Origin of the sequence: Acinetobacter sp. CIP 102129 (assembly GCF_000368305.1) — a bacterium.
Taxonomy (GTDB): Bacteria; Pseudomonadota; Gammaproteobacteria; order Pseudomonadales; family Moraxellaceae; genus Acinetobacter; species Acinetobacter parvus.
In genome coordinates this window covers 169,274-226,944 of the sequence record NZ_KB849341.1, presented here as the reverse complement: position 1 = coordinate 226,944, position 57,671 = coordinate 169,274, and the positions used below count along the sequence as shown (strand labels likewise).

49 protein-coding genes and 3 pseudogenes (2 of these 52 running past the window's edge) are annotated in these 57,671 nt (G+C 40.7%); 30 read left to right on the top strand and 22 right to left on the bottom strand.

Translation table 11 applies throughout. The features are described from left to right. The 7 genes from F973_RS09120 to F973_RS09090 form a co-directional block, all read left to right on the top strand. On the top strand, positions 1–2,415 hold the 3' portion of the coding sequence (locus tag F973_RS09120; protein ID WP_004761359.1) for a BamA/TamA family outer membrane protein. Its footprint begins 1,521 nt before the window's first position; 2,415 of the gene's 3,936 nt are visible here — the last part of the coding sequence; its start codon lies off the left edge, out of view; the stop codon is at positions 2,413–2,415. Then, positions 2,415–3,659: a hypothetical protein gene (locus F973_RS09115; RefSeq protein ID WP_004761357.1), complete on the top strand. Its 1,245-nt coding sequence runs from the start codon at positions 2,415–2,417 to the stop codon at positions 3,657–3,659. The genes F973_RS09120 and F973_RS09115 overlap by 1 nt, the downstream gene beginning before the upstream one ends. A gap of 31 nt (positions 3,660–3,690) precedes the next feature. Further along, positions 3,691–4,275 (top strand): hypothetical protein, encoded by a 585-nt coding sequence (locus F973_RS09110; protein WP_004761356.1) that lies wholly within the window; start codon positions 3,691–3,693, stop codon positions 4,273–4,275. 4 nt (positions 4,276–4,279) lie between these two features. Beyond that, entirely contained in the window at positions 4,280–6,904 is a 2,625-nt protein-coding gene (locus tag F973_RS09105; RefSeq protein WP_004761355.1) for a hypothetical protein, read from the top strand. Next, a complete protein-coding gene (locus F973_RS09100) occupies positions 6,897–8,237 on the top strand; it encodes a hypothetical protein (RefSeq protein ID WP_004761354.1) in 1,341 nt (446 codons plus the stop codon). The genes F973_RS09105 and F973_RS09100 overlap by 8 nt, the downstream gene beginning before the upstream one ends. A 2-nt stretch (positions 8,238–8,239) precedes the next feature. Further along, positions 8,240–10,846 carry a TolC family protein gene (locus F973_RS09095; RefSeq protein WP_004761353.1) on the top strand — a complete coding sequence of 869 codons (2,607 nt, stop codon included), beginning with the start codon at positions 8,240–8,242 and terminating at the stop codon, positions 10,844–10,846. Between the two features lie 220 nt (positions 10,847–11,066). Continuing rightward, entirely contained in the window at positions 11,067–13,028 is a 1,962-nt protein-coding gene (locus tag F973_RS09090; RefSeq protein ID WP_004761351.1) for a hypothetical protein, read from the top strand. Positions 13,029–13,077: 49 nt separating this feature from the next. Here F973_RS09090 and F973_RS09085 read toward each other — a convergent pair whose 3' ends face one another. The 5 genes from F973_RS09085 to F973_RS14740 form a co-directional block, all read right to left on the bottom strand. After that, complete coding sequence (locus F973_RS09085) at positions 13,078–13,284, bottom strand: hypothetical protein (RefSeq protein ID WP_004761349.1); 207 nt, start codon at positions 13,282–13,284, stop codon at positions 13,078–13,080. Beyond that, complete coding sequence (locus tag F973_RS09080; protein ID WP_004761347.1) at positions 13,281–14,030, bottom strand: phage antirepressor KilAC domain-containing protein; 750 nt, start codon at positions 14,028–14,030, stop codon at positions 13,281–13,283. Before F973_RS09080 ends, F973_RS09085 begins: the two co-directional genes overlap by 4 nt. Next, on the bottom strand, positions 14,027–14,317 hold the full coding sequence (locus F973_RS09075; protein WP_004761346.1) for a hypothetical protein: 291 nt from the start codon (positions 14,315–14,317) through the stop codon (positions 14,027–14,029). The genes F973_RS09080 and F973_RS09075 overlap by 4 nt, the downstream gene beginning before the upstream one ends. A gap of 72 nt (positions 14,318–14,389) precedes the next feature. Continuing rightward, positions 14,390–14,944: a phage antirepressor Ant gene (locus tag F973_RS09070; RefSeq protein ID WP_004761345.1), complete on the bottom strand. Its 555-nt coding sequence runs from the start codon at positions 14,942–14,944 to the stop codon at positions 14,390–14,392. Between the two features lie 2 nt (positions 14,945–14,946). Then, positions 14,947–15,114 carry a CopG family ribbon-helix-helix protein gene (locus F973_RS14740; protein WP_004761344.1) on the bottom strand — a complete coding sequence of 56 codons (168 nt, stop codon included), beginning with the start codon at positions 15,112–15,114 and terminating at the stop codon, positions 14,947–14,949. Between the two features lie 114 nt (positions 15,115–15,228). Here F973_RS14740 and F973_RS09065 point away from each other — a divergent pair, with 114 nt between their 5' ends. After that, a complete protein-coding gene (locus F973_RS09065; RefSeq protein ID WP_004761343.1) occupies positions 15,229–15,543 on the top strand; it encodes an Arc family DNA-binding protein in 315 nt (104 codons plus the stop codon). Between the two features lie 20 nt (positions 15,544–15,563). Here F973_RS09065 and F973_RS09060 read toward each other — a convergent pair whose 3' ends face one another. Then, complete coding sequence (locus F973_RS09060) at positions 15,564–15,947, bottom strand: hypothetical protein (protein ID WP_034432579.1); 384 nt, start codon at positions 15,945–15,947, stop codon at positions 15,564–15,566. 213 nt (positions 15,948–16,160) lie between these two features. Here F973_RS09060 and F973_RS09055 point away from each other — a divergent pair, with 213 nt between their 5' ends. Together F973_RS09055 and F973_RS15475 are read left to right on the top strand one after the other, a co-directional pair. After that, positions 16,161–16,697 carry an antA/AntB antirepressor family protein gene (locus F973_RS09055; protein WP_004761341.1) on the top strand — a complete coding sequence of 179 codons (537 nt, stop codon included), beginning with the start codon at positions 16,161–16,163 and terminating at the stop codon, positions 16,695–16,697. A gap of 158 nt (positions 16,698–16,855) precedes the next feature. Then, on the top strand, positions 16,856–27,622 hold the full coding sequence (locus F973_RS15475) for a PLxRFG domain-containing protein (protein ID WP_004761340.1): 10,767 nt from the start codon (positions 16,856–16,858) through the stop codon (positions 27,620–27,622). Between the two features lie 44 nt (positions 27,623–27,666). Here F973_RS15475 and F973_RS09040 read toward each other — a convergent pair whose 3' ends face one another. The 3 genes from F973_RS09040 to F973_RS15095 all read right to left on the bottom strand — a co-directional run bounded on the left by F973_RS09040 (position 27,667) and on the right by F973_RS15095 (position 28,904). Further along, positions 27,667–28,374 carry a phage antirepressor KilAC domain-containing protein gene (locus F973_RS09040; RefSeq protein ID WP_004761339.1) on the bottom strand — a complete coding sequence of 236 codons (708 nt, stop codon included), beginning with the start codon at positions 28,372–28,374 and terminating at the stop codon, positions 27,667–27,669. Continuing rightward, positions 28,371–28,661 carry a hypothetical protein gene (locus F973_RS09035; protein ID WP_004761338.1) on the bottom strand — a complete coding sequence of 97 codons (291 nt, stop codon included), beginning with the start codon at positions 28,659–28,661 and terminating at the stop codon, positions 28,371–28,373. The genes F973_RS09040 and F973_RS09035 overlap by 4 nt, the downstream gene beginning before the upstream one ends. A 78-nt stretch (positions 28,662–28,739) precedes the next feature. After that, on the bottom strand, positions 28,740–28,904 hold the full coding sequence (locus F973_RS15095) for a ribbon-helix-helix domain-containing protein (RefSeq protein ID WP_004761337.1): 165 nt from the start codon (positions 28,902–28,904) through the stop codon (positions 28,740–28,742). A 113-nt stretch (positions 28,905–29,017) separates the two neighbouring features. On the opposite strand from F973_RS15095, the gene F973_RS09030 reads away from it, so the two are divergent. Then, complete coding sequence (locus tag F973_RS09030) at positions 29,018–29,332, top strand: Arc family DNA-binding protein (RefSeq protein ID WP_004761336.1); 315 nt, start codon at positions 29,018–29,020, stop codon at positions 29,330–29,332. Between the two features lie 53 nt (positions 29,333–29,385). Here F973_RS09030 and F973_RS14735 read toward each other — a convergent pair whose 3' ends face one another. After that, positions 29,386–30,483 (bottom strand): zinc ribbon domain-containing protein, encoded by a 1,098-nt coding sequence (locus F973_RS14735; RefSeq protein WP_004761335.1) that lies wholly within the window; start codon positions 30,481–30,483, stop codon positions 29,386–29,388. Positions 30,484–30,624: 141 nt separating this feature from the next. On the opposite strand from F973_RS14735, the gene F973_RS09020 reads away from it, so the two are divergent. The 4 genes from F973_RS09020 to F973_RS09005 all read left to right on the top strand — a co-directional run bounded on the left by F973_RS09020 (position 30,625) and on the right by F973_RS09005 (position 33,693). Then, on the top strand, positions 30,625–31,005 hold the full coding sequence (locus F973_RS09020) for an SLAC1 family transporter (RefSeq protein ID WP_004761334.1): 381 nt from the start codon (positions 30,625–30,627) through the stop codon (positions 31,003–31,005). After that, positions 31,002–31,628 carry a lysozyme gene (locus tag F973_RS09015; protein ID WP_004761333.1) on the top strand — a complete coding sequence of 209 codons (627 nt, stop codon included), beginning with the start codon at positions 31,002–31,004 and terminating at the stop codon, positions 31,626–31,628. The genes F973_RS09020 and F973_RS09015 overlap by 4 nt, the downstream gene beginning before the upstream one ends. Further along, the gene (locus F973_RS09010) at positions 31,629–32,138 is read left to right on the top strand and encodes a hypothetical protein (RefSeq protein WP_004761332.1); all 510 of its coding nucleotides are present in this window, start codon (positions 31,629–31,631) and stop codon (positions 32,136–32,138) included. Between the two features lie 373 nt (positions 32,139–32,511). Next, positions 32,512–33,693, top strand: coding sequence for an MFS transporter (locus F973_RS09005; RefSeq protein ID WP_171062330.1), 1,182 nt, complete (start codon positions 32,512–32,514; stop codon positions 33,691–33,693). Here the strand turns inward: F973_RS09005 and F973_RS09000 are convergent. Then, the gene (locus tag F973_RS09000; RefSeq protein WP_004679745.1) at positions 33,684–35,174 is read right to left on the bottom strand and encodes an amidase; all 1,491 of its coding nucleotides are present in this window, start codon (positions 35,172–35,174) and stop codon (positions 33,684–33,686) included. The genes F973_RS09005 and F973_RS09000 overlap by 10 nt on opposite strands. 207 nt (positions 35,175–35,381) lie before the next feature. Between F973_RS09000 and F973_RS08995 the strand changes: the two genes are divergently transcribed. Continuing rightward, positions 35,382–35,858, top strand: a complete 477-nt coding sequence (locus tag F973_RS08995; RefSeq protein ID WP_004761329.1) for a hypothetical protein — start codon at positions 35,382–35,384, stop codon at positions 35,856–35,858. Positions 35,859–35,909: 51 nt separating this feature from the next. Here F973_RS08995 and accC read toward each other — a convergent pair whose 3' ends face one another. The 5 genes from accC to F973_RS08970 all read right to left on the bottom strand — a co-directional run bounded on the left by accC (position 35,910) and on the right by F973_RS08970 (position 40,509). Then, positions 35,910–37,274 (bottom strand): acetyl-CoA carboxylase biotin carboxylase subunit, encoded by a 1,365-nt coding sequence (gene accC, locus F973_RS08990; protein ID WP_010589275.1) that lies wholly within the window; start codon positions 37,272–37,274, stop codon positions 35,910–35,912. A gap of 17 nt (positions 37,275–37,291) precedes the next feature. After that, positions 37,292–37,711, bottom strand: coding sequence for an acetyl-CoA carboxylase biotin carboxyl carrier protein (accB, locus tag F973_RS08985; protein WP_004679741.1), 420 nt, complete (start codon positions 37,709–37,711; stop codon positions 37,292–37,294). Between the two features lie 25 nt (positions 37,712–37,736). Next, positions 37,737–38,186 carry a type II 3-dehydroquinate dehydratase gene (gene aroQ, locus F973_RS08980; RefSeq protein WP_004682383.1) on the bottom strand — a complete coding sequence of 150 codons (450 nt, stop codon included), beginning with the start codon at positions 38,184–38,186 and terminating at the stop codon, positions 37,737–37,739. A gap of 679 nt (positions 38,187–38,865) precedes the next feature. After that, positions 38,866–39,906: an ABC transporter substrate-binding protein gene (locus F973_RS08975; RefSeq protein WP_004761328.1), complete on the bottom strand. Its 1,041-nt coding sequence runs from the start codon at positions 39,904–39,906 to the stop codon at positions 38,866–38,868. Beyond that, a complete protein-coding gene (locus tag F973_RS08970) occupies positions 39,907–40,509 on the bottom strand; it encodes an ANTAR domain-containing response regulator (protein ID WP_004761327.1) in 603 nt (200 codons plus the stop codon). 576 nt (positions 40,510–41,085) lie between these two features. On the opposite strand from F973_RS08970, the gene F973_RS14730 reads away from it, so the two are divergent. From F973_RS14730 to F973_RS08945, 5 genes and pseudogenes are all read left to right on the top strand, one after another. Then, a complete protein-coding gene (locus tag F973_RS14730) occupies positions 41,086–41,283 on the top strand; it encodes a hypothetical protein (RefSeq protein ID WP_004761326.1) in 198 nt (65 codons plus the stop codon). A 104-nt stretch (positions 41,284–41,387) separates the two neighbouring features. Beyond that, complete coding sequence (gene nirB, locus F973_RS08960) at positions 41,388–43,934, top strand: nitrite reductase large subunit NirB (RefSeq protein WP_004761325.1); 2,547 nt, start codon at positions 41,388–41,390, stop codon at positions 43,932–43,934. An 11-nt stretch (positions 43,935–43,945) separates the two neighbouring features. Beyond that, positions 43,946–45,565, top strand: a complete 1,620-nt coding sequence (gene nirD, locus F973_RS08955; RefSeq protein WP_004761324.1) for a nitrite reductase small subunit NirD — start codon at positions 43,946–43,948, stop codon at positions 45,563–45,565. Between the two features lie 86 nt (positions 45,566–45,651). Further along, positions 45,652–45,855: pseudogene (locus tag F973_RS08950) on the top strand (hypothetical protein); the annotation flags it as partial. A gap of 114 nt (positions 45,856–45,969) precedes the next feature. Next, positions 45,970–46,452 (top strand): winged helix-turn-helix transcriptional regulator, encoded by a 483-nt coding sequence (locus tag F973_RS08945; RefSeq protein ID WP_004761322.1) that lies wholly within the window; start codon positions 45,970–45,972, stop codon positions 46,450–46,452. A gap of 18 nt (positions 46,453–46,470) precedes the next feature. Here the strand turns inward: F973_RS08945 and F973_RS08940 are convergent, their stop codons facing one another. The 4 genes from F973_RS08940 to tusD all read right to left on the bottom strand — a co-directional run bounded on the left by F973_RS08940 (position 46,471) and on the right by tusD (position 47,912). After that, on the bottom strand, positions 46,471–46,782 hold the full coding sequence (locus F973_RS08940; RefSeq protein ID WP_004679726.1) for a TusE/DsrC/DsvC family sulfur relay protein: 312 nt from the start codon (positions 46,780–46,782) through the stop codon (positions 46,471–46,473). A gap of 70 nt (positions 46,783–46,852) precedes the next feature. Next, positions 46,853–47,137 (bottom strand): hypothetical protein, encoded by a 285-nt coding sequence (locus F973_RS08935; protein ID WP_004761321.1) that lies wholly within the window; start codon positions 47,135–47,137, stop codon positions 46,853–46,855. Positions 47,138–47,148: 11 nt separating this feature from the next. Then, positions 47,149–47,499 (bottom strand): hypothetical protein, encoded by a 351-nt coding sequence (locus F973_RS08930; RefSeq protein ID WP_004682370.1) that lies wholly within the window; start codon positions 47,497–47,499, stop codon positions 47,149–47,151. 44 nt (positions 47,500–47,543) lie between these two features. After that, complete coding sequence (gene tusD, locus F973_RS08925) at positions 47,544–47,912, bottom strand: sulfurtransferase complex subunit TusD (protein WP_034431242.1); 369 nt, start codon at positions 47,910–47,912, stop codon at positions 47,544–47,546. Between the two features lie 65 nt (positions 47,913–47,977). On the opposite strand from tusD, the gene galE reads away from it, so the two are divergent. The 4 genes and pseudogenes from galE to F973_RS08905 form a co-directional block, all read left to right on the top strand. Then, positions 47,978–48,985: a UDP-glucose 4-epimerase GalE gene (gene galE, locus F973_RS08920; protein WP_004761318.1), complete on the top strand. Its 1,008-nt coding sequence runs from the start codon at positions 47,978–47,980 to the stop codon at positions 48,983–48,985. Between the two features lie 206 nt (positions 48,986–49,191). Next, positions 49,192–50,586 carry a class II fumarate hydratase gene (gene fumC / locus F973_RS08915; RefSeq protein WP_004761317.1) on the top strand — a complete coding sequence of 465 codons (1,395 nt, stop codon included), beginning with the start codon at positions 49,192–49,194 and terminating at the stop codon, positions 50,584–50,586. Positions 50,587–50,720: 134 nt separating this feature from the next. Beyond that, positions 50,721–51,212, top strand: a complete 492-nt coding sequence (locus tag F973_RS08910; RefSeq protein WP_004761315.1) for a hypothetical protein — start codon at positions 50,721–50,723, stop codon at positions 51,210–51,212. A gap of 90 nt (positions 51,213–51,302) precedes the next feature. Continuing rightward, a pseudogene (locus F973_RS08905) lies at positions 51,303–51,497 on the top strand (transposase); the annotation flags it as partial. Positions 51,498–51,727: 230 nt separating this feature from the next. On the opposite strand, the pseudogene F973_RS14725 reads toward F973_RS08905, so the two are convergent. Next, positions 51,728–51,847: pseudogene (locus tag F973_RS14725) on the bottom strand (transposase domain-containing protein); the annotation flags it as partial. Positions 51,848–51,988: 141 nt separating this feature from the next. Continuing rightward, positions 51,989–52,768, bottom strand: a complete 780-nt coding sequence (locus F973_RS08900) for a ferredoxin--NADP reductase (RefSeq protein WP_004679719.1) — start codon at positions 52,766–52,768, stop codon at positions 51,989–51,991. 100 nt (positions 52,769–52,868) lie between these two features. Between F973_RS08900 and tsaA the strand changes: the two genes are divergently transcribed. From tsaA to F973_RS08875, 5 genes are all read left to right on the top strand, one after another. After that, a complete protein-coding gene (tsaA, locus tag F973_RS08895) occupies positions 52,869–53,594 on the top strand; it encodes a tRNA (N6-threonylcarbamoyladenosine(37)-N6)-methyltransferase TrmO (protein ID WP_004761314.1) in 726 nt (241 codons plus the stop codon). A gap of 44 nt (positions 53,595–53,638) precedes the next feature. Beyond that, positions 53,639–55,417 carry a type IV pilus assembly ATPase TfpB gene (locus F973_RS08890; RefSeq protein ID WP_004761312.1) on the top strand — a complete coding sequence of 593 codons (1,779 nt, stop codon included), beginning with the start codon at positions 53,639–53,641 and terminating at the stop codon, positions 55,415–55,417. An 85-nt stretch (positions 55,418–55,502) separates the two neighbouring features. Next, positions 55,503–55,868, top strand: a complete 366-nt coding sequence (locus tag F973_RS08885; protein WP_004761311.1) for a NirD/YgiW/YdeI family stress tolerance protein — start codon at positions 55,503–55,505, stop codon at positions 55,866–55,868. 107 nt (positions 55,869–55,975) lie between these two features. Continuing rightward, a complete protein-coding gene (locus F973_RS08880) occupies positions 55,976–56,635 on the top strand; it encodes a response regulator transcription factor (protein WP_004761309.1) in 660 nt (219 codons plus the stop codon). 4 nt (positions 56,636–56,639) lie between these two features. Then, on the top strand, positions 56,640–57,671 hold the 5' portion of the coding sequence (locus F973_RS08875; RefSeq protein WP_004761308.1) for a sensor histidine kinase. Its footprint extends 303 nt past the window's final position; only the first 1,032 of its 1,335 coding nucleotides appear in the window; it begins with the start codon at positions 56,640–56,642; its stop codon lies beyond the right edge, outside the window.

Sequence of the window (57,671 nt, the reverse complement as noted above, 5' to 3'; positions counted from 1 at the left end):
ATTGGTGAGATTACTGTTTGGCACTTTGCAAGGTATTTAAAGCTAACAGGTATCTTTAACGATGGATACGGAACGCCACGTGTAGAACATGGGCGTAGAACAATACTCGCTAAGGGTTCAATTCATTCTGTTTATGGTGGCAGTGCGTGGGTATCTTATGCGGTACGGTCATTATCGCCAAGTTCTATAACTTATCCGAACATACCTATTCATCGTGTAGGTGGTACACAGCATATCCAACCTTTTGGATATGTTGCAACATTGTTTGGCAGTCGTATTATTCCTGAAAGCCAGTCGATTTATCCGCAAGGTTTCATCAATCCGTTTGGTTTAACAATTATAGATTTATGGAAAAAATATATAAAACCAAATGGCTTTTTAACCACAGGTCAAGAGGGTGGTCATCGTTTTGGTACGCATAAATTTTGGAATTTACGCCAATACATTGAAATGTACTACGATGTTGATAGCGGTTTAACACCTCCTAAATGGACGGGTTGGACAAACATTGAGAATAGAAACAAAACCATTGGTGCTATTGGTAGTAATAGTGCACGCATAAGCGAGCCAAACATTGAAAACAAAGCGCGTGTATTGTCTCCAAGTGGATTGAGCGCATTGACCTTTGGTCGAACAATGATTGCTGACCGTGTGCGTTCTTTAAAACTACAAGGCATGGAAGCGCCATATATAAGTGGTTGGTCTGCAATTTATAATGCAGCGTCTGTTATCGCTCAGAAAGGTTTTAAAGCCGATACCTTTGGTGTAGGTACTGTTCTAAATACTCGAAGATATTTCAATCGTATTGGTAATTTTGAAAGTCTTGAAATGGGCACGCCGATGATTGCTGATCGAATCAGGACTTTATCATTTGAACATAGATATGCCATTGCTCCACCTTATATCCCTATACATTCAGTCCATCTATACACACGTTATATTGAAGAAGTTGGACGTTTTGATGACTATCAAGCCTTTGGCAATCCATCATTAAGCATTCATTGGAATATCATTACTCCACGTTGGACTATGCGAGATGCTTACGGGTATCCAACCCTTAAAAACGTTACGCCAGAGTTAGGAACACGTGGACGCAACAGCGAAGAATTTGGACAGTCTAGTATTCGTACACAATGGCGTGAACTGTTACAGCAAGGCAGCGAAACGGTTTTATGGGGTAGAAGTGAAATAGCATTTAGAGATCGACAGCTCTTAGTGAATGGATTTACTCAGTGGAATGTGCCAAGACCTAAAGTCACCAAAACAGGCGTACCGCCATATTATCCACAATATATATGGTTGGATGCAGTTGAAATAGATGGTGAGGAAAAAGATGGTCATGGTATTGAACCGCCACCAAGGTTGAACGCTCAAGTCTCAATACCTACCGTGAAAACGAATGTAATTTTTACAGAAGGTTTTATTGCAACGCGATATGGTGAACAGCACCTTCAATCCAATGGTATTTTGATGGAGTATGGAATCAGTATGCCTGATTTCAAACAAATGCCACGTGTTGCCTTAAAAAATAGAACCATATCTGTTGGAAAGGGAATTGATTCTACAATAACCGTTGGTGCGCCAAGATTATCACCACATACCATTTATGCAGTAAAAAACGCACCATTACAGGCCATTATCAACCATCCTATTGATCGTGGAATTGACTACATCAACGAACACCCAAACACAAGCTATCCTCCTGGAGAGATTTTTGGTCGCTCAAGCGTAACTTTGCAACACAGAAAAATAGCTACTAGCTTAGGTAATCAAAGTCGTTTAGATAGTGCGCATAAAATACAGTTAAGAAAGCGTTATATTGATGTAAAAGGACTTCAATCATATCGAATGGGCTGGCCTTCTATTGGTGATGGTACTCAAAAAATCATTCAATTTAGTTCTTCTATAATGACTTTATTTGGAAGACCTACATTACAACGGAATGAGCAGCTACATAGAACGATTCGACCAAGTGGTTTTAACTCATTAAGTATTTCATCAGTCAATTGGGTTTCACATTATCATAGAACCTTGAAGGCGAGTGGCTTGTTCTCTCAGCAAATGGGAACGCAAAAAAGTGGTGATACCCCGTTCATGTGGCAAGGTTTGCGTGTGGGTGAGCTTGTTAAGGGTAATTATGGTGGATTTGAAAATCAGGAGTTTGGGAAAGCCTGGATTTCAAATCGCATTCGAGAGGTCGCATTGGCGGGTTTTGAATCATTCACCTGTGAGTATGACTACACGGCTTTTGATAAGAGAATGCGCGTCATTCGGAATGATTTACCTATACCAGAACTGTTGATCAAGCCTATAGGGTTTGTGTTATCAAGCTATGGCGTGCCTAATGTAAACCCTGCGGCACATTATATTCGTCCAGATGGTAATGCAGATCAGTACAGAAAAGGGGCTTTTTAATGGCAGGCATAAAACTATTTCCGATCTCAGGGATGAACAATGTTTCTGGCGATGACAGTTTGCAGCGTGGTGGTGATGCGCCTAAATTATTCGTCCGTGATGCGCTGAATGTCGATATTTCAGATACGGGGCGTATTGCCTTGCGTAAGGGTGCTTCTCAGGTGTCTGAGCTGAACTTTAAAAATATTTGGCAAAGCCCATTGCATAGGGATGTATTTGCAACACTGGATCATAATGTCGTATTGGTAAGCCCTTTAGATTGGAGCCACAGGATACTAGGTGAAAATATTGTGGCTCAGTCTGTGAGTTATCAAGTTATCAACAATCTAGTGTATATCTGTACTGATATTGATTTATTTGTCTTTGATGGTGTTGCATTAACAGCTTTAAATGTCCCTGTACCTTATTTTAGTAATGCACCTGTTTTAAGTGATGGCGGACAGTTGCCACACGGCAACTATGTGATTGCCATGTCATGTCTAAAAAATGGTAAAGAGTCAGGGTTGTCAGAATCACGATTGATTAAAATTGATAATGACCTCAAACAAAGCAATCCTGATTTTGCAATCAATAGTTTAAAAAAAATACAGATCAATATTCTTGAATTGAATCCACTAGATGTTGATGCGGTAAGGGTTTATATCACAACAACAAATGGTAGCGTGCTTAGACATTATGATGATTTCAACATCAGTGACCTGGGTTCCGCCATTGATATTCTTTCTGTGGACAAGCTTGGTTTTGAAGCACAGTTTGAGAATTATTCACCAATGCCGATTGGTAAATATTTCGATTACTGGAATGGTCGTTTGATTACTGCGGATAAAAATATCATCTATTTTTCTGAACCTATGGCTTACCATCTGCATGATGAAAAGTATGGCTTTGTGATGTTACCTCAACGCATTACGTTTCTTGTGCCTGTAGAGGGTGGAATATGGGTTGGACAAGTTGATCATGTGGTTTTTTTGAGTGGTAGACAGCCTGATGAAATGACATTTATTAGAAAAACAGCGCATCCACCTGTCCCATTCAGTGCCATAAGTGTTGATGGTGACCTTGTAGGGAGTGATATTTCACAAGGTGGTGCAAAGTCTGCATTATGGCTGGCTGAAAACGGCTATGTAATAGGTACGGCAACAGGACAAATCATTGAGCTACATGCAGGGACGCTACATGGAATCACCGCAAAGTCTGGTAGGTCTGTAAGGCTAGGAAGAAGAATAATTACTGCGTTAGGCTAAACCATGATTTATTCAATGAAAGGCTTATGTCATGGACCACAAGTTACAACAAGCTATTGCCTCCGATTTAGGTCGAGAGAATTATGACTACACTGCAAACGGAATTTATCTTCCACGTCAGGGTATTCTGGTTTCGGGCGAATACTTTGACCGCATTAATGGTGGGGAATGGCAACATACCTGCAATCTTGTGGTCAATGAGGGTTTAGCTCATCTGCTGAATGTAGCAATGGGCAGTAAAGCCAAGTCATCAGGCTACTATCTTGCGTTGTTTAGTGGGGCAACAGCACCTGCTGCAAACTGGACTGCTGCAAATTTTGCTGCGGTGTCATCTGAAATCGTCAGCATGACTGAGGGGTACACCAATGCCACACGTCCACAATGGACACCAACTGATACCACAAGCAACCAGATTGACAATTTTACTGCCACTGCATCGGTGACGATTGCAACATCATCACAATTGAATGTAACAGGTGCAGCATTACTCACCAATAGTACCAAAGGTGGTACATCAGGGACGTTAATTTCTGCAACCAAATATAGTGCAGCTCGTACATTCCAAGATGGTGATGTTTATGACATCGGCTACCGTTTAAGTTTCACTGCCGCATAAACCGATGCACAGCCCACGTCCTTATGGGCTTTTGGTGCTGGATGGTAAGTTAAGTGATCGTGACCAGTTGTTTATTGATCAGGAACTTAAAAAGCTAACAAACCAAAAGACCCTATCCAACTTAGACAGCATCAGGCAGGTCAAGAACTTGCCTGATGGCGGTTATGTCATTTTGCAAGATATGGGCGGTATTCTTAAAGCCATAGCCCATAAAGAACTATCGTTTGATGAGTTTGAACTGGATGGTTTCGCAAAAACATATGTTCCAATGCTCTACAGTGGTGTGATTACCAAGGCGATTGTTAGAACTGAAGATAAAAAAGTTGGTATTAAGCTGACAGAACAGGCAAGAAGAAGATTAGCTGGTTATGCTGATGCACAGTCAGAGTTTCCAGCCAAAGATGTAGCATTAGAACGTTTTTTTATTGAATATCATCCAAAATTTTATTACTTCAAACCTGATTATACAGGTATTTATACGCATACACAGTATGTAAAACAACGCCCTACATGGTATAGCGGTGCGATGGCAGAGGTGATGCAGATTGTTGGTGGCTACGGAAAACAAGCCGTAAATAATTTGCCAGATACACCTATTGAAAGAGCAAGTTTTAAAATCACGGATAAATACATTGAGAGAATTTCAAGCGAATTGGATGGAGTTCGATTGCCTGGTTATTCAGGTTTACCCAACATTGATGGCCAATTTCAATACGATTATAAGTTCGGCAAGACTCATCTTGTTTCTTTTGATAGTGAAAATAAACCTTGGTTAATACAAATTGATCCAAGTGGTGTTTGGGCAATGCCTTTACCACTTATACCTGCAACGACTACCGAAGCATTTCGTGAATATATCGAAGAAGTGAGTGATGATGAAATTTTGAAGATATTGGATCGTTTTGGTGGAATGCCAAGTGGGGAGAGCTTTCCTACTGGGCAAGATTTCCAGTCATGGCGCAGAGCTGGGGTTGTGATTAAAGTATGTGATACGGCTGATTTTTATAATTATTCAGCCATGTATATGGCGTGTGGATGGTCGTTTAATTCAAAGGGACATGAGGGATTTAACACCTGTTGGGGATATGCTGATAATGGCTTAATGTACGCTTATGGATACAAGATTAAGTTAAATTTGGTGCCAGCGCAGAAAGAAGGCTGGCTTGGTAAAATAGATGTGGATAGCAACTATGTTGAAGTAATTTCTCAATACTTAAATAAGTTGGCTGCATTGCTACCCAAAGGCGAGCAAAAGACATTAGCAATTATGTATAAGTTGCGTCGGGTGCCACAGGAAGATATTTATCAGCAGGCATTAACCACCCTATACAATCCCTTGGGCGTTACGTCCGTTGATGTGGATTATTGGGATAATTACGAAGTAAAGCCCATTGCATCACACTCAGGAAGTGTGACACGAGTATCAAGCGGTGCAGTATGTTGGTTGTTAGGTAAACAATATCCTACCTCTATGGGCCGATTAAAGTTTCCTGAATTAACAGGGCAAGGATGTGAATCATTTATATTTGCCTCTCCTGATTACAAAGGAGAGTTTGTACGTTGTGATACGGTTATGTTTGGTTGTTATGTTGATGATCAGCTTAAAGTCGTTAAATTCTTCATTGATGACCGTACATTCCATAAAAAAGTGCAATCCACTTTTGAGGATGTAATGATCGTTGGTCAATGGGAAAAAACGGAAACAACTGGTTCCACAGGTTTAATGGGGTATTTTTATACATCCGATTTTGACGATCGTAGATTGGCAAGTCCGAGCAAAACACACACCTCAATTGTCGGTACAGACTTAGGTTACGGTAACCCTTTGTATAAGACACCTGGTGTGTTGATGATGAACGGTTTACTGAGCCGTGCAAGATACTATAAGCACGTAACTGTCACAGATAGTATTTCAGGTGACGGTATGGATTGCGCAATCTGTGTGCCGAACTTTAACAGGGACTGCATCTTGTACGCCTTCCAAGAAAGCACTCAATCGAAATCTAAAAAAGAGAAACACACGTTACACTCTATGGCTGACCCGACATCGTATATGATGTGGACATACGACTTTATATTCCATTGGATAGGTGTCGCGGGTAAAGGGGAACCTCAACCGACAACAGGTGACTATGTGTACATTTCGGGTCCACCCAATTATAACCCAAGCGAATACAGCGACTTTGCTGACTCAGGTGACTGGTTCGGTGTAGGTAACGGGTATGTGGATGTAAGCGCAATATGTTCACCTTATACAGACAGGGTTTCGGGGGTTCATCATGCAGGAGGTGTGGCTATTGGCGGTGAAGGCCCTACGATTGAACCTTTCGATAAAAGTGAGCATGAATCGAATATCCAAAAAGGTCGTGTAAGTATTGCTTACGGGAATGCTGGTACACCTGTGATTCATCGAAATTTACCTGAACCATGGTACTTTTCTTTCTCACCTGCCGATGTAGGTGGTACACCTTTCTATTTTTATCGGGATGCCTGTAAGGTTGTATTTGGGGATAGTGAATATGCCAACATATCTGAAACAGACCAGTATAACCGTCGCTGTAAATGGGGATATACCAGTTTAGTTGAACATAAAGCTGCTTACCATTTTATTGGAGTAATCAATGAGTAATTACTATCGGGATGATATTCACGAAATCATTGCTTATTCCAATAGCACATGGGGACAGCAGGCGGTTGTTGCTGATGAAGTGATACGTGTCACCGAAAATGTTAAATCAATCATCGTAGTTCATAATGCTGATGAGGTTATGGCTGCGGATGAGATTGTTGACCGCAGGATTCAGGCATTAAATGACCAGATTGCCTTGGTCGATACTTTTACTGGGCGCAAGCGTCACATTGACCATATTTTTGAAAAAATCATTGTAGATGATCGCGTCAAGGCACGTTTACACACCAAGACTTTGATTGCCGATGTGATTGATACCGCCAATAGTCATCGTGAACATTATATGGGTGCCACCAAGGACATACTGGTTGTGTCTGAGAATATTGTGGGCCGCAAGCATAGTGTTTCAAGGATTACCGACAGGATTAAGGTTGGCGACCATTTCAATCGCCCACGCTATCGGGATAATGTGACTGATGTCTTGGTTGTTACTGACGTTTTTGCTCGGCATAAGATTCGTTCATTCATGCATGAAAGGATTACCAACCTTGATACATGGCATAGTACCCGACACACCCAGTCCAGGGTTTATGAACGTATTGGCATTAAAGATAAGGGAGTAGGGCGGTTCTACCAACAGGTTATTGATCATGTCGGCTTTACAGAGCGTTATCTACAGCGTTTATTTGCTGTGCAGTATGTTGTGGACGTGCTTAACCCTATAGAAGAATTTAAGCAAGTACGTCGAGCTAAACAATGGATTTATGAGAATCTGGCGATTGTGGAGCAGCCAACAGGAAAATGCTACGCCAAACAGTTTATCAATGAACTGCTGTTTCTTGATGATGAGGTACTAGGTGAGCGTTATCGCGGTTTTGCGTGGACCGCCAATGTGGACACGTGGGCAATGTCACGTTACGACAGCTATCAGTTCCATGACATGCTTGTCATTGATGGGGTGTTATATGGCATTAATGACAGTGGAGTCTTTAGAGTTAATGCAGATAGCGAAGTTGATGCCAAAGTGGTGACTGGTCAGCTCGATATAGGGCAAGGTCAGCTCGTTCATCCCGTTGCCGCATATCTTGAATACCAATTATCAGGTATTTCTAAAAAGCTGGAAGTGGGCGTGACCACCACACAAAGTGGCACAAAGCAGACTTATTATTATCCGTTACCAAACGAGCAGGCCGACTATTTAACCAATGGTCGAGTATTGTTTGGGCGTGGCTTGCGTGGTCGGCATTTTTCCTTTGAATTTAAGATTAGCGGTCATTCAGGCTATATTAATGATTTAAGCATTGATTTGACTCCAACCAAACGGAGAGTGTAATTGTGAGTATTCCTGTATTAATTCCAACGTTAAGTGTAGTGGACAAGGCAACAGAGCAAGTTGAAGATAAAATGCGTTTGTTTGAGAGTCGTGTATCTGCTTATACGAGTCAACTCAATGCTTCTCTTGATGCTATAACAGATATTCTGACAGGTGATGATCTACCCGAAGCGCCACAACTGGACTACAACAATAATTTACCACCAAATTATCAGTTAATTACACCTCCTGATTTTATCTTGCCCTCAGTCACGCCACCTACACTGGATTTTGGCGAGATGCAAGCAATAGCAGCACCTCAACCAATAGAGATTCCTGAAATTACATTTAGTGTTGATTTGCCTGTATTACCTGGATTGCTTAAGTCGCCAGAAATGGATGAGATTGAGATAGATGACCCTGTATTTGATATGGCGACTCTAACTGTGCCAGAACTCCCTAGTCAGGATGTTTTTCAAATTGGCGATATGCCTGCGCCAGTTGATTTAAATAAAATCTTAACTGATTTGGATTTGTCTGATTTTCAGTTGCCACAAGCTCCATTTATTACAACACCAACCGAAATTGCTGCTCCAGCTTTGAATGTTTTGGCAAAACCTGAAAAGCCTGTTTTTGATGAAATAGAATTTCCAGAATTTCCTACGCTTGCAAAATTTCCTGAGTTTCCTAAGTTCGATAAAGAAATAGAGTTGCCTAAACTTGATTTTAAAGAAATTAATAAGGGGTTTGATGAACTCATCAAGAATGTGGATGAAACAAACGATGATATTAAAGAGGAAACAACAGAATTTATTGATAGTTGTCTTGAGTCAGTCGATGAAACACATAGCATTTTAGAGGAAGCACGGTCTGAGGCATACAAAGTTTTTATACGTGACTATAATGAACTTGAGCGAAGGAAATTAGTTGCTTCCGAATGGTTTTTTTTAACAATGCTTGATAGGTGGAGAACTGGTGAAGCGACACCTTGGTCAGGTGTACAGCAACAGATAGAACAGCAAAGCATTGATGCTGTATTGGACAGGGAAAATCGTGTTACCCAAAGCGAGATTAAGGTAGTTTATCAAGACTGGGCTGCACGTGGATTTTCTATGCCACAGGGAGCTATGGCAAAGCGTGTTGACTATGTTCGCACGCAGGGTAATTTGCGTGCATCAGAAGCGTCACGCGCTTTAGCCGTTGAAGCATTTAAAGAGAAAATTCAGGAAGTGCGTTTGGTCTTTGATCGCTGTCTCGATATTGAGCAACGCTTGTATGATCGTTTCATGCAGAAGAAAAAACATGAACTGGATATTATTCAATTAAAGTCTGATTTTGCAAAGATGCATCTAGCTGAATTAAAAGAAGCATTTCAACTTCGTATAGATGCGACCAAGTATTTTATGGAAATCTATAAATACTTTATTGAGATGACCATGAAGAAAATGGAGGTTATTCGTCTTCAAATTGAATATACGGGTTTTGAAGTAAAAATTCGTCAGTTTGCCATTGATTTATATAAGCAGAAATTTGAAGCAGTCATGGCGAATGTGGAAATCTACAAAGCGATGATTGATGCAGTCAAACTAAAAGTGGATACCGCTAAAACCCAGTTTGACTTATATAAGGCAGAAGTGGATGGGTTTTCAACTGAATCTAATATTGAAAAATTAAAAGTTGATTTATATGGCGCACAGGTACAGTCAGAGAGTCAGCGACTCGGCCTATTTGAAACAATGGCAAAAAATTATGTTGCTAGTGTTCAAGGATTGAGCGCAAAGGCAGATGTAAAAAATAAGCAGCAAGGCTTAAAACTTGAGGCTGCTAAGGTTGATCTACAGCGCTACCAGTCTGATCTGGATTACCGTCGCACATTATTACAGGAACAGTCGAAAGCCAGTCAGGATTTAACCAATAATTATGTTCGCCAGATCGAAGCATTTAAAACGGCAGTTGGTATGCAGTTGGGGGTGTTAGATGCGAAGGGGAAAAATGCCCAGATTCGAGCCAATCTTAAAATCGCCAATGCGGATATGTATTCAAAGTATGCCGATACGAATGCTCGTATTAACATATCTAATGTTGATCTACAGGCCAAGTTTTTGGATATACAAAACCGTTCACAGCTTGCCAATCTTGACGCACAAGTGAAGCACGCCGATATGCTGACACGTGTTGGTATGTCAAATGCCGAAATGCAGACTCGCGTTGCTGAGTCAAATGCCCGTATGTATGCTGCCAAAGCGGATGTGCAAGCTAAATATGCTGATATGCAGACTCGTACCAATCTTGCTGTTGCAGATATGCAAAGCAAAAATGCTGATATTCATGCGCGTGTTGGTATGTCAAATGCCGAAATGCAGACTCGTTTTGCTGAGTTAAATTCTAAAATCGGCATTTCTAATAATGAGATGCGCCTTAAACAGTATGATTCACAGATCAGCAAGATTTTCCAAAAAACCCAGTTGGCAGTTGAAGCGGAAAAAGCGATGGCACAGTATTCAGCACAATTGGCGGCTGGTGCTTTGTCGGCTATGCACGTTTCAGCAAGCATTGGTGGTAGTGGTTCAAGTTCGTTAGGTTATAGTGCTGGTGTGTCGGAATCGACGAGCCATAATTACTCGTACTAACCAAAAATTAAGCTGCCTATATGGCAGTGAAATGATATTCATATTTGAATAGGTGTCATGTACTTTCTAAGCTACCTATACGGCAGTAATTGAGATTTTAATCAACTAGGTTTTGGTTTTCAATTACTGTCTATATTTTATTATCTTTAAATCCCCCTCTAAGGTTAGACGGAATCCACTTTAAATCACAACATACATGGCATATATATGGGAGTTTGTCATGTACGGCTTAAAAAAACGTTCAAAGCAAGATGAAAGTGGGCTAATTCAAGGTGCTGGTACAGGCACTTCTGATAGTATTAAAAAAAGTGTACCAGCAGGCAGTTATATTATGCCTGCCGATAGTACCAAGCAGATTGGCGCTAATAATTTAAAAAACATGGGCAGTCCCACGGCAGTTAATCTTAGTAACGGTGAGTTCCAACTCCCCCCTGAACAGGTTCATCAGGTGGGTGTGCAAACACTTGATGCCATGAAAGATCAGACACATATGTCTGTTAATCAACCTCAATTGGGTTTTAAGCCTGGTCAAAATAAGCCTGAGTTATTTTTTGCAAATGGCGGAGTGGTCCCAGATGAAGATGGCGTTGAATGGAGTGCTACTGATAAAGCCAAAGCCGCAGTATTAGGTGGGGCTGGTGCAGCGTATGGAGCCGCTAAGGTGATTAATAGTGTCCCATCCATAATAGGTAGCGCACCAAACACACCAACAACCGCAGGGCAGGTAGCAAAAGGCGTAGGGCGCATAGCATCAAATGGGTTAAAAAGTTCTATTGGGACAACGCCAAAAAGTTTAGCAGGTAAGGCGGGTGTAATCGGGGCTTTGGGTGTGACAGCATTAGATACAGCCACCACACCAACCGAACAATATCGTGAACGTTTTGGATTGGGTGCTTATGATCCTGATGATTCTAATGGTATGCTATTTGCGAAAGACCTTGGTGTACGTGCTTTAGGTGCTGCGTCAGATTTAGGTAATAATATGACGCTTGGATTGGCTGGCAAATTTTATCAGGATAAGCAAAATCTAGCCACCCAACCTAATACCACACCGCCAACCACTAAACCTGACGCAAAAGTAGCGGATACAGCAGCTAAAGCAGCAGAAAAAGCCAAAGCGGATACAGCAGCTCAGGCAGCAAACAATACGCAACAACCAAGTGATTTCCCTACTACGCAACAACCAATAGGGCAGCAGCAAAATTCTGATCCTTATGCTATTCAGCAAAAAGGAAACAGTTTTAGCTATGCTAATCCAGGTGCAGCAGCAGAAGCGAGGGCGGCAGGTGTTCCAGAGCTACAAAGCTCAGGTATTCAAACGGGACGTGGTATTCGTGGTGTCAATGAGTTTATGGCCAATACGCGCAAAATGGGACCATCTGAACAACAGATTCAAAACGCAATTGCTCAACGTGAAATGAATATCGGTATGCAAGGTTTTGCAGGTACCCCTAAACAGCCTGAACGCCCAGTAATGTCGGATGAGGAGAAAGGAAATAGAGCGGCTCTAGCACGTCAGATTAATTCAGCTATTGACCCTGGACGTGGTCCTACCGCAAAGCAGGCTGAGATGTTGTTGCGGCTATCAAGTAATGACCCTGACGCGTTGGATATATACAAAACAGATGCTAATAATGCCGCTGCCTTACAACGTGAAGCTATGGGGCAAGCTGGACAGAACTATCGTACAGAACTAAATGAGCAAGGTACTAATAACCGATTTAATGCAAATCTAGGCTTCGATGCACAAAAATTCCAAGCGACCAATGATTTAGCGAATCGAGAATTTAATCTGAATGCTACCGAAAAAGGTTTTGGTATTCGCAACTCAGCACGATTAGAGAAATTATACGAGCAACTTGATGCAGCCAAGACAGATGAAGATCGCAAGTCTATTCAGGAAAAAATCAATCGTTATGATGGCGGTAAAGGCAATACTGGTAAAGATCGCTTTATGACTGTTGGTGGTGGTCAGCAGTGGGATGACAAGGCGCAAGGTACACTTACTCAGCCACAACGACTATTTGATACGCAGACTCAGCAGTTTGTTGATACATCGAATCAAAATCAACAAAGCATACCTCAAGCTGCTATCGAATATCTTCGTAAAAATCCAGACCAAGCTAATTATTTTAATGAGATGTTTGGAGCAGGTGCTTCAGATAAATATTTAAAAGGTTAAAATAAAAAGCCACCGTAAGGTGGCTTTTCTTTTTCCTCAAGTTTTTATTTCAATACCACTCACCACGCACAATTTCAAATCTTGTGCAGTCATGGTGATTTTCTGAAATAAACTTAACTTGATTTAATGCTTCATCGAGTGTGTCACATTGAAAAATAGTAGCAGCTTTGCTTTTCCACTCAAAAGTCCACATTTCTTCGTTGTAACGAGTTTGGCTGTAACCTATTACACGATATTTTTTTGCTTGCTCACTCATACTAATATTCCTTTTTCTTGGGATACAATTTCCGCAATTAGAGCCAAACCTTTTGGAGTGACAAGTACTTGAGGTGCGTAGTCAGTTCCATCAGGTTTTTCACCTGCAACATAATCATGGAATAACCAACCTTTTTGGATAGCACGTTCATAAGCAGCCCATTTTCCTTTTTTTAAGGGGCTGGAGGTTGCACGACGATAGATAAACTTTTTATTTGCTAATAGATTTGTTAAATCTTTAACTTTCACATGAAGATGTTTTGCAGCATCGGTAAGGCACAAATAACCATTTCTATTTTGAGATAGCACCTCTAACGCTTGTGCTTTGGGTTGCAACACATCAACCTGAGCAACTGCTTGGTCTCGTTCTTGCTGTGCGATTTGCTTTGCTTCCATTTCATCTGCCCAAGCTCGTGCTGCTTCAGCAGGATTGGAAAAGTTTGGTAAAGAAATAGCATTTTGTTTCACTGCTTCTTCCAATTCACGCAAGCGATTTAAAACAGCATGGCGCAATTTAATACTGTAGCCTGTGATCAGAGTTTCAACCAAATCACGTGGTAGTAAATATTCAGATTGCTTGCGGTTCATAGTGTCTAGATAGATGTGAGCAAATTTGCTCACATCTAAATTAAGCTCTTTAAACATTACATCACAATCACGTTTCACATCTGGATGACGTTTAACTGTTAAATCAGCAATTTCACGGCTAGACATAGTGTGAATTTGTACAGGAACAATTGCATTCATGCTGCCAACTCCTCTGCAAAAAACTTTACCAAGTCAGGTGAGCATTCTTTAAAGTTATCAAATTCTTCAACACAAATATCTCGAAAGTTATTTGCTATTGATGAAGCTAAATGTGCCAAAGTTTTAATTGTTGGAGATAGTTCTGACTTTTCGGCAATTACAGTTGTTAATGCTGAAATTTCATCAAAACGATTATTTGCGATACGTACAAATTCAAGCAAACTCCGTAATTGCTGTTCACTGACCTGAACTTGCTTGTCTTGGGTGAATTGGGTTATATTGTTCATCGTTAATATTCCTTTGTTAACAACTCTAAAGCTCCGTACCGTCCAAAGTCAGGGGCTTTTTTGTTGTCAAAATTAATCATCTTTAGGTTCTTCCAAATTGGGAAACATGGGTTGGATTTGTTTTTTCAAATCATCCACTCGCTGTTTAGCTTGTGGTTTATATTGCTTACCAACCAAATTAAGTGTGCGACCTGCATGTGATGCAATATCACAAAACTTATCAAATTCTAATGATGCTTTATTAAACTGATTTATTAAGCCAAAAACCGTTTTACGCAGAACCTTTTCACAGTTAATGAAGTAACGACGAGCCATGCGACCTTGTTCGTTGTTTTCCACCATTGAAAGTTCTTTTGCCATATCAAGAGTAAGTAAATAATCAACACTACGACGATTACCACCACGCCCTTTTTTGATTTCGGTAATTACCGAAACCATAGCAAAATCTTGATTTTCAATAAATTTATAGGTAGAAATACGCTTCTTAATCCAAGTGGCAAAACGATCACCATTTTTCAACCATCCATGCAGAGTACGAGCATCTACACAAGGTTGAGTTTCACCACCAATTTCGCCATCAATGACGGGAATTAATCCATCATTATCTATGGTTACAAGTGCAATCATTTTTAAAGCTCCTGTTGTTGTTTAAGCTGTTTAACTGCTTTCACAATTAAATAATTCATAGAACGATCATGCTTTTCTGCCATTTCTTTTAGCCATGCGTGTAATTCATCTGGTAAACGCACTTTGTATTGCGTTCCACGCTGTTTTGGACGTGGTTCATCATCAAACATATACTGCTCCAATAATATGTACCTCTTGGTGATATTTATAATGTACCTCTTGGTGACCATTGTCAAGAACCAAAGAGGTGCTTTATCATGTATTTTTAATTATGGTTTATGGTTATGAGTGCAAATCAGCGTGATCCACAATATAAACTTCGTTGGTCAGAGGAATTAAGGGATAGGATTACTCAGTCAGCCAAAGACCATAACAGATCAATGAATGCGGACATAATTGCTCGCTTAGAGGCAAGCTTTAAATTAGATCAAGCAAAAGATCAGATGAATGATTATTTTTCTGTAAATGATAAAATTGTTGAAGGCTTTAAAAGACAAGAAGAGATATTAAAAACTATCGTTACAACATTAGTTATGGAAAAGAATATTGATGAAGAGTTAAAAAATGCTTTAATGAGTTATATAACTAAGAAAGATTAAAAAAGCCGACTTTAAGTCGGCTAGTTTTTTGTCCAAAGCCTATCATTATTAAAATCTTGTTTGAGTTGAATACAGGCTTGCACTATTTCATCAGTTTTTTTAAACACATTTTTTGTTTCTCTGTTGAAAACTAAAGGGCTTTCTGAAATAAAAACATAAACCATGTGAGTATTCATAAGGGGAGAATTGGGATTATTATTTGTTTTTTTTGAGATTTCATTAAACCCAAGACCCACTGCATCATACCTCGATGAGCTATTTCTAAATCTATCACATTGAGAAACAAGTATTTCGGCATCCCCAAAAGGAATTTTTTCGCCATTAACAAGTAAACAACCCTCATCGCATTTTGATGAGCAACCTGTAAGTGAAAGAAAAAATATTAACCCAAATAAAATACGCATCAAAGCCACCAAAAATAATAATTATTTGAAATTACGATAATTTAAAGAGGAGTGAAAGTCCATACCCCTGTAAGGCTAACGCCATTTTATCACTGCTTTTTAAGATAGATGTGCAGGCTAGACCGTACATCGAAAAGAATGAGAAAGCATACACACTCGTGCAAATCATTTTGCCTGCACTTAATTTATTTAGGAGTGTGGGAGTGTTGAAAAATGAATTTTGAAAACAACCTTGTCCAATTCTCAAATGTGACTCTTGGTGACGAACAACAACTTGGTGTGAATGCTCGTGATGTGCATTTATACCTTGAGAGTAAGCAGATTTTCCAAAACTGGATTAAAAGACGTATTAGCCAATATGGATTTGTTGAGGGTGTTGATTACTTGACTTATCAATCGGTAAATCAAGTTCCTCATCAGGGTGGATTTCGTGAGGTCACGACTTTAGAGTATGTTGTATCTATTGGGATGGCGAAAGAGTTATCTATGGTCGAGAAGACAGCAAAAGGGCGTGAAGTTCGCTTGTACTTTATTGAACAGGAAAAGATTGCTCGAAGTGTCAGTCAAAGCATTCAAGTTGAGATTGGCAAGGTGATGCGGCATATTGAGCAGATTACAGCATCATTATCGGATGCAGGTCGCTTTCTTAGTGTTGTGGGCAAACAGACCAAACCAAAATTACTGAAAGAGCTGGATGATTTGGTTCATCAGGCTCAACCTCGTTTGAACTTATATGATGACGAAAAATAATTCGACGATCTATTGATTTTACAAAACTCAATTTTGAGCTTTGCTTTGAAATCAGCAAGTTGATGCCGCCACCTTCGGGTGGTTTTTTATTACCCCCTCTAAGGTTCGACCATTTTATATATAAAAATCATGATAGACGCAGATTATAGGAGTGCGTCATGTCTGAGAATCCTTTTGCTCAATTTGTTAAGCCACAAGAAAAGAAAGAAGAAAACCCATTTTCTCAATTTGTTCAAAAAGAACCCCAAAAACCACAAGAAAAAGGCTTCCTCGGCCTTGCCCAAGATGCTGGTACATCGTTACTCAAGGGAGTTGTCTCTGTTCCTGAGACTGCTGTTGGTCTATTAGATATTCCTACTGGTGGACGTGTTGGTAAGTTTATTGAAGAAAGCACTCCGATTCAATTTAAGCAAGCCAAAGAAGCGATAGGCGAATGGCACACAGACCAATACAAAGAACAACAACAAAAGTTTAATGAAGCAGGCCAAAATGAAGAATCACTTGCAGGTAAGGTGATTGAAAAAGGCAAGGTCGCCCTACAAAACCCGTCAATGATTGCAAATACAGTTGTTGAATCTGTTCCGTCAATGCTGGCTGGTGGTGCAATTGGTCGTGGCTTAGGAATGGCGAGCAAAGCCATTTCTCCGATTGTTGGTGGTGCAGTCGGTGAGGGTGCTGTAATGGCAGGCGCTCAAGCTGAAAATATTCGCTATCAAACTGATGATAAATCACTTACGCCTGAACAGTCTGGCGCAGCATTGGCCACAGGTGCTTTAGGCTCATTATTTGGATTTGCAGGTGGTAATCTAGCTAAGAGAATGGGCTTTGATGACATTAACACGGCAATGGCATCAGGACGAATAAATTCACAACAGGTTGTTGGTGAGATTCAGAAAATACCATTAAGAAGTATCCCGAAATCCATTATCGGCGGTGCGCTGTCAGAGGGCTTGCTTGAAGAATTACCACAGTCTGTTTCTGAGCAATTACTACAGAACTATGCTTTAGGAAAACCTTTGGATGAGGGGGTGGATTCAGCAATTGTCATGGGTACACTTGCTGGCATGGCAATGGGTGGAGGGATGAATACCTTTTCTGCTCCTATGGATTATGTACGGAATAATCGGGCTTATAATGAGCAGCAGCTACAGCGACAACAGCAGCAGCAACAACAGGAACAGCAGCTACAGCAACAACAAGAACAGCAGCAACAACAGGAACAGCAGCAACAACAGGAACAGCAGCAAAGGCTATTTGGTTTTGGCACAACCCCTAATGCATCCCTGAATTTAGATGATGTGTATGCGAAAACAGGTATCCCACCGAACCCTGTAATTGATGAAAGTAGATTGCAGCCCAATCCACTCAGCTATAAAAACGGTATTGATTATCAGCCACCACGGATAAATAGTGAACCGTCATCTGGCGATGAGGTGCAACCAAATACGGATGGCATCCCTTACGAACCACAGCAAATGCACGATACATGGTCTTTGACTGAGGATACACAGCAAGATTATGGCAATTCAATTGAGTTTAGCTCGCCTGAATCCAAATCCCGTAATTTAGAATCTCAAATCCAGTTTAATGACACGTATGGTCAGGATATACCTGATCCAGTTGTTGATTACAATGCATTAAGCCCTTTTAGTGACGTACAGCAGCCAATTGTTGATCAAACAAAACTATCTGAGCGTTTAGGCATTGACCCTAATACTGGTCCAATGTCATCGGCGGCAGCTTTGGCTGTCGATAGCGGTGCATCTCCAGTTGCACAGCTTGGTTATACGCCAATGCAGCAGACCCAAGAGCAAAGTAATACACCTATCAGCGATGCGCTACCGAGTGATTATCGCCAATTGTTAGAAAGCCAGAATGGGAAACAGCCATTTAGCACAGGCCTTGAAAATGCAGGTGAATCAACTTCTCAGCAGTATGACGCTAATGCAATAGCTAGACAAACTGAAACAAACGATGCAGCAACCGATCAGACTGAAACTATTCAGCCAATCTTGGGTGCAGATGGTCAAAACAAATGGTTTGGCAGTCAAGATAAAGCTCAGGCATTCATTGATAAGAAAAATCTAGGTAATGATTATCAGGTAGTTCAGGATGGTAAACGTTTTGAGATTCAGCCAAAGCCAAAAGCTCAGGATGATGCTTATTTCCAAAGCAAATTAGATGATCTGGATAAGCAACGCGCAGCTTTTGAAGCGGCTGGTGATGATGTTAATGCAACCAACATCTATGACGAGATGCAAAAAGTATCACGTGAATGGCAAATTGCATCTGCAAAAAATCAACCTGGTACGAACCAGACACCAAAAAAAGAATACCAAGAAACAGAAAGCGACAAGGCTTGGGCGGAACACTACCGCACGAATCGGAATATGATTGGTGATGATCTTTTCGAGGGGGGTCACAACGATAGGAATGAGCTAGAAAACTCACCAAAGGATGTGCAATCACGTTCTGCTCATGGAATGGCTAAGTCCACACCTGCCTCTGCCGTTGCAGACCTAAAAAAATTACTCAACGATGGAATCGACCCTAACCGTGGTGGAGGTCGTTTATTTACAGCGCCTTTAAATAATGTTGTAGCGAATGAAGAAGAACGTCGTGCGGCTTCAATGTCGGGTACGTCTAGCGGTTCATCTTATGGGGATGGTCCATTTACCCTTGTAGCAAAGCAAGGCATTGGAGATATACGCAATATTTCCGAAGTTGAAGCGGTTATGGTCAATTCTGCCGTACCGAAAGCGGTAGTTGATGGATTACGCCAAGACTTTCCAGACATGAAGTTTGGTTATGCCAATGAAATGCCAGCATTGTTATCTGGTGGCAAGCAATCAAATGATGCTAAATCAGAAATCGCAGCACTAGAACAACAGTTTGCGAATGAAAAAAGCGTACCGAAAAAGGCACAGATCCATAAACAGATTACAGAGTTGCAAAACGGTTTAGCAGATCAGTCACAAGGTGATGTGCCACCTAATAATGAGTTGCAGAATGCTGACATTAAAAATTTAGCAGATTCTACACAAGAGACAGCACCACCTAATGCCGCACCAAATATTGAAGATTTGGTAAGTGTCACTACAAACGATGGTGAGACCCATATGGTGCTTGCCAGTGAACTGAATGATTCAAACGTAAAGAACTTAACCAAGTTCAGCGCTCAAGGTAAACGTGTTGCTGTCAAGTTACCACGTGGGCGGATTGCAAGCACCAGTGAGCAGAGCAAGCAGCCAAAGCAAGCCGAAGCCACTAAGACCGAAGCCACTAAGACCGAAGCCACTAAGACCGAAGCCACTAAGACCGAAGCTACTAAGACCGAAGCTACTAAGACCAGTGCCGATACCGTCCGTGCTGAACTCAAAAAACTAGATAATTCTCAACAGTCAGATGGTGAGGTGAGTCAAACTGAAAGCCATTTACAAGAAAATGAAGTTACTCATATTGAGGGTAAAAAGTCTGAGAAAGCAACCAATAGTGTTGTAGAAGAATCCCTTGATAAAGCAGAGGGTAATTTAACTAAAGCGCAATATGACAAGATGCGTAATGAGTTGATCGCTGATATTGAACAGGCAATTGCAATTGCACCTAATGATTCAACAGAGCAAATTACGTTTGATGTTAAAGGTGATGGTAAATTTAAAGTTCACAACAACAAAGCAGCTTTAAGTAAATTCTTAAAGCAAGTTAAAGCCAACTCTGGGTTTAAGGCACCAAGCAAGGCTAAAAAATCTAATGTAATTTCAGTCGGCAGTTTTAATGCGATTAACTCCATTAAGGCTATGCTTACAGATAATGTGGATGAATACAGCATTTTTAATGCATATCAAATAGCTCAAAATGCAGATGTTCAAACGATCTTTGTTCAGGATCAGGGCAAAGTTGAGCCTTATTTCGTCGTGGAACAGGTTGCCGAAGTTGAAAGTAATCCACTTTATCTTGTATTGCGCAAGGAAAAACAGGGGACGAGTTTTGTAGTTGTCAGTCAACATGGTGGTCGATTAGGAGATTCTGCTTCTTTTGCTAATAAAGCGAAAGAAAATGGTTTAAGTAAAATCAATATAAAAGGTCAAGAATTAATATTAAAAGCTTTACGTGGTGAGCGTGAACGTTTGAAAGGCTTCACTCAGGAAAATCTGAAAGCTCAGTTTGAACAGAAAATGGCTGAGGTATTTGCTGTTGATATGGAAAGTTCATCAAGTGCTATTCAGAATGAAGATGGGATTGAACGTATTCAGGATAAGCGTTCTGATAGTAAAGAATCCATTCAGGACTTGGGTGAAAAAATTGGAGGTGCTCGAAAAGATACTGCATTATCAACAGGGAAATCTAAAAAAACCAAGTCAAATGATGACCGACCTACATGGGCAAAGCGATATACGATCAGTGAAATTGTGTCATCGACCAATTCAAATGAAACTGGTAAATGGGTCATTGAGGACAGTAAAAAAACCGATTGGAAAGGAAGTCCTAAAAAACTTGGGATGTTTGATAGCGAACAGGAAGCAAAAGATATGTTGCCTGTGGTTGCAGTTGGCTTGAAGCATCGAGTATATGCACGACGTGATGGGGAGAGTGGATTTGAAATTTGGAGACAAATTAATGATGTAAAACGTGTCAAAGTAGTAAACAAGGTTTTTGATACGAAACAGGATGCTCAAACCTATTTAATTGAAAATGCGAATAATATTCTTGAAACCAGTACCACTTTTGGTGAGCTGGATTTACCACGTCCTGAAAATACAGTGCGAAAGGGTATTGAGCGTCGTAAAGGTGATGCTAAAGATACCGATTTTATGAAAGTGTTTGGCTTTCGTGGTGTTGAATTTGGAAATTGGAATAACCAGGAAGAACGCCAACAGCTATTAAATGATGCCTACGATGGCTTACTTGATCTTGCTGAAGTATTGAAAATTCCTGCAAAAGCAATCAGTTTAAATGGTGATTTAGCATTGGCATTTGGTGCACGAGGACAAGGTTTAAGTAGCGCACGTGCACATTATGAGCCTGCAAAGGTAGTGATCAACTTAACCAAAATGAATGGTGCTGGTTCGTTGGCGCATGAGTGGTGGCATGCTTTTGATCATTATCTTGCACGCCAAGATGGTATTGCATCGGCAGAGTGGGTTGTGGATGCTGATGGCACACGTAGTTTAAAAATATCGAACAATAGTAAAGACCGTATGGTGAGTCATGGATTTTCTTATAGAAATTCAGGTGTACGAGAAGATGTACGAAATGCCTATACTGATTTAATGAAAACTATGTCCACAAAAGCTGAGCAATATGTTGAAGATGTGCAGGCAGTGGATAAGTTTGTAGGTCAAAGTCGGGGTAGAGTGAAAGAGCAGTTGGATTCATTGAGAGAGGATTTATCTCGGCAACGTGATCCAAAATATTATAAACGCCATAACAAGCCAGCCAGTGCTGAGCAATTGGTTGTATTTGATACAATTTCACAGAAGTTGATCAATGGTGAGTTACTCGAAACAGAATGGCGAACTGATGTAAAAAACAAATCTGCAAGCGGTATATTTTCAGGTGCTCGTTGGACTAATGATGCTTTAGAACAGTTAGGGGAAATTTATAAATCAGTACGTGGGCGTTCTGGTTTTAGTAAAGATCAAGATGCAGTACTGGATCGTTTGCGTTCAGCTATGAACAGTTATGCAAATCGTCTGAAAATGTTGGCTGATGCTCAAAAAGAAGTTAGCAAGACTAGGAAAATACCTACTAAGTTTGTGATGGATGCCAAAAATCTTGATGAAGGACGTGGTTCTGATTATTGGACAACTCCGCATGAATTGAGTGCACGTGCGTTTCAGGGATTTGTTGAGGATAAGATAACTGAAAATAATGGACGTAGCCCATTTTTAAACCATGCCCCTGAAAATGCTGCGATAGAAACGCCATGGGGGTGGATGCGCCCATATCCACATGGTGATGAACGCAAAGCAATCAATGCAAAGTTTTCTGATTTGGTTGATACCCTAAAAACAGAAGAAACAGAAACAGGGATTAAACTTTATAGCCGTGACAAATTAAAACCCGATAATGAACGTAAAGGCGCTTCACCTTTCGATACGATTTTCGGAACTCTCTCCAGTACCAGTGCTACCCGTCATGTCCTTTCGGTTTTTCAACATCTCAAACTGTCCACTACACAAGATACGTCGTCTGGACACAGTATCCAGATTACTGATAGTAGCGGTTTGGGTGCTTTCTCTGTGCAGGTTGTTTCTGGTTTTGATGGACTTCCAGCGGAAATACAGGAAGCCGCCACCTATCAGGATGAAGATGGTAATACCCAAAACTATATAGTTAGTGGTGTATGGCATGGCGATACTCTGTATTTAGTTGCCGATGGTATAGAGGGTAACAGTGCTAAGCAGGTTACTACTTTTGAAGCCTATCAGGAAACTATATTACACGAAATAATTGGGCATTTTGGTGTCCAACGGATATTCGGTAAAGAATATAAAGTCAAGTTCCAGCAATTTTACAATGCGCTTGGTGGATTGAATGGTATCCGTAAAATTGCCAGTGATAATGGTGTTGATATGCGACAGTTTGAAAATGCATACATCAAGCCATACACCCAAGGCGCAGCAGACGGTATTTATGATGCTGCTGATGTGCAACAGGCACTTGTGGGTGAGTTATTTGCGTTTGTTGCCCAGAACACAGAAAAGAAACCTTTTATACGCCAGAAATTAAAAGAGGTACTAGGCTATATTCGCCAGTGGTTACGTGATCATGGCTTTATGAAATTGGCCCAGTACAACGATTCCGATATTTTAATGTTCTTGGCAGAGGCGCGAAAAGCGGTTGTAGACCGTAGTCATTTTGGCAAATTTAAAGATCAGACTATATCAAAAAATAATAGCGACAAGTTGTTTAGTCGTGGTCAGTCTGCAACGCGTACCAACACTACAGTAAAACAAGTACGGGATAAGCTTGTTTCGCGGTTTGGTGAATCAACTATTTCCAAACTGGAAAAAGATGGCAAGTTAAATATTCTTGATACCTATGATCAGGCAGGTATTGAGGGTTTTTATCAAAATGGCAAGGCAACCTTAATTGCAGACGCATTAACGGATGACACCATCGTACCAACATTCCTACATGAACTGGGTGGACATGCTGGCTTTCAAAACATGATGACTGACGCTCAATACAACGAGTTGATGAAACAGTTTGATAAGCTAGTTGAACAAGGCAATCCAGTTGCTATAGCGGCTAAAGAGCTTGCAGAGCGTGAACAAGGTTTAGAGCGACAACAACTTGAATATTTACCGTACCTGCTAACACTAGCATCAACCATGCAGCAAAAAAATGTATTACAGCGTAATGCACTGCAAAAGTTGATTCGCAATCTTATTTCGCATGTAAAAGCATGGTTATTTGATAAGTTTAGCATTAACTTAAATCTTAATCCTGATGACATGGTTGCTTTGGCTGAACGGATGATTGATAAGGCTGCCAATAACAGCATAAACCAAGCCAATACAGGTATTAGTTTTAGCCAAAAGATTCAATCTGTATTTACTGATGCTTTTACCATTGCCAAAGATGAACAGCAGCGGATTGCTAAAGATATTGACCGATTAATTGAGTCATTACAAAGCTATCCGCAACCAGTACAGATGAAGATGCCACCTGTTCTATTGGCATTGGATGGTGTGCGTGATGGGTTGAATGTGCAGGATTTACCATTAGAACTTGATCGCTTTACTTTGCGTAAAATGACAGGTCAAGTTGATGGTAAGAAGGATGTAAGCCATCAACTCACTTTAGAACAGATTAAGCAATTGCCAAATGAGTTAGCTAATCCGTTGGTAATATTACAGTCTGATGATGGGCGTAATTTGACAATTGTTACAGCAATGCAAGATCCAGCAGGCAATCCAGTAATATCAGCTATTCATCTTAATAAACAAAAGGGTAAATATGTTATTAATGAACTAGCCACAACCTTTGGTCGTGAGCGTTTTATGACATGGCTAGAAAAACGTAAGGATAAAGTTATTTATTCTAATTCTGAAAAAAGTAAAGGCTCTAAATATCCTACGCTTCCCCACTTCTTAGGGCAGTTGGAAACTGCCCATGTGGGAGTAGTAGGTACTAGAACCTCTACACAAACTATACTCACCCCTGATGATGTTGTCAATTTCTTTGAGCAGCAGCATCAACCTCTATACAGTCGCAAGTCTTTTGATGATGTAATCAATAATTTAAGTGAGAGCATTAAGAATTTGTCGGCAAAATCCGTCAAGGATAAAGCAGGTTATAAGTGGACCGACTGGTTAGGTGTAGGGCTACAAGCATTAGGCCGTCGCCAATTAACTGAAATCTACAGTAAGTTGCTACCACAACTAAACAAGTACAACGATCTTGCTGCTCAAATGGATGCAGATAAAAACGATGCAGGTGCGAAATCTGATAGTATCGCGCGTGAATGGTCAAATTTAAGAGACGAAGATCAGCTTGCAGAGGTAATGCACGATTCAACCTTAGCCAAAATTGACCCATCAAAACCATATGTAAGTGGAGACAACATCACTAAATATAATCAGTTGCGTGATGCGTATAAATCACTGTCGCCAGAAGCGCAGGCTATGTATGTGAAAGCGCGTGATGCTTACAAAAAGCACTATGCAGAAGTGCATAAGGCAATTAAAGAGCGCATCTCACGTTCAGAACTTTCAAACCAAAAGAAAGCTGATTTGCTGAAACAGATGGATGATAACTTCTTTGGCTCTATTCGTGGGGTGTATTTCCCATTAGCTCGCTTTGGTAAGTATGTAGTGGTAATGCGTAACCAGAACGGTGACGTAGAAAGTGTTAGTCGTTCCGAAACAATGGGAGAAGCACAATCGTTACGTTCTGAACTTATGCAGAAATACCCTAATTTCAAGGTGGATAGAGTAATTCTTGATAAAGAGTTTAATGCAGCTCGTGATGGTGTTGGGCGTGGGTTTATGTCTAGTCTATTTGCAGAGGTGGATAATTTAGGTCTATCAACTTCGGAACAGGCGGAATTTGAAGATACTTTAAGTCAGCTTTATTTATCTTCTATGCCTGATTTAAGTTGGGCAAAACATGGTATTCATCGAAAAGGTACGGCAGGTTTTAGCCAAGATGCCCGTCGTGCATTTGCTCAAAATATGTTTAGCGGTGCGAACTATCTAGCTAAGTTGCGTTATGGCGACCAATTGGCGCAGCAACTTGATGATATGCAGAAGTACGCATCTGAAAAGAGCAAACAGGATGACTCTTACGATCAGCCAACCGCGCAACGTGTCATTGATGAAATGAATAAACGCCATGACAACTTAATGAACCCTAAAGGCCATCCTTTATCAAGTGCATTAACCAGTATGGGCTTTATTTATTACCTGGGGCTATCACCAGCAGCAGCTATGGTCAATCTATCGCAGACAGCGTTGGTTGCATATCCGATTATGGGTGCCAAATGGGGTTTCGACAATGCCGCCAATGAGTTGCTAAAAGCAGCCAATGATTTTAGGAAAGGCGTAGAATTTCATAAGGTGAAATGGCAAGGCACTAAGACTGACCTTTATAAGTCGGTTAGTTCTGATATTTCTAAATTCCTAAGCAAAGATGAAAAACAGGCCTATGATGATGCTGTGGCAAGTGGTGTAATTGACGTAACTCAAGCACATGACTTAGCAGGCATTGCTCAAGGTGAAGATAGCGGCATTATGTGGAAAACACGCCCGATTATGCGTGCTGCAAGTATTATGTTCCATAGTGCTGAACGATTTAACCGTGAAGTTACCTTTATCGCAGCGTATCGCCTAGCACGTCAATCAGGTGAAAATCACGATTCAGCATTTGATCAAGCTGTAGATGCGACCTACAAAGGACACTTTGATTATAGTTCTGGCAACCGCCCACGTATCATGCAAGGTAATGTGGCTAAAGTTCTTCTGCTGTTTAAGCAGTTTGGTCAGAACATGATTTACACATTGGTTAGACAAACCTATCAATCAATCAAAGGTGAAACGGAAGCTGAACGTAGAGAAGCACGTAGGGCACTTGGCGCAATCTTGGCAATGCACGCTACTTTTGCTGGTGCGCTTGGATTGCCTATGGTTGGAATGTTGTTGTCAGTCGCATCTTGGATGGGTGGGGACGATGACGAGCCTTGGGATGCAGAAGTCGCATTGCGAAACTATCTTGCCGAAGCATTTAATCCAACCATTTCAAATATGCTGATGAAAGGTGCGCCACGCGGTATTGGTGTGGATATTTCTAGTCGTGTTGGTATTAATAATCTTTTATTACCAGACGTACAAGAAGGTTTAGAAGGTAAAAAATGGTGGGATTCTGCATCATCAGCAGCTTTGGGGCCTATTGGCGGGATTGGGGCAAATATCGCAAAAGGTGCACAGGAAATTTCAGAAGGGCATAATCTACGTGGAGTGGAAAGTATGCTGCCAGTGTTTCTTAAAAACTTTGCTAAAACCTATCGTTATGCTGATGAGGGTGTCCAAGACAAAACTGGTGTATCTATCATGGATGAAGTTAGTTCAATGGATTTACTTGTCCAAGGTATGGGGTTCTCACCATCTGATGTTCGTACAGCCAGTGAAGGCAAAACAGCAATTTATCAGCTTAACCGAAAGCTTAATGAGCGTCGTAGTCGTTTAATGGCTTTATGGTCACGGGCAAAAATGATGGATGACCGACAAGAGATGGATGAGATTTGGGAAGAAATTAAAGGCTTCAACGAAAAGAATCCATCACGTCGTATAACCAAAATCAACCTTAATCAAAGTTATCGTAATCGCCAACGTCGCATAGATCGTGCGGAAGATGGCATATATTTGTCACGGAATCGTCAAGATGCACGTGAAGCTGGTTACTTTGCTTTTGGTGAGTAATTAGTGATAGAAAAGCCACCTTATGGTGGCTTCTTTATTGGATTTTATTTGAGTTTTTCCTTATTTACTAAACCTGTAATCCTAGTCAAGCCAAATGCTGTCACTCGCATGTGTAAAAATACACGCTCTTGACCATCATTTTGATTTTTGATTACTGGTGATGCTTTATTGGTAAAAACACCATTCAACACATACTGTGCATGTGGTTGTAATTTCTTTTCAGCATCTCGATAACACCATTTTTTTTGAAGTAAAAGATTAATGAGATCCTTTTCTTTTATTCCAATTGTTTTGGCACATTCACGGATACAGTAGGTATGTACTGTTTCAGCAATGGTATCGAGTGCTTGAGCTTTAGGTTCAAGTTTTTCAACTTTTTGGGTGAGTTCGATATTTTGTTTTGCCTGAGTTTCAATTGCTTGCAGTAGGTGATAAGGATTTGAAATATCAAATACTGGTTGAGCAACTTGAGCTTCAAGTTCTTGCCAACGATCTACCAAGCGTGCTGTAAATTCTGGGCATAATTGAGCAACTACAATAATAGAATCACGCTTACCTTGTTCACCTGTGAATACATAAAATGTACTTGGACGACCTGCTGTAGGCTTTTCCTCAATTTGAGGAGAAGTAATAATAGCCTGCTTTACAAGCGTTTCGATAGTACGCTTAACATTGTCATGGCGTTTTTCAACAAGTTCAGCAATTTCCAAACTTGTCATCATTTGAATTTGTACAGGAACAATTGCATTCATGCTGCCAACTCCTCTGCAAAAAACTTTACCAAGTCAGGTGAGTATTCTTTGAAGTTATCAAATTCTTCAACACAAATATCTCGAAAGTTATTTGCTATTGATGAAGCTAAATGTGCCAAAGTTTTGATTGTTGGTGATAGTTCTGACTTTTCAGCAATTACAGTTGTTAACGCTGAAATTTCATCAAAACGATTATTTGCGATACGCACAAATTCAAGCAAACTCCGTAATTGCTGTTCACTGACCTGAACTTGCTTGTCTTGGGTGAATTGGGTTATATTGTTCATAGGTATTCATCCTTTGTGATGGCAACTGAACCTTGTGCGATGTGGTAGTTGAACAAGGTTTTTTTGTGCCTGTTGATTTCATGCTTTCGCACTCTCATGCTGTTTTAAATAAAATTCAATAGCCTTGTTAACCAAGTAATTCATTGAACGTTCTTCTTTTTCAGAATAAGCCTTTAGTAACTCATGTAGATCAACTGATACTCGCACACGAACATCAATAGGCTTTTGGCGATTTTGTTTCATAATTACCCTCTTTAATGCCACAATGTGTGGCGTTTAATAACTATAGCCACATATTGTGGTATTGTAAATACGTAAATGAAAATATTTGCCACTTTTTGTGGCATGAGGTAAAAATGAGTAATCAAGCCGATCACACCATTGTTAGATTGCGAGTTCCACCAGAGTTAAAAAAACAAATTGAAGAATCAGCAGAGCAGAATAATCGTTCTCAAAGTGCTGAAATGGTTGCTCGTTTAGAAAAGAGCTTCGAAAACAATATTCCTTCAGCATTAGTTTCTGAATATATGCAGGCTGTTGAAGAAAAAAATGATATGATTAAAAAACAATTAGAAATCTCTAATCTTCTTGTACTCAAACTAGCTGAAAAGCTACCTGATGACGATCCATCGAAAAGCAAAATGTTAGAATTAATTAATCAATTGAATTAAAAAAGCCGACATTAAGTCGGCTTTTTCGTTGTAATTTATATATAAGTATTTGTTTAAAAAAAAGTTGCAGGATCTTTAAATTGCATCCACGATTGGATACAAAAACGGTCAGTACTTGAGCAGGATTGTTCATCAAACTCCTCAAGCGTGATTACTGTACAGTACTTTCCTGATGGTATTTTTAGATTTTTTTCATCTTTAGAAACAATATTCTCTACATTATAATTAACTTTAAGTTGATTCGTAGAAGCTGAGCCATCGCCATTGAAGTTAGGAAAATACTCTCCTATAACGTAGCCATTCAAACTAGATCCTGAATAAGATTCAGACACAGCATACAAACGAATACGCAATGAACCTGAATATGAGTCATTTTGCAAATTTGAATCTGCGTATTTAACTCCCCATGTTACTTGGGTTTTTACTGGATTGTTGTCAGATAGTTTGTAGCTTATAGGTCCATAAAACTCCAGCCCTTTGGGTGATGAGCCTGAGTTTTCTCCACAAGTTAATGAAGAAGATGGAGGGGTAATTATTCCATTATCCCAATCAACATCATTTTTTTGTTCTGATATTTGTTGATTTGGTAGTGATTGAATAATTGAAGAACTAACAACCATTAAAACGGTAAATGATATAAATAAAATAACCGTTGCACTAGATAAAGGGGTAAGCCAAGATTTCTTTTGATATTTATCATTTAAATTTTCTTTTACATATTTTGGTTGTTTTCTTGCATAGGCAAAATACCAAATAATGATATACCAAAAGCCTAAACCTCTTGAAATGGTCGTTACTTTTTCAATATCATCCCAAATAAAAGGTGTAGCGAAATTTATAAACAAAATAAAAATAATGGTAAAAATTATCCAGTTTTTAGCAGTATTTGCATCTTCTAGCTTTCCAAGAGCTTGCCAGTTCTTCATCTGCAAATATGAACCGAAAATTGGCGTAAACAATAAGCTCCAATTAGCAGCAGCATTAGGATTCCAGAGTTCAACGCGTTTTTTTATTGGTCGTGGAGAGTCAGTTTTTTCTAGTTGCGGTGGTGCATGTGAAGCTTGAATATTTTGAATCTCTAATTTATTGCCACAATTACTACAAAATTTCGCGTCATTACTATTTGCTTGCCCGCATTGACTGCAAAACATATCCCCACCAAAAATTAATAATTATATGAAATCACGATAGTTTAATTTTAAAGCAGTATCAACCCCCTGTAAGGTTCGCTAAATAACCGCCTTTAAATAAAACTCTACGAAATAAAGTAGAGTTTTATTTCGGGGCAAGTTATGCAAGAAAACACAATTCCATGGATCATCAAAGTTGTGCCTGCCGTAGTGGGGGCTATTCTTGCCCTGGTATTAAGTGGTGACATTGATAAAAACGGAAAAATTCAAGTTTCTTTGGGTGTTATAGGCAAGTTTTTATTCAGCGTTTCAGTCAGCCTTTATGGCGGTTCAGCATTTATTGAATATTACGAATTATCAAAATATTCTCACATGGCTCAAGGCTTTGTGATGCTTATGTTTGCAGTTTTTGGATTATTAGGGATAGGCATTCTTTATCAGTCCATTGCACTGATGCAGGGTAAGCCTTTATCTGAGGTTATTAGTGAGGTCAAAGCTGCCTTTATTTCAATACTTAGTAATGGTAAAGGTGATAAACAATGAGTGTAAATCAATCACAACAAGTAGCTCAGGCATATTCATGGCTTCGTGCTATGTCTGGCGGAAAATTAAGTCAATCTCAGGTTATGGCTGGTGATCAGATTATTGAGAAAAATGGCTTAAATGTTTTTGCAAAACTTATTGGCTTTGAAATACCTACACCTTTAGTAAATGGACAGCGAGATATTTCTGAGAATGGTTATGCAATTATTAGAGATGCTGAGGGTTTTCGTTCAACAGCTTATTTAGATACAGGAGGTGTTTGGACTATTGGCTTTGGTACCATTAAATACCCAAATGGCACATCAGTTAAAAAAGGCGATACTTGCACGAGAAATGAAGCTGAACAATGGCTTAAAAACGATTGTGTATGGGTTGATGCTTGTCTTGATAAAAATGTCAAAGTCAATCTTAATCAAAACCAATTTGATGCATTGGCTTCTTTTGTCTACAACATAGGCGAAACAGCATTTGTAAAAAGCACAATGCTTACTCTTATTAATCAAAACAGTTTGACCTCAGCTGCAAGTCAATTTGATCGTTGGGTGTTTGATAATGGAAAGCGTATCCAAGGCTTAGTCAATCGTCGAGCACGAGAAAAATCATTATTTCTAAAGGTGGCTTAAATGATTGATGCCGTGTTAGGTAAATTTTACAAATACATCATTTTAGGCTTGATGATATTTATCTTTGGATATGTTTTTTATGCCAATTCTCTTGCTGGAAAATTGGCAAATGCTGAAAAAGTTAAAACTAAAGCAGTAGCTGATGCTATTAAGCCTTATCAAGATGCAATTGATCAGGCGCAAGAGGAAAAAGCCGCCATTATGCAAACATGGTCAGCTAAAATTATAGAGGTAGAACAAAATGCGATTAAAAAAATACAAGATGCGAATGCTGCCGCTCGTAGTGCTGACTTGGCTGCTAGTAGGTTGTCAAAGCAACTCAGTGAAGCCAACAAACGTTTGTCCAGTGCTCCCAAGCAAACCATTATTAACTACACCATTGCCAACTCAGAATTACTCGAAAGTTGCACAACAGAATATCGAAGCTTGGCAGAAAAAGCTGATGGACACGTCATTGATGTCAGGCGATTAAATGAAAGTTGGCCAGAACAAGATAAAACCCTCAATTGAGGGTTTTTAATATTTGTTGCAATGCTTCGTCATTTGTTTTCAGATTATTGCTCTGTTTAAAGTTTTCAATGACTTTAATATCTGCATCTGAAAGCCAAAACGACTTGCGCTTGAATGGTAAACCACTGTAAGGTTCGTTGATATCCTCTCCGACCTAAAGGACGGGGAGGATGTCAAATAAAATCAGGATGACACTTAAAGTAATAAATGTATGATGCTATCTACCAAGTCTACAAAAATTTGTGAAAAAAATATTTATTCTGTTTGTAGACTGATTTGTAGACTCGTAAACTGCAATACAAAACATCCGTAGGCAACTATATGCAACTTAATTTTAAATCAACACATTGATAATGCAAGATAAAGCAACCGCATGCAACCATTAACAATCACAGCAAAACTGTCAGGTTTCTACCTGTTCTACTATTCCATAGTGGGAACGTTTATGCCTTATTGGAACCTTTATCTGCAAGATCAGGGTTTTAATTATAAGCAAATTGGAATTTTATCTTCGATTGCAATTATTACCCGTTTTTTCGCGCCGTTGATCTGGGGCTGGATTGCAGATAAATCAGGCAAGCGGATGCTACTGGTACGAATCGCAACATGGATGGAAGCCTGTATCTGGTTTGCAATTTTTATTATTCCGAATAGCTTTCAATCGATTGCCTTATTGATGCTGGTTTTCAGCTTTTTTCAGAATGCGATTCTGGCACAGTTTGAGGGGGTGACTTTATTCTGGCTGGGTGAAAAGCGGGCTGAGTTATATGGCAAGGTTCGGAAATGGGGTTCAGTCGGCTTTATTGTTGGGGTATTTGCCGTAGGCGCGTTATTGGAAATCATTCCAATTTCAATGTTACCTATTCTATTGTTATCAGTCTCATTTTTGGCCTTTTTATGGTCATTTAGTATTAAAGAGCCTGAACATGCGCCAAGCTCGCAAAAGAGGCTGGAACCTTTATTACCAATTTTAAAAAAACCAATGGTGGCTGCCTTTTTTGGTATTGAGTTTATTTTACTGTTTTCACAGGCACCTTTTTATAGCTTCTATAGCAATTTCCTGAAAGAAATCGGTTTTAGTACCATGCAGATTGGAACTTTATGGGCGACAGGGGTGATTGCTGAGATTGTGATGTTTGCAGTGGCGCAGAAAGTCTTTTTTATCCGCTTTTCCTGGAGAACATTGGTTGCTGCCTGTTTGATCCTGACCAGTTTACGCTGGTTGTTAGTGGGTATGTTAAATACGCATTTTATTGGGCAGCTTTTAGCACAATGCCTGCATGCATTTAGTTTTGGGCTTTTTCACCTGATTGCAATGAAAGTCATATTCCAGAATTTCTCTGCTGAACAGCAAGGTCGTGGGCAGGCACTTTACAGTACCATGTGGGGGCTTGGTGTGGCATCGGGAAGTTTATTGGCAGGGCATTACTGGCAAATTCTATCAGGTGCCACCATTTTCTTATGTGCCAGTGTGGTCGTTCTTCTAGGCTTGATTTTGGTGGTCTGGCTGCCGAATCAAATTGAAACGACAGCGTCTAAGTTAAATCAAAGCTGAATATTTTTATATTGTGGCATCCACGGTTGTGCCTGCTCAAGCTGTGCAGCGAGTTGAAGTAAACGATCTTCACGCCCAAATGGTGCAATAAACTGACTGCCTAAAGGCAAGCCATTTTTATTCCAGTATAAAGGCACAGACATGGCTGGTAAGCCTGTGACATTCGCCAATTGGGTAAAAGGCACCCAGCTTAAGTTCTCTTGCACCATTTTTTCGACCAGTTTACCTTGTGCAAGATAATGGGCTTTTCCAACTTTTAAGAAGCCTTTTAGGATAGGCTTTTGCCAGCTAGGCATTGCAACTTCACCATTTTTGGGTGCAACTGATGCGGTGGTTGGGGTTAGGTAAAGATCATATTTTTCAAAGAAGATATTCATTTGGGTACTATACATTCCCCAATTCTCCAGGGTGTGAATATAATCTGTTGCTGTGGTTTTCGCGCCAAAGGCTGCCAGGGCATTGGAGTCAAGCTCAAAATCCTCATCGGTCGCACCTGACATGTGTTTAATTTGTGCCTGCATGTAGGAAAACTGGCTAAACCATGTGGTGATAAAGTCTTTAGCCAGTTCGAGGCCATTTATTTGCGGACGGTCTTCAACCACGATATGTCCAAGTGACTCTAGAAGCTTGGCTGTTTGCTGAACCGCTTGAATCGCATCTTTGGAAACTTTGGTGCCAATCGGTGACTGGGTATTAAATGCGATTGTTAATTTTTTCGGCATTTGCTGGATAACGTCCAGATATTTCTGGGTTGGGGATTGAATGATAAAAAGTGAGGCTTGTTCTGGACCTTGAACCGCATCCAGCATGGCGGCACTGTCCCGAACGGTTTTACAGAGTACATGTTGCATGGCCGCACCATGCATGGCTTCACTAAACTGTGGTCCCCACGGTGTACGTCCTCGACTCGGTTTAAGTCCAAACAGTCCACAATAGGAGGCAGGGATACGGATTGAGCCGCCGCCATCACCCGCTCCAGCAACAGGAACCAGACCGCCAGCCACTGCTGAGGCAGATCCACCCGAAGAGCCACCACTATTATGCTTTAAGTTCCACGGGTTATGACATGCACCCCAGGCATCAGGCTCAGTAATGCCCTTGATGCCAAACTCAGGTGTATTGGTACGGCCAAAAGTCACAATTCCTGCTTTTTCCCAGCGATTGACAATTTCTGCATTAAAGTCAGGTGTGTAATTGATTCTTTTCAGTGCATTGCTGCCATAGGATGTGGGTACACCTTGATATTCCTGAAACAGGTCCTTGACCAAAAAGGGAACACCTGCAAATGTGCCCGTAAGGGGTTGCTGGGCACGCTGTTTAGCCTGTTCATACATCGGGATAATGATGGCATTCAGTTTTGGATTGGCTTTGTGGGTATGTTCCAATGCCACCTGTAACAGTTCAGATGGGTGAACTTCCTTGTCCTTGACCAATTTGGCCAAACCGAGTCCGTCATATTGAATGTATTCAGAAAATTTCATGGCTTTTATCCCTAAAGCTAAACCGTTAATAAAATGGAAAATTTTAACTGTGATTCTGGATAAGAATACCTGAAAAAAATGCACAACAATCAAATAAATTGCATATTAAAAATATTGTGTTTATATGCTGTTATGATTGCGGGATTTTCTTTAAAAATATGCTAAGTTAAGCCACTGCAACGTTTAGATTACGACTTAATTAAATCTATGAAAAATATTTATATTATTGGATTGTTATGGGCTTGCTCAACATGGACTATGGCAGATACGGTTGTGAATGCGAAAACAGTGACACCCCAGCAAATTGCAAAAGCAAATGCAATTCGTGTCACCAGCCGCCCAGAAATTATGGGTTTATGGGGAATGGAAATTACCAATAACAAGAAATGTATCGAATATTATAACTTCCGTGGCATGAGTGATGTGGTGATAAAAAGTGGTCAGGAATGGTCTTATGGCCTGTATGATTACCAGCCCTCTGAAGATCACAAGGAACGTTTGCCTGCACTGATCTTACAGATTAAGTATGACAATAATCAGATGGACTGTTCTGGTCAGCAACAGGATCAAACAGGTGAGGTTTCACAATATTTTGTGAAATGGACGAATGACAATACCATTGATTTTTGTGCCAATGAAAAAGGCGAAAAGTGCTTTGCAACCTTACGCCGTATTTTACCATAAAGAATCAAGATCAATAAAAAACCTCTTATAATTTTATAAGAGGTTTTTTGTTTAAGCAGTTTCGGCCTGTTGTGCCAACTGTTTTAATAAATGCTTCTCAAGATAATGGATATCCATTGCCTGTTCACAGAAATTGGCATCCTGCAAAATCAGGTCTTTATGCAGTGGAATATTGGTTTTGATTCCTGTCAAAATCATTTCATCCAGCGCCTGACGCATACGGGCCAACGATGTTTCGCGATCTTTGCCATGTGCAATCAGTTTGGCAATCATGGAATCATAGTAAGGCGGAATGCTATAACCTTGATAAATATGAGAGTCTAGACGGATACCTGCGCCACCTGGTGCATAGAAAGTTTCAATTTTTCCAGGGGATGGCAAGAACGTGGTTGGGTCTTCTGCATTGATACGACATTCAATGGCATGACCTTTAACCTCAATTTCATCCTGTTCAAGGTTTAGACCTAAACCCGCAGCAATACGAAGCTGCTGTTCAATAATGTCCACACCTGTGACCATTTCAGTGACAGGATGTTCAACCTGTACCCGTGTATTCATTTCAATGAAGAAAAATTCGCCTTCTTCAAATAAAAACTCGAAAGTACCAGCACCGCGATACTGCATCAATTTACAGGCATTGACACAGGCTTCCAGAATATCTGCACGTGCCTGTTCTGGCAGATTTGGCGCAGGTGCCTCTTCCAGAACCTTTTGATGACGGCGCTGTAGCGAACAATCACGGTCATACAAATGGATTGCATGGCCATTGCCATCGCCAAGGATCTGAACCTCAACATGACGGGGTTTTTGCAGGAAACGTTCCATGTAGACGGTATCATCGCCGAACCACATTTCTGCATCACGCTGGGCAGCCTGCACAGATTCAAGCAAGGTATCGACACGCTCGACAATACGCATACCACGACCACCACCGCCAGCCGCAGCCTTGACAATCAATGGAAAGCCAATTTGTTTGGCTTCTGCAAGTGCGTTGTTGGGTGTTACCGCATGGGCAGAACCTGGCACAGTTGGCACCCCAGATTTCTTCATTGCCATGATTGCTGAAACCTTGTTACCCATCAGGCGGATATGTTCAGGACGTGGGCCAATGAAAATGAAGCCAGAGTTTTCAACAATTTCAGCAAACTCGGCATTTTCCGACAGGAAGCCATAACCAGGATGAATGGCATCCGCGCCTGTAATCTCTGCGGCGGTAATAATGGCAGGAATATTCAAGTAGCTTTCACTGCTTGCACCTGGGCCAATGCAGACCGCTTCATCAACAAAGCGTAGATGCATTAAATCCTTGTCGGCATCGGAATAAATTCCAACGGTTTTAATGCCAAGAGTTTTACAAGCCCGCGTAATTCGTAAAGCAATTTCACCACGGTTTGCAATGAGTACTTTTTGCAACATAGGAATCCCCAGACTCATTAGGCACGGTAGCGGAAAAGCGCTTGACCGAATTGAATCACTTCACCATTCTTAACCAAAATCTCTTCAATTACACCACTTTGAGTTGCCTCAATTGGATTCATGATTTTCATGGCTTCAATAATACCCAGAGTTTCACCCGCAGAAACTGTTTGGCCTACATTGACAAATGGGGGTTCACCTGGACTTGGTGCTGAATAGAAAACGCCAACCATCGGAGAGGTCTCAACCGCACCACGTGGTGTTTTTGCAGCTGGCGCTGCTGGCGCTGAAGTGATTGGTGCTGCAACAGGAGCCGCTGTGTATACAGGCGTTGGACGAGTCAGTGAAATGGATTGGTCGCCTTCCTTAACTTCTATCGCTTGTAAGTCAGATTCAATCATCAGGTCGATGAGTTTCTTGATTTTACGGATATCCATGACTGAGCATTCCTAAATGTGTAAATTAGTTAGAAGATTGAATTTTTTCGATGGCATAATCGAGTGCAAAGGAATAACCCCTGGCACCTAATCCACAGATCACGCCAATAGCTTTATCTGACAGGTATGAGTGATGACGAAATGCTTCACGGGCGTGAACATTTGACAAATGCACCTCAATAAATGGGATGGCAACACCAAGTAGGGCATCACGTAAGGCCACAGAAGTGTGGGTAAGGGCGGCAGGGTTGATAATGATAAATTTTATATTTTCATTTTGTGCCTGATGGATGCGATCCACAATTGCGCCTTCCCAGTTACTTTGAAAGGTATCCAGTGTCAATGACGAATTTTTAGCCTGAGCAGTGAGTTGCTGGTTAATATCCTCTAGGGTGAGATAACCATAGACTTCTGGTTCGCGCTTTCCTAGCAAGTTTAAATTCGGTCCATGAATCACCAAAATGGTTGAGCTCATTCAGCCTGCTCCAATTCTAAAACTGCAAATATGTTTTGCAAGATGTCTGCAAAGTTTGCTTATTATGGCACAAAATTCTGCAATTTTTTTATAATTTATTTTAATCTATGAAGAAAGTTGCATACCAAGCATGCTGCATATAATGAAAACTTTGCAAGGAATTGGCAATGTTAAAATATGACAAATTTTAGGGTGTTGTGCTTTTTCATTATTTTAAACTGAATTGCCACTTTTCGTTCATGGGATTTGTGTAACTCAATGGTCAAAATCGCCAAATGATGATTTTTAAACTACATGCAAACTCATCATAAATTTCAACCAGCATGTACGATTTTGATTCAATAAGGATTAATTTTTATCTTAATTTATTGTTTTTATTTATTTTAGTTGAAATATATTGTTTTGGATTAATTTATATGGATAGCATCTGTATTAGGTTTGGAACAGGCACAAAAGGTTTTAAAAAAAGTGATTGTTCGTTGTATAGCTTTAAAAAATTTAGAGTTGGCAAAAATGATGATTTTTTCATTTCGGGATGGCTGCTAATGACATAAAAATGTCCGAAAAAGATAACCTTTGTTAATTAAGATGGTGAGTACTTAAGAGATTACTTTTGATTGGCGTAATCTCTTATGGGTCTTTCAATGCTGTCTTTAATTTTAAAGACAGCTTTTTTTGCCTATTGTTTGATGGTCTGTAATGCGATGTGATGTATATCAAGCAACAAACAGTTTTGAGCCTGATGATTAACAAACATCACGTCCTGATCAGAACCATTCCATTTCTGCATTTGTTGAAACAGCCATTCAAAGTCACTGAGCTTGGGTTCAGCATTCTCTTGGACAAAATTCCGAACAATATTTTGAATGGTGTAGTATTTTTCGACATGCACTTCTGTAGAGCAGTTGAACTGAATCACATCAAACTCAATCAGTAATTGCCATATAGGTGCAAAATCATCTAGTTCCCGAAGTTCCTGCTGTGCTTTTAGAATGGTAGCTGTTAATACAACTAAAGTATTTGGATGTTGTTGTGCCCATTCCTGAGTCACAGCTAAAACCTTATCTGCCACATTTGGAATAATATTCTGGCTTGAACAGACAATATGGCTTAGTCCTTGCAGCTCAGCTTGTGTATTCCACGGTTCTCCCACGCAGAAACCATCAATCAGATGATTGCTCAAGGCTTCAACCATATACGGTGGGGGGAGTGTTTTCATTGAAATTGACTGGGCCAGTTCTGGATCGGCCAGTGCCAGCCATTCCCTTAAACAATAATGATGAATGGAATATTTAAACACATGGGCTAAGGCAACCGTATGATTCTGTTTGATATAACTGAGCAGTTTTTTTGCAGATGTCTCTGCGGAATTATGTTGTTGAATATCAAGCTCATAACAGAGTTTTTGGCTTAAACTAATAAATGCACGGTTTTCGCTCAGTACTAAAGGGGTTTGTAAGGCGATACCAGTTTGATCAGCACCTGCGGCTGCGGCTGGTAGCATGGCTGATAAACAATGCGCTGCATCCAAAAGTCCAAAGGCAAGACGGTCACGTAAACTTGCCCAGGATGCTTCTTTCACTAGTGTGACATCCAGTCCAGCATCATCAAAAAAACCACGATGTTTTGCCCAAAGCAGTGCAATACAATCCAGCAAAGGAATATAGCCAAGTTGCAGTTTAGTTTTTTCCACTTTCTTTAATTCGACTAAATGACTCATCTATTCATCCTTTAGCTGGCTATTTAATTGATTACTTAAAAGTTGTTGTGCATCGAGTAAACGGCGTGCCATTTCTCCAATAGTCATGCGATGGCTCATGGCGTTTTTGCGCAGTAATTGAAAGGCGGTATCTTCCGTTAAGCCATGCAACTGCATCAGCAATACTTTGGCCTTTTCGATATCCTTGCGGTCAGCAAGTTTGGTTTTGGCATCCTTAAGGTCACATTCCAGTTTTTTGTGCTTTTTATATTGTTCAATTGAAATATCCAGAATGGTATGCAGGCGGCTAGGATCAATACCATCTACAATATAGGCGGTAATGCCTGCATCAATGGCCTGTTTAATAGTGTCTTTATCAGTATTTTTGGTAAACAGGACAGTGGGCAGGTCAAAATTACTGACACAACTCTCAATCACATCACGGTGGGGATGGTCCATATCCAGCAGAATCACATCTGCCTGTAGATGTTCGAGTTTAAAAATATTCAGGTGATCAAGTGTAAAACAGGCAATCACATCGAAGTCGTGTTCAATCAAACACTTTTTGATGTACTCAGCCCGAGCCTGATCATCGTCAATGAGTGCAATTTTAAGTTTCGGCATAAGTGTACAGGGTCAACAGTAGATAGTTGCACATTTTAGGTCGTGCTAGGAGTAGATCTTATGGGCATTTCAACTGCGAAATATGAAAGATCCTATAATTTTTAAGCAAAATTAATGCCATAAAGTATGTTTTTAATTGTCTTATTCGGTGCAATTGCTCTCTAACTTATATGGTTTATGCGCTTTATTGTATCGTTACCTCTCTATTCAAGAAATGAAAATCTGCATTTAGCTATGGAAAATAAGTTTGTGTTCGTTTTTAGTGCATAAAAAGAGTTATTTTAAAGCAGGGTGAATTGTGCTTTAAAACAGGTCAGTGCCTGCTAAGACGGTATGAGAATCCATTGGTCTATCTACCGATATTTATTTTATATCTATAAAGTTTATAAAAAACAAAGGTTAATAGTAATTATGTAAATGTGTTGTGTAAGTTGGCACAGCATTTGCTAATTATTCTGTAAGTCGAAGATGACTTTTTAAAATTGTAAGACGGCCAACGATGTCCGATCTGATCGGTTTGTTTACACAAGTGAATTGTGTCAGCAAAGCAGTATACGTTCAGTATGGGAGATGGCAATGTCTTTTTTATCTACAAATAAAGTAATCGTAAGCCTACTTAAAATTTTAGTTCCAGCGTCGCGAGCTCGCTCAACAGGGCGGCTCGCTTTTTTATCTGTTCTGGTGCCAACTGCACATTATTCAATTTCGCAAAACATTTCCAGTTCTTTATCCGAATTACATGCCATGCAAATGCAAGCAATGGCGTGTGGATAAATTCTGCCTTGGTTTTGCAAATCCTTATACCAGATATATCAGCAACAACAGGAACGCAAGCAACCGCTAGCTGAATAAATAGAGAAGAATTGAGGAGAGACACAATGAAATTAGTGATGATTGGTCACGGTATGGTGGGGCACAAATTCATCGAAGCCATTCTGGAGAAAGCTGATGATAAACTGGAAATTACGATTCTTGCCGAAGAGCCACGTATTGCATACGACCGTGTACATTTGACTGAATATTTTTCAGGTAAATCAGCGAAAGATTTATCACTTGCTCGTTTCGATTTTGCCGATGCTCATGGTATCGATTTAAGACTAAACACCAAAGCCATTGCCATTGATACCGCTGCGCAAACGGTCACTACGAGTTTGGGTGATGTGCTTCACTACGATAAATTAGTTTTAGCAACTGGTTCATATGCTTTCGTTCCGCCAATTGCAGGTAATGATCGTGAAAATTGCTTTGTATATCGTACCATCGAAGATTTAGACGCGATCCGTGCTGCAAGCCTAAACGCGACATCAGGTGTGGTGATCGGTGGTGGTTTACTCGGTTTGGAAGCGGCTAAAGCTTTACGTGATTTAAATCTTGAAACACATGTAGTTGAGTTTGCACCACGTTTGATGGCGGTTCAGATCGATGATTTAGGCGGTAAAGTATTACGCCGTAAAATCGAAAACTTAGGTGTAAAAGTTCACACGCAAAAAGCGACACAATGTATCGAAGCTGGCAATAATGCTAAGCATGTAATGAAATTTGCTGATGGTAGTGAGCTTGAAACGGATGTGATTTTGTTCTCTGCGGGGATTCGTCCACGTGATGAGTTAGCACGTTCAAGTGGTTTAGCGCTTGGTGAGCGTGGTGGTATCAAGATCAATGATTACTGCCAAACCTCTGATGAAAATATTTACGCAATTGGTGAATGTGCGCTTTGGGACAATAAAATCTATGGTCTCGTTGCACCAGGCTATGATATGGCGCGTATTGCAGCCAAGCATATCTTAGCTGAAGAAACACATTGTTTCGCTGGTGCTGATATGAGTACTAAGTTGAAATTGATGGGTGTAGATGTAGCATCGGTTGGTGATGCTCATGGCATGACACCGAATTCGCTTAGCTATTTCTATGCTGATGAAGATGCATTGGTTTATAAGAAAATCGTCGTAGATGCAGATAAAACCAAATTACTGGGCGCAGTACTTGTTGGTGATGCAAAAGAATATAACGATCTTTTACAAATGATGTTGAATGGTATCGCATTGCCAGAAACACCTGAAAGCTTAATCATGCCAGGATTTGCTGATTCTGGTGCGAAAGCGGGCGGTAGCGGTGTGGATTTACTTCCAGACAGTGCAACGATTTGTTCATGTAACAACGTGTCGAAAGCAGATATTTGCCAAGCGATTTGTGATGGTTCGACCTCTTTAGGTGCTTTAAAGAAATGTACTAAAGCAGCAACAGCATGTGGTGGTTGTGCGCCATTAGTTACTCAAGTTCTAAAGTCTGAGTTACAACGTCAAGGTGTAACGGTTAATAACCATGTATGCGAACACTTCCCATACTCACGTCAAGAGATCTATCACTTGGTGCGTGTCAATGAAATCAAAACATTTGATGATTTGATTCAACAACATGGTCATGGTTTAGGTTGTGATATCTGTAAACCAATGACAGCAAACATTTTGGCATCGTGCTGGAATGACTTTGTATTGGAACCAACGCACGCAGGTCTACAAGACAGTAATGACTACTACTTAGGAAATATCCAAAAGGATGGTTCATACTCAGTTGTACCGCGAATGGCAGGTGGTGAAGTTACTCCAGATGGTTTGATTGCTGTAGGTCAAATTGCTAAAAAATATAACCTGTATACCAAAATTACAGGTGGTCAACGTGTTGACTTATTTGGTGCACAACTGCACGAGCTACCATTTATTTGGGAAGAGTTGAATGCCGCAGGTTTCGAGTCAGGCCATGCTTACGGTAAATCATTGCGTACTGTGAAATCATGTGTAGGTAGCACGTGGTGCCGTTATGGCGTAGATGATTCTGTTGGTTTAGCGATTGAATTAGAAAACCGCTATAAAGGCTTACGCTCACCGCACAAACTAAAAATGGCTGTGTCGGGTTGTACGCGTGAGTGTGCTGAAGCACAAGGTAAAGATGTTGGTGTCATTGCGACAGAAAAAGGCTGGAACTTGTATGTGTGTGGTAATGGTGGAATGAAACCACGCCATGCAGAGCTTTTAGCTTCTGATCTAGATACTGAAACTTTGATTCGTTATATCGACCGCTTCTTTATGTTCTATATCCAAACTGCTGATCGTTTACAACGTACCAGTGTATGGCGTGACAACATGGAAGGTGGTTTAGATTATCTCAAAGCTGTAATTGTCGATGATTCGCTTGGTCTTGCAGAAGAACTTGAAAACCGCATGGCGCATGTCATTGGAACTTATCAAGACGAATGGCGTACTGCGGTAGAGAATCCCGAGATTCGTAAACGCTTCCAAACTTACATTAATGCAAGCGCTGAAGAGCAAGCTGATCCATATATTCAATTTACTGAAGTGCGTGATCAGATTCGTCCATTAAATGAAGCTGAACGTTCAGTTGATCGTATCCCGATGGTAGAAGCATAAGGAGAATCAAAATGACAAATCTAAAAGACATGAATATGCTTCCAGAAAATCAATGGATTGATGTGTGTCATCTTGATGACATCACGCCAAATACAGGTGTAGGTGCACTTATTGCGGGTCAATCCGTTGCTTTATTCCGCGTAGGGAACGAAAAACGTATTTACGCATTAAGTAATAAAGATCCGTTTAGCCAAGCAAATGTCATGGCGCGCGGTATTATTGGTGATTTGCAAGGTGAGCGTGTTATTGCCTCACCGATTTACAAACAACACTTCAGTTTAGCAACAGGTCGATGCCTAGAAGATAAAGATCAAAAGCTTTCTGTTTTTCCAACCAAAATCGAAAATGGTCGAGTTTGGGTAGGTACTGTTCCGCAAAAAACTTATATTACCAATAATGGTGTTTCTCAAGAAAAACTGAAGCTCGTTTTGATCGGTAATGGTTTGGCTGGAATGCGCTGTCTAGAGGATTTACTCGACATGGCACCTGATCGTTATGATGTGACGGTGATTGGTGAAGAGCCTTGGGGTAACTATAACCGTATCATGCTTTCACCAGTGCTTTCAGGTGAGAAAACTATTGATGACATTATGTTGCATCCACATGCATGGTACAGCGATAAGGGCATCAAATTTATTGCTGACGATCCTGCTATAAAAATAGATCGTACTCGTAAAGTAGTGCATACGCAAAAAGGCGAAAGTGTCGATTACGATCGTTTGATCATTGCAACAGGTTCATCTCCATTTATCCCACCTGTACAAGGCGTGGATTTGAAAGGTGTGATCAGCTTCCGTGATATTTATGATGTCAATACCATGATTAAATATTGCGAAACGAAGAAAAATGCTGTGGTGATTGGTGGTGGTTTGCTTGGCTTAGAAGCAGCTTACGGTCTCAAGCAACGTGGCATGAATGTCACTGTTCTTCATTTGATGGATCGCATTATGGAGCGTCAGCTTGATGGTCGTGCGAGTCGTATGTTGCGTCAAAGTATTGAAGAAAAAGGGATTAATATTATCACTGAGGCAAATACTGAAGCATTGATTGGTAAAGATGGTCATGTTAACCAAGTACGTCTGAAAGATGGCACAGTGTTGGATGCCGACCTTGTCGTATTTGCTGTAGGTATTCGTCCGAATATTGCTTTGGCTCAAAGTGCTGGTTTACGTTGTAATCGTGGTATTTTGGTCAATGATACGATGCAAACATTTGACCCAAGTATTTATGCAGTGGGTGAATGTATTGAGCATCGTAATCAGACTTTTGGTCTTGTCGAACCATTGTGGGGACAAGCATTTATCTGTGCAACACATTTGGCAGAACACGGTAGTTTAACTTTCAAATCACCAACCGTTCCAACTCAGCTTAAAGTGAGTGGTGTTGATGTATTCTCGGCTGGAAATTTTGAACCGAAAGAAGATTACGAAGACATTATCCTGAATGATGAAAAACGACAAATTTACAAGCGTATCATTATTCAAAAAGATAAAGTCATCGGTGCGGTACTGTTCGGTGATACTGAAGATGGCATGTGGTATGCGGAACTGATTGCAGATCAAACACCAATTTCAACATTTAGAAATAAATTGTTATTTGGTAAGGATTTTGCAATGAAGAAAGCAGGTTAATCATCTTTGGGGTTTAGGTTCCTCGGTGCCTAAACCCAAACAGAACGTGAAATTCAGGCATAGATGAAATAGGTGAAGGGGCAGTCATGAACAGTATTCAAAATTTAGAACACAGTCGCTCCGATCAAGCAGAAACAATCATTACAAAAACAACATGTCCCTATTGTGGGGTTGGATGTGGTGTTGATGTCACGGTAAATCATAAAGCACAAGGAACAACGGTTCAGGTTGCTGGTGATTTGGAACATCCATCTAATTTTGGACGCCTTTGTATTAAAGGCAGTAATTTGTATCTGGTGACCAAGATACATTAGTGTATATTTTATATTGATTCACTTTTTAGTGTTAGGGTTCAAGGTGTGGATTACATACCTTATAAGTTTGAAAAATGATGGGTGATAATAATGAAATGGGATGAGATTGGCGATCAGCCATGTTCAGTGGCGCGGACGCTTTCAGTATTGGGTGACCGTTGGACCATGCTGATTTTGCGCAACGCATTTATGGGTATACGCCGTTTTGATGAGTTCCAGCGTAGTTTGGGAGTTACGCGTCATGTCCTTTCAGAACGGTTAAAACGTCTGGTTGAATATGGAATTTTAACCAAAGTTCCCTATGTGGAGCGTCAGGAACGTTTTGAATATCAACTTACCGATAAAGGGTTGGACTTGTATCCGATTATTCTGACAATGGTGCAATGGGCCGATAAATGGATGGACATGGGTTTGGGCAAACCGATTGAATTTACCCATAAAACCTGTGGACACAAATTTAGCTCTAAGGTTGTTTGTTCAGAATGTAATGAACCCATTGATGTAAAAGAGGTAAAGGTCGCTGCTGGCCCAGGTTATTTTGCGTTTATGCAACAAAAGCAAAATAGTGCCTGATAGATCATTTTCAATGATCTATAAACAATTGGCAGGTTTGGGAACACCAGCCAAGCGACTTAAATGTCGGGCCACTAGACCTGTATTAAACTTTTGCTGTAGCTCAGCATTATTGATTTCAGGGCTTACTGTTTTCATGAGAAATTTGATCAACGGACGTGTTGCAGGTGAATGTCCAAACTGCTGATAAAACTGCCGTACAGCATTGAGAATATCAAAGTGCCAATCTGTCAGCTCTAAATCGAGTGATTTAGCAAGTTCCTGTGCAACTTCTGGATTCCAAATGGTGTAATCGACTAAATGACCGTCTTGGTCTAACTCTAACTGCATAAAATAGCCTAAGTAGGGGCGTATTGTATACGCCCAATAATTTATGGGTATCACTCAATTAACGATATATTCATTTCAACGTAATACAACGCTGAAACTGTAATACTAAATCTGCAAATTGAGCATATTCCAAAATGCGTATATGCTGTTTAAGAGCATCCTGCAATAAACTCTGTTCATTGTTTAGGCAATAGATATTTTGGTAAATATCCACAACGGCATCTGTGACTTGTAAGACTGAATCACCCATCATCACAATATGGTCATCCGCTTTTGCCATGTGTGCTAACTCATCTAAAATTTTATTGACATTGTTATAAGGAGATTGGACGAGAAACAAGGTTGAATTTTTCATGAGCGAATCCCTTACCAATACAGTACATGATCAAATGACTGAATAAATTCAGGATGAATATCAATAAATTCAATATCCTGATCTGTATTTTTGACGATAGCTAATTGTTGATTTTTGCTTTCAACCAAAATTGGGGTTAAATCGTAAAACTCAAAACTTTCCACCATATTGGCGGCAATTTTAAAGGCATGCGTGAACTGATCGAACGCTAGTTGATTGTTCAATAAACTCAGTGCGGCATCTTTTAATAATACTTTGACAGAAATACCAAAGGTTGCTAAAACCATAGTTGCAGACAAGCTTTCATTGACCTGCAAACTGGTTAAATTAGGCTGCGTTAGGATGACGAGTACAGTTTTCACACAATTTACCTTTTAAAAGCAACACGCTATATAAAGAACTTGATCTAGAATTGAATTAGACGAGAACAGCTTTGTACGGCATCAGCAAGTTCTCCAAGCCCAACCAGCTCAAAACCCTGGGCCAGGTTGTGCTGCTGAAGTGAATGACGTTGTGCATTGCTGGCATCCGTGATTCCCCGAGCAAGCGCGGCACTGACACAGACAGGGAGTCGAACGCCAAGCTTTTGCCATTCCAGTTTCAGGTTGCGCTGATCATCAGGAAACCACTGTAAATCGTTGGCAACCTGAACACCGTCCTGGTAAAAGAAGACACGAAATTCCTCATGCTTATTTTGTAATGCCTGTGCTAAACCAAATGCATGCCAGGCCATCATTGAAGTAGGTGATGAGGTAATTAACAGTAGTGTACTCATGGAACATTCACTATGGTCATAGGCAAAAATAAAGATGGACATATTAAAAAGAAGGTAATTATACAATGATTTTGGTGACAGGTGGTTTAGGCTTTATCGGTTCACATATTGCTTTGAGTTTGCTGGCTCGTGGGCACGAAATCGTCATTGTTGATAATCTGGCCAATTCCACATTACAGACTCTGGAACGTCTGGAATATATTTCAGGCATGTATATTCCTTTTGCAAAGCTTGATGTACGCAACACGCCTGCCTTAAATAAGGTGTTTGAACAATATTCCATAGATGCGGTGATTCATACTGCAAGCTTTAAATCGCTGGAGGAATCGGTTTTAAAACCTCTTGAATATTATAATGATAATGTCAGTTGTATCATGAGCTTATTACGTGCCATGCAACGCATGGGAGTGAGACAGCTTATCAACCTATCCAGCGTGGCGGTCTATGGAAAGTCTGATTCGGAACTTTCCGAGGAGACTAAATTTAATTATCACTATGCTAATCCCTATATTCGTACCCAGCAAATGGTGGAGGATATTATTGCGGATACCTACAGGGTTGACCATGAATGGAAGATCATTAACCTGCGGTTATCCAATATTGTCGGTGCCTTTGAACATGGGGTATTGGGTGAATATGTCGTTCAATTACCGAAGAATATTGTGCCTCTAGCCTTGCAGGTGGCCGCAATGCAACGTGATTGCATTGAGTTGCAAAATCAGGCACAGACTAAAGATGGTACGGTTGAACGAAGCTTCTTGCATGTGCTGGATGTTTGTGATGCCGTACTGGCAGGCTTAAAGTGGCTGGAAACACAGGTTGGCTGTTTGGAGGCATTTAATATCGCCCACTCAAAAACCACCTCTATCCTAGGTTTGTTAGATGAAGTTGCCAAAGTAACCCAATCCGAAATTCGGGTTCAGCCCGCAGTTTATCAACATGAGGAATTGGCTCAACTGGGGGCAAACATTGATAAGGCAGAAAAGGTGCTTGCATGGACACCGAAACGATCCTTAACACAAATGATTGGAGATGAATGGCGTTTTTACCTAAATACGTTAAAAGGTAACTAAGTCTGCTATCGCTTTATGATTACGAATACAGTCCATTAAAGCTGGCAATATGTTTTAGATAATGATTATTATTTACATTTTTAAGCCATTTGGGGATAATACGGCGGTTTGTTGAATATCCTTGATGAACATTCAATATGAGCTAGCCAAGGCATCTATTTGCTTCAGCCCGTGAAAATTCTTACCAAGATAGAGCAGAGGTTGTTATGCACATACGAATTGAACACGATACCATGGGTGAAATTGAGGTTCCAAATGAAGCCTTGTGGGGCGCGCAAACGCAAAGAAGTTTACAAAACTTTAAAATAGGTCAGGAGCGTTTACCCCGTGCGATGATTCGTGCAATGGGACTTGTAAAAAAAGCTGCTGCCATCACCAATGCAGAACTTAAACAACTGCCTGAAGAGTTAAGTCAATATATTGTGGGTGCTGCTGAAGAAGTCATTGCTGGGCAATGGGATGCTCAGTTTCCATTGGTGGTATGGCAGACAGGTTCTGGTACGCAAAGCAACATGAACTGTAATGAAGTGATTGCCAATATTGCTAACCAGAAATTAGGGCAAGCTTTGGGCGCACAAAAACCTGTCCATCCAAACGATCATGTCAACCGTGCGCAATCCACCAATGATTCTTTCCCAACCGCGATTCATGTTGCCGCAAGTCTGCAAATCAATGAATTACTAATTCCTGCGGTTGAGAAACTTAAGCAAACTTTACAGCGTAAATCCGAAGAGTTTGATGATATTGTCAAAATTGGACGTACCCATTTACAGGATGCGACCCCATTAACGCTAGGACAAGAATTTAGTGGTTATGTGTCGCAACTGGACCATGGCTTAAAGCGTCTACATCAGGCGCTTGAGGGTTTATATGAATTGCCTTTAGGTGGAACGGCGGTGGGAACAGGACTCAATGCTCATCGTGACTATGCCGTAAAAGCCGCAGAACAATTAGCTGGGCTGACAGGCCTACCATTTGTAACGGCACCTAATAAATTTGAAGCCTTGGCAGGGCGTGATGCGGCAGTATTCGCTTCTGGTGCATTAAAAACTTTGGCTGCTAGTTTAAATAAAATTGCCAATGACATTCGCTGGTTGGCAAGTGGTCCACGTTGTGGGTTTGGGGAAATCCGTATTCCTGAAAATGAACCAGGCTCAAGTATTATGCCTGGGAAAGTAAACCCAACACAAAGTGAAGCCATGACCATGGTGGTGGCTCAAGTCTTGGGCAATGATACGACTATCAATATTGCTGGTGCGTCTGGTAATTTTGAGCTCAACGTGTTTATGCCAGTGATTGCTTATAACTTGTTGCAATCAATCCAGTTGCTTGGTGATGCATGTAATAGTTTCAATGACCACTGTGCGGTAGGAATTGAACCAAACCGTGAGAAAATTGATTATTTCCTGCATAACTCACTGATGTTGGTGACTGCACTAAATCCAGTGATTGGTTATGAAAACGCTGCCAAAGTCGCTAAAATAGCCTATAAGGAAAATAAAACCTTAAAACAGGTTGCGGTTGAACTAGGCTTGGTAACTGCTGAACAATTTGATGAAGTGGTTCGTCCTGAACAGATGATTGCACCGAGTAGTAAATAATCATGGATAGTAGGGGCGTATGGTATACGCCCTTATTGTTTTGAGAGGCGTGTGATGGTTGCCCTTGCGAAGTGTACTTCTCTCCTGCAAGTGCGTACAATATCCGTTTGATTGACTAGACCATTGCTTTTATTATGCTTAATATTTATTTGACAGATACTCAAACTCATATTCAATATTCTGGTCTGTCTCATGAAAATCCTGTCAAGTTTTTGTTGAATCTAAAGAAAATTTTTCCAAGTACGGCAGACCTTTTGTTACCTGTCTTGCCAGAAGACAATAATCTGGAAAATGTGACATGGGAAGCAACGGCCAAAGATTTTGAAGTTTTTAAAAAATTACTAGAGGGCTGGGGCATTATTGAGCTTCGTTTAAGTGCAATTACCACCTATAAAGATAAAAACTTTGCCAATGAATTGGTAAAAAAAGCTCAAGTTAGACGCAAGCAAATTTCCCAGAGACATCCTGAACTCTCAATTATTGCTTTGGATTATATACTCATGCATGAAATTCATGCCTTGATTGATGCGGAATTGGTCATGATTGGGGAAAAATTCTATTTGCCGACTTTACGTGAACAATGGAAAAGTCTGTTTTCAGAGCAAATTCTGCAATGTAAGTTATAAGATGGGTAGCGTGAATTCGGGATAAGGACGTTGTAAAAGGATAGGCATTTAAGTCAAAATTTAATCATGACAAAAAACAATGATCTCAAAATGCCTATCGACACACAGCTTACAACACTTTTCTGCCTAATTGATGATTTCTGCACTGATATTTCAGAGCGGGTTGAGCAATACATGCTCACTTGTGGCAAGATTAATCATATATTTGCCGATAGTGCAACTCGGGGGAAAACTTCTGTCGATTGGTTTTATGGTTTTAAGATTCATATTTGCTGCTTTAACATTATATGCTTTGGTGCTTGTAAATGGATATAAGTCTGGGATTCAGCAGATTTTAAAACCGATTGAATTGAAATCTGCTTAAACCGAATTCACGTTGGGTAAGCAGACTTAGGTCTGCTTTTTTATTGACTCATCTTTATAGAACCACATGGTTATTGTTCTACAAACAATTACAAGGTTTTAGTGGCTGTATGTTTAGGCGTAAGCCCCCGCTGAACCCCATGCCTATTTTTTTAATTCGGTTCAGGTTTCCAGCGGTGTGGTAGCAATTCTTCTATTTGGGTCAGTTTATGGGTCGGCAGCCTTTTCAGCACATCACTGAGATAGGCATACGGATCCAGTCTATTCAGCTTTATTCGATTTTCTACTTTTAAACTCAATTATTTTTTTGGGGGATTACCTTTCAAATCTTTGTGCAACAAAGCCTATTTCAAATAAAAGTTAAAATAAAAAACCGAGGTATTACCTCGGTTCTTTTGTTCATCATGAAAAAGTTATTTTTCTACAAAAGCACGTTCAATCACATAATCACCCATAACACCCATACGTGGTGATTCAACCAGGCCATGTTGATCAAGCAGGGCAGCCACATCTTTCAGGAATGCTGGGCTACCACAGAGCATGGCACGGTCTGTCTCACGGTTAAAACGTGGTAAACCGATTTTTTCAAACAGTTCACCAGTTTCAATGGCAGTGGTGACACGACCTTGTGTATGGAATGGCTCGCGGGTTACGGTTGGGTAATAAACCAATTTATCCTTGATGCCAAGCTCTTCAAAAAATTCATTGTTTGGCAATTCATTCAGGATTAAATCCTGATAGGCAAGCTCTGAAACATAGCGAGTACCATGAACCATGATCACTTTCTCAAACTTTTCGTAAGTTTCAGGATCACGAAGCAGGGAAAGGAAAGGAGCAAGGCCTGTACCAGAAGATAAAAGGTATAAATTTTTACCTGGTAATAAATCGTCGTGTACGAGCGTTCCTGTTGGTTTTTTAGAAATCAGGATTTCATCACCAACCTGTACTTTTTGTAAAATGGAAGTCAATGGACCGTCTTGTACCTTAATTGAGAAGAACTCCAGTTCTTCTTCATAATTCGCGCTTGCAATCGAATAAGCACGCATTAAAGGCTTGCCATTCACTTCAAGACCGATCATGACGAATTGACCATTTTTGAAACGTAGACTGGTGTCACGTGTTGTTTTAAAACTAAAAAGTGTGTCATTCCAGTGGTGAACATGAGTAATGCGTTCAACGTTAAAAGCAGCCATTCAAGGTCTCGATCACAGTTAAAAGAAACAGGTTGCTATTCTAATCTAAATTCATTCTCGATAAACTGAATATATTTAATTGTGTTTATAAGAAAAAGTGATGAGCAATTCAGTTGAGGTGCCGATTATCGGCTACATGCATTCTCCCTACCGTGAAAAGTTTGGTATTCCGAGGCAGCCAAATCTGGTGCAGGTCGAGTCTTATATCGAGATGGTGGCACCTTATAACGATATTTTGGCATTTGAAGGAATTGAGGCGTTTAGCCATTTATGGCTGTTGTGGCAGTTTCATGAGAATAAACAAAATGATAATGCACCAAACCAAATAGCTGGATTTCGCGCCCAGGTACGTCCACCACGCTTGGGTGGAAACCAGAAAATGGGGGTGTTTGCTACCCGAAGTATGTATCGTCCGTCTGCGATTGGTTTGTCTGTGGTGCATTTTTTACGAGTAGAAAAGCAAGGGAAAAGTGTGCGACTTTATGTAATGGGTAGTGATTTACTACATGGCACACCGATTCTGGATATTAAGCCCTATATCCAGTATTCGGATGCAGTGCCAGATGCAAGTAGTGGTTATGCCCAGGATGAGCCTGTACGTAAATCAGTGATATGGACAGAAACTGCACAAACACAACAACAGCAATTACTAAAGCAGGCTATTTTAAATAAAAAGGTATTCGATGAACTGGAACAGGTGTTATCTTTAGACCCTCGTCCTGCCTATCAGGAAGATGCTGAACGAGTTTATGGAATGTGTTTTGCAGACTTGAATGTTCGTTTTAAAGTCGATGCAAGCAATGTCACAGTCATTGCTGTGGAATAGGCAACTTAAAAATATAAAATCATAAATTTGGGGATTTGACGGTTATGCAAGCGCAGGCAAAATTTGCAAGTTTTTCTTTTTCAATTGATGTGACGTGGTGTCTGGAACAATTACAAAAAGATGGACGGATTACTGAACGGGATAAACTGTTTATTCAAACTACACATCGGCAAAAAGACCAGTTGAAATGGCATCCTTTACAGTGGGTTGCCAATTTTAATTTAAAGGATCAACTCAATCCTGCCACGACCTTAACCCTGAATCGTTTATGTCAGTGGTTAGCTGAAAAAGCCGAAGTTCCCTTATTTGTGATTGATCCACTAAAAGCTGATGTGGCGGCATTAACCAGCGTTATGTCACAGGAATTTGCGGTACGGAATCATATTCTGGCCATTGAAGTACATTCAGATCGGATTTTGATTGGGACAGATCAGCCGTTTTTAACGGAATGGCAGAATAATCTGGAGCGTAGTTTAGCGCCCAGAAAGATTGAACGAGTGTTACTCAATCCTGAGCAATTACAGCGCTATCTGGTGGAATATTATCAGGTTAGTCGTGCGGTCAGTTCATCACAAAACACCAGTGCCTTTGACCGTGATAATAAAGGCGTTGAGGCCTTGTTACAGTTGGGCGATACCCAGAATCCCGATGCCAATGACCAGCATATTGTCAAATTGGTGGACTGGGTGCTGCAATTTGCCTTTGAACAAGGGGCCAGCGATATTCACCTTGAACCCCGAAAAGACAAGGGTAAGGTGCGTTTCCGAATTGATGGCGTGTTACATACCATTTATAACATGCCTGCCAATACACTAACTGCGGTGATTTCCCGTATTAAAATTCTGGGTCGGATGAATGTGGCAGAAAAGCGTAAACCACAGGATGGACGTCTAAAGACACGAACACCAAAAGGTCAGGAAACCGAATTGCGTCTCTCCACTTTGCCAACTGCCTTTGGTGAAAAGCTGGTGATGCGTATTTTTGATCCAGAAGTATTGGTACGCAGTTTTCAGCAGTTGGGTTTTGAGGGACATCTCTTACAAAGCTGGCAACAACTGACCCAGCATAGCCACGGGATTATTCTGGTGACAGGGCCAACAGGTTCTGGTAAAACCACCACACTTTATTCATCGCTTAAACAACTGGCAACGGAACAGGTCAATGTCTGTACCATTGAAGACCCGATTGAAATGCTGGAACCAAGTTTTAACCAGATGCAGGTCAATCCAAACATTGAGCTAGGCTTTGCCGATGGGGTGCGTGCCCTCATGCGTCAAGACCCTGACATTATTATGGTTGGGGAAATTCGTGACCATGATACTGCCAATATGGCGATTCAGGCAGCTTTAACAGGACATTTGGTACTCTCAACCCTGCATACCAATGATGCGCCATCCAGTTTGACCCGTCTGCATGATCTGGGAGTACAGCCATTTTTGACCGCAGCCACGATTCTGGGTGTATTGGCACAGCGTCTGGTGCGTCGCCTTTGTCCGCATTGCAAACAGCAAACCGCCATCAATGAGCAGGAATGGGAACACCTGACTTTTGACTATATGATGGATATGCCCACCACCATGTATAAGGCTGTGGGTTGTGAGGCGTGCCGCCAAACGGGTTATAAAGGGCGTGTCGGGATTTATGAGTTTATGCCAGTCAGTCTGGAATTAAAGTCCATCATTAGTGCGAATGGCACACTGGATCATTTACGTGCGCAAGCCAAGAAAGAGGGTATTGAACCGTTGCGTATTGCAGGGGCACGCAAGGTGATTGAGGGTATGACCACACTGGAAGAAGTGCTTCGGGTTGTGCCATTAAATTAAGCAGTTTTTAGTTCTTCAGATTCACCTCATCTTGTTTTGTTTTAATGACCACATCGAGATGATCAACAAAGATGAGGAAATTAAAATGAACGTATTTTCTAAAGTTGCTGTAATTGCAGGTCTGGTTGGTGCGACAACATTTGCGGTTGCGAATACGACAGCAGTCAATCAGCAGGCATTGGCGCCTACACAAATTACTACGGTGAAACAGGCATTGACCTTAAAGGATGATACGCCTGTTCAGCTTAAGGGTTATGTAGTCAAAGCAACAGGTGATGAAAAATATCAGTTTAGCGACCAGACAGGCAGCATCACCGTTAATATTGATGATGATTTATGGCAAGGACAGCCTGTTTCTGCCAAAACTCCTGTGACGCTTATTGGTGAAATCGACATTGATTATAAACCGACCAAACGTGTAGAAGTGGATGTAGATCAGGTGAAATTCTAATCATTGAAATATCATCAAAAACCACATGTTTAGCATGTGGTTTTTTTGCATGTGATTTATTTTAAAGGCATGATGGATGTGGATGGATCAGATGCTAGTATGGCTTTATGCGAATTTTATTGGCTGAGGATGATGCCTCTCAGGCAGAAAGTATCAAGGACTGGCTGGAACTGGATGGCTATAGCGTCGACTGGGTAGAACGGGGTGATCATGCGATACTGGCGGCTGAGCAGCATCAATATGATTGTATCCTGCTGGATCGGGGTTTGCCTAAAGCTTCGGGTGATGACATTCTAAAAACTATTCGCCATCGAAATTCCAATACGCCCGTCATTTTTATTACCGCCAAAGATGCCATTCATGATCGGATTGAGGGGCTGGATTTGGGAGCCAATGATTATCTGGTTAAGCCATTTAATTTGGAAGAACTGTCAGCACGGGTGCGCACACAACTGAGGCAACACCAGACTCAGACAGGCCAGTATTTGACTTTTGCCAATCTTCAGCTTGATCCGCAAGCCAAGACCCTGACGCAAGCGGGTCAAGTCATCAACCTGACTGCAAAAGAATTTCAGATTTTACATAAATTAATGCAAAAACCAGAACATATCCTGACCCGTGAGCAACTGGAAGAATCACTGTATGCCTGGGGCGAGGAGATCGAGAGTAATGCCATCGAGGTGTATATCTACCAAATTCGCAAAAAAATTGGCGGACAATATATCAAAACCATTCGTGGTTTAGGCTATCGGATGCATCAGGATTAAGTTTATGAAAGTGGTGTCGCTACAAAACAGGCTGATTAAAACCTCACTGATTAGTTCAGTGATTGCGGGTTCTGTGGCATTGCTTCTATTTGTGGTGATTTCAATCTATCAAACCATGCAGGTTCAAGATGAAATCATGGATGAAATCTCAGATATGTTACTGATTGCTGATCTGACCTCAACTTCGGGGCCGCAGATTGATGAACTGAGTGACCAGTTTGATATCCAGTATCGCCTGAGCTACCAGCAACAGATTCTGACCCAGTCCGAGGATTTTCAGCTTGAGCAACAGTATTACACCTTAAATACAGGTGATGATCAATATAGCTTTATCTGGCAGGAGCGACAGCTCTGGCGTAGTTATCGGGTGGAAGATCACCAGTCCCACATGCAGGTATTGCTATTACAACCTTTGGGTGATCGCTTTAAAGAATTGATGCATAGCTTTGCTGGCTATTCTGTCATTCTGATCATGTTGTGGCTGATGCAGTGGATCATGCTGCATGTTCTGGTCAAACGGCAGTTTAGGGCGATTCATCAGTTATCCGATCAAATCTCAGAGAAAAATGCCGATGATCTCACTCCAATCCAGTCCTCCAGCATTGAATTTAAAGAATTGCAGCCGATGCTGGGGCAATTAAATCACTTGTTGCAACGTCTGGATCAATCGCTAAAAGCCGAACAGCGTTTTACTGCGGATGCTTCGCATGAGCTGCGTTCGCCCTTATCTGCAATTCAAATGCGTTTACAGCTTTTACAACGTAAATATCCAGAACGCGCCAGTGATTTTGCCTCCATGCAGCAGGATATTAGTCGAGGGATCCAAACGCTGGAAAATTTGCTGTTGCTGGCACGTTTAGACCCTGAACATGCTGAGACCCTGCCCAAGACACATTTTGCCTTGCACCCGGTGATTGACGAGGCGATTCAGGCTCTAACACCCTTTATCAAGCAAAAGGCAATCCAGATTCAGCAGCGGATAGTAGTGGCAGAGCACGAAGATATGATTTTTGCCAATCAACAACTGATTTTTACC

Excerpts from the sequence above, each read along its gene's own strand:
- F973_RS08935 (WP_004761321.1), bottom strand. The coding sequence starts at position 47,137 with ATGAAAAATTCAACCTTGTTTCTCGTCCAATCTCCTTATAACAATGTC.
- F973_RS15475 (WP_004761340.1), top strand. The coding sequence starts at position 16,856 with ATGTCTGAGAATCCTTTTGCTCAATTTGTTAAGCCACAAGAAAAGAAA.
- F973_RS09010 (WP_004761332.1), top strand. The coding sequence starts at position 31,629 with ATGATTGATGCCGTGTTAGGTAAATTTTACAAATACATCATTTTAGGC.
- F973_RS09105 (WP_004761355.1), top strand. The coding sequence starts at position 4,280 with ATGCACAGCCCACGTCCTTATGGGCTTTTGGTGCTGGATGGTAAGTTA.
- F973_RS15095 (WP_004761337.1), bottom strand. The coding sequence starts at position 28,904 with ATGAAACAAAATCGCCAAAAGCCTATTGATGTTCGTGTGCGAGTATCA.
- F973_RS09110 (WP_004761356.1), top strand. The coding sequence starts at position 3,691 with ATGGACCACAAGTTACAACAAGCTATTGCCTCCGATTTAGGTCGAGAG.
- nirD (WP_004761324.1), top strand. The coding sequence starts at position 43,946 with ATGACAAATCTAAAAGACATGAATATGCTTCCAGAAAATCAATGGATT.
- F973_RS08970 (WP_004761327.1), bottom strand. The coding sequence starts at position 40,509 with ATGCCGAAACTTAAAATTGCACTCATTGACGATGATCAGGCTCGGGCT.
- F973_RS09015 (WP_004761333.1), top strand. The coding sequence starts at position 31,002 with ATGAGTGTAAATCAATCACAACAAGTAGCTCAGGCATATTCATGGCTT.
- F973_RS09000 (WP_004679745.1), bottom strand. The coding sequence starts at position 35,174 with ATGAAATTTTCTGAATACATTCAATATGACGGACTCGGTTTGGCCAAA.
- F973_RS14740 (WP_004761344.1), bottom strand. The coding sequence starts at position 15,114 with ATGTTTGATGATGAACCACGTCCAAAACAGCGTGGAACGCAATACAAA.
- F973_RS09055 (WP_004761341.1), top strand. The coding sequence starts at position 16,161 with ATGAATTTTGAAAACAACCTTGTCCAATTCTCAAATGTGACTCTTGGT.
- F973_RS08995 (WP_004761329.1), top strand. The coding sequence starts at position 35,382 with ATGAAAAATATTTATATTATTGGATTGTTATGGGCTTGCTCAACATGG.
- tusD (WP_034431242.1), bottom strand. The coding sequence starts at position 47,912 with ATGAGTACACTACTGTTAATTACCTCATCACCTACTTCAATGATGGCC.
- F973_RS09040 (WP_004761339.1), bottom strand. The coding sequence starts at position 28,374 with ATGAATGCAATTGTTCCTGTACAAATTCAAATGATGACAAGTTTGGAA.
- F973_RS09080 (WP_004761347.1), bottom strand. The coding sequence starts at position 14,030 with ATGAATGCAATTGTTCCTGTACAAATTCACACTATGTCTAGCCGTGAA.
- nirB (WP_004761325.1), top strand. The coding sequence starts at position 41,388 with ATGAAATTAGTGATGATTGGTCACGGTATGGTGGGGCACAAATTCATC.
- F973_RS09085 (WP_004761349.1), bottom strand. The coding sequence starts at position 13,284 with ATGAGTGAGCAAGCAAAAAAATATCGTGTAATAGGTTACAGCCAAACT.
- F973_RS09075 (WP_004761346.1), bottom strand. The coding sequence starts at position 14,317 with ATGAACAATATAACCCAATTCACCCAAGACAAGCAAGTTCAGGTCAGT.
- galE (WP_004761318.1), top strand. The coding sequence starts at position 47,978 with ATGATTTTGGTGACAGGTGGTTTAGGCTTTATCGGTTCACATATTGCT.
- aroQ (WP_004682383.1), bottom strand. The coding sequence starts at position 38,186 with ATGAGCTCAACCATTTTGGTGATTCATGGACCGAATTTAAACTTGCTA.
- F973_RS09020 (WP_004761334.1), top strand. The coding sequence starts at position 30,625 with ATGCAAGAAAACACAATTCCATGGATCATCAAAGTTGTGCCTGCCGTA.
- F973_RS09100 (WP_004761354.1), top strand. The coding sequence starts at position 6,897 with ATGAGTAATTACTATCGGGATGATATTCACGAAATCATTGCTTATTCC.
- F973_RS08890 (WP_004761312.1), top strand. The coding sequence starts at position 53,639 with ATGCAAGCGCAGGCAAAATTTGCAAGTTTTTCTTTTTCAATTGATGTG.
- F973_RS08940 (WP_004679726.1), bottom strand. The coding sequence starts at position 46,782 with ATGCAGTTAGAGTTAGACCAAGACGGTCATTTAGTCGATTACACCATT.
- F973_RS09090 (WP_004761351.1), top strand. The coding sequence starts at position 11,067 with ATGTACGGCTTAAAAAAACGTTCAAAGCAAGATGAAAGTGGGCTAATT.
- F973_RS14730 (WP_004761326.1), top strand. The coding sequence starts at position 41,086 with ATGTCTTTTTTATCTACAAATAAAGTAATCGTAAGCCTACTTAAAATT.
- F973_RS08975 (WP_004761328.1), bottom strand. The coding sequence starts at position 39,906 with ATGAGTCATTTAGTCGAATTAAAGAAAGTGGAAAAAACTAAACTGCAA.
- F973_RS09060 (WP_034432579.1), bottom strand. The coding sequence starts at position 15,947 with ATGCGTATTTTATTTGGGTTAATATTTTTTCTTTCACTTACAGGTTGC.
- F973_RS08900 (WP_004679719.1), bottom strand. The coding sequence starts at position 52,768 with ATGGCTGCTTTTAACGTTGAACGCATTACTCATGTTCACCACTGGAAT.
- F973_RS09115 (WP_004761357.1), top strand. The coding sequence starts at position 2,415 with ATGGCAGGCATAAAACTATTTCCGATCTCAGGGATGAACAATGTTTCT.
- F973_RS09030 (WP_004761336.1), top strand. The coding sequence starts at position 29,018 with ATGAGTAATCAAGCCGATCACACCATTGTTAGATTGCGAGTTCCACCA.
- accC (WP_010589275.1), bottom strand. The coding sequence starts at position 37,274 with ATGTTGCAAAAAGTACTCATTGCAAACCGTGGTGAAATTGCTTTACGA.
- F973_RS09070 (WP_004761345.1), bottom strand. The coding sequence starts at position 14,944 with ATGATTGCACTTGTAACCATAGATAATGATGGATTAATTCCCGTCATT.
- F973_RS08880 (WP_004761309.1), top strand. The coding sequence starts at position 55,976 with ATGCGAATTTTATTGGCTGAGGATGATGCCTCTCAGGCAGAAAGTATC.
- F973_RS09065 (WP_004761343.1), top strand. The coding sequence starts at position 15,229 with ATGAGTGCAAATCAGCGTGATCCACAATATAAACTTCGTTGGTCAGAG.
- F973_RS09005 (WP_171062330.1), top strand. The coding sequence starts at position 32,512 with ATGCAACCATTAACAATCACAGCAAAACTGTCAGGTTTCTACCTGTTC.
- F973_RS08945 (WP_004761322.1), top strand. The coding sequence starts at position 45,970 with ATGAAATGGGATGAGATTGGCGATCAGCCATGTTCAGTGGCGCGGACG.
- fumC (WP_004761317.1), top strand. The coding sequence starts at position 49,192 with ATGCACATACGAATTGAACACGATACCATGGGTGAAATTGAGGTTCCA.
- F973_RS08910 (WP_004761315.1), top strand. The coding sequence starts at position 50,721 with ATGCTTAATATTTATTTGACAGATACTCAAACTCATATTCAATATTCT.
- accB (WP_004679741.1), bottom strand. The coding sequence starts at position 37,711 with ATGGATATCCGTAAAATCAAGAAACTCATCGACCTGATGATTGAATCT.
- F973_RS14735 (WP_004761335.1), bottom strand. The coding sequence starts at position 30,483 with ATGTTTTGCAGTCAATGCGGGCAAGCAAATAGTAATGACGCGAAATTT.
- tsaA (WP_004761314.1), top strand. The coding sequence starts at position 52,869 with ATGAGCAATTCAGTTGAGGTGCCGATTATCGGCTACATGCATTCTCCC.
- F973_RS08885 (WP_004761311.1), top strand. The coding sequence starts at position 55,503 with ATGAACGTATTTTCTAAAGTTGCTGTAATTGCAGGTCTGGTTGGTGCG.
- F973_RS09035 (WP_004761338.1), bottom strand. The coding sequence starts at position 28,661 with ATGAACAATATAACCCAATTCACCCAAGACAAGCAAGTTCAGGTCAGT.